Origin of the sequence: Starkeya sp. ORNL1, assembly GCF_012971745.1 — a bacterium.
In the GTDB taxonomy this organism is placed as follows: Bacteria; Pseudomonadota; Alphaproteobacteria; order Rhizobiales; family Xanthobacteraceae; genus Ancylobacter.
In genome coordinates this window covers 2,086,312-2,141,915 of sequence record NZ_CP048834.1, presented here as the reverse complement: position 1 = coordinate 2,141,915, position 55,604 = coordinate 2,086,312, and the positions used below count along the sequence as shown (strand labels likewise).

The following is a 55,604-nucleotide window of genomic DNA, read 5'->3' as shown; positions in this document are numbered from 1 at the left end:
GCCAGCGGTCGCGCGCGCCTTCGCTCAGGCGCGCAACATCGGTCTCCTGCCAGATCACGCGTCCGCGGGTGACGCGGTCGAGCCCGGTCAGCATGTTGATGAGCGTGGTCTTGCCGGAGCCGGACGGGCCGGTCACCGCGACATGCTCACCGGATGCCAGGTCCAGCGCCGGGATCGCCAGCGCCGGCCGGCCGAGACCGGGAAACTCGACCGCGAGGTCACGCAAGGCGAGTGCGGGCATCGGCTCAGGCCGCGCCGAAGCTGGCGCCGACGATGCGCAGCCGGCTGAGGAAGCCGGTGTTGGGATCGGTCCAGGAGCCGACCTCGAGCGTGCCGGTCACCTCGATCAGCGCATTGGCCTGCTCGAAGGTCTGCGCCTTGTCGAGATAGATGACGACGATGTTGTCCGGCCAGTCGGCGTCCGACGAGCAGAACGGGCAGAGCGACATCGGGATTTCGGTGAGCACGAAGAAATCGGCCTCGGCCTTCAGGGGCGGCGCCATGAAGCCGCGCATCGCCACCTTCTTCTGCGCGAGCGCCTTCACCTTCTCGGAGAATTCGAGCCCAAGCACGCTGATCTTGCCATAGAGCTCGTCGAAATCGAGCCTGGCCGGCGTGGCGGCGGCCGCGGCGCGGGCGAGGGCCGGCAAGGTTGCAGCGGCGAGCGCACCGGTCGCGAGCAGACGGCGTCGCGTGAGGGACCATCGGTTCATGGCATCCTCCTTGATGTGCCCTTTGCGGGAGCACGGTATGCCGAAGCCCTCTCCCCGTCGGGGAGAGGGGGAAGAACCGTCTCAAACCGTCATGGCCGGGCTTGTCCCGGCCATCTCGGTCTCCGACGCACTGTCGGGAATCGAGATCCCCCGCACAAGGCCGGGGATGACGGTCAGCGTGGGGTAAACCCCAGTGCTCAGTTCGTCGCCTGCGGGGCGATGGCGAGGGCGTCGACCAGCACGCGGTAGACGTCGCTCTCTTCCATGTAGCCCTTGAACTCCTCGGCGCCGGGGCCGGTGGCCTGGAGCACCACATCGTCCACGGCATGGACTTCGCTGTCCACCGAGCGCGGCATGTTGCCTTCGCGGAACACCGCGCCGGGCACGCTCTTGTACTTCTCGTTGGCGACGTATTCCTTCTTCTCGTTCTGCACGCTCGGCTCGAACGGGCCATCCAGCTTGGGACGGAAGGTCTCGTAATAGTCGGGATAGTTGTTGGAGAAGGTGGCGAGGCGGCGGGTCACGTCCACCTTGTCCGGATAGCCGTCGCCGTCCTTGTCCTCATAGTTCGGGAAGCCGGCATCGGCATAGGTGCCGACCTTCTCGCGCATCTCGGTGCCCGGCTTCTCATCATCGACGGTGCCGATGATCGAGACGCCGTGGGTGTGATCGCCGGTGACGACGATCAGCGTGTCGGGATGGGTCTTGGCGAACTCCAGGCCGAGGCCGATCGCCTTGTCGAACTCGATGGTCTCGACGAAGGCGCGGTCCCAGTCCATCGGGTGGGACATCTTGTCGATCGAGGCGCCCTCGACCATCAGGAAGAAGCCTTCCGGATTCTTGGCGAGCTGTTCCAGCGCCACCGAGGTCATCTGCACCAGGCCGGGCTGGTTCGGGAACTTGCCGACCGTGCCCTTCTTCAGGAAGTCGCGGTCCAGCGTCACGTCCATGTTGCCGGTGTGGAACAGGCCGAGGATCTTGCCGGTATTGGTGCCGCGCGCGGCGTCGAGCTCGGTCTTGTCGCCGGCGAAGGTGTAGCCTTCGTCGCGGAACATCTTGACGTAATCCTTCTCGTCCTTGCGCTTCGAGCCGACCGTCGACTTCGGCAGGAAATAGGCCGAGCCGCCGCCGAGGATGACGTCCGGCTTCACGTCGAACAGCATGCCGGCGATCTCGGCCTTGTCGGCGCGCGCGCGGGTGTGCGAGACCACCGCCGCCGGGGTGGCGTCCTCGATTTCGGCGGTCGAGACGACACCGATCGACTTCTTCGTGGTGCGGCGCAGCGCCTCCGCAATGGTCTCGACCTTCGGGTCGTCGAGGCTGTTCTTGGTGCGGTCGGCATAGACGCCGAGCGCGTTCACCGCGGTCTTGTGGCCGGTCATGTACGCCGACATGGTGTTGGCGCTGTCGGTGGCGACCGCATTGGTGGCCGAGGTGCCGATGAAGGCCATGCGGTCGAGGTCGTCCATGTTGAGACGGCCGTTCGCCTTGCCCTCGGTCATGCCCTTGGACATGATCCGCGCGCCGGTGCGATGGGCGACCGACATGCCGTCGCCGAGGAAGAAGATGACATTCTTGGCCTTGGCCGAAGTCGGGGTGGCATAGACATGCCAGCTCACCGTCTTGGTCTCGCCACCGGCGGTGGCCTTCACCTCATAGGTGCCCGGCTTGGCGATGGCGCCGGCGCGGATCAGCACCGCGGAGGCATCGACGCCCTGTTCCTTCTCGACGAACTGCACATCCTTGCCGAGCACCTTTTCGGCGGGCTCGCCATTGATGGTCAGCTTCACCTCGTCGGCCTTAACCACCTTGTCGAACTCGACCTTCGTGTCGAAGGGAGAACCGATCATGATGGTGGCGCGATCGAGCGGATAGATGGTCGTGGCATCGGCCACGGAAACCAGGCAGGTCGTCAGCGTAAGGGCCGCGATGAAACTGCGCATGTGGGTTCTCCTCAGGGCAGGGGACGAACCTCTCATTATGGGCCGCTGGTGTCAGGTGGATGACCAAGCGGCCCGCTGGGGAATGCATGGGCGCAAGGATTGTGGATGATTTAACATGACGTTACGTCATGCTGGGGCTTGACTCATACTTCGACGCTGGCAGGCGAAGCGAGCCATGTCCGACGTCATGGCCGGCCTTGTGCCGGCCATCTCGGGCTCTGATGCGCTGTCCGGAATCGAGATCCCCGGCACAAGGCCGGGGATGACGGTCCATTCTGGAATTATCGGTCAGCCTCCCAGGACGACGTCGCATGGAGCACTCCAGAAAAATTCTCGCCGCGATGTCGGTCTAGCCTTTTGCCGTTCGTCCTAATGTCATCGGCACCGGCAAGCTTGGCCGCGGTGCCGTTCGCGAGGCGACGGCCAAGGGGAGCGAAAATCATGAATGTGCAGGCTTATGTGATGTTCAATGGCCGCACCGAAGAGGCCATCGAGTTCTACAAGAAGGCGGTCGGCGCCGAGGTCACCGCGCTGATGCGCTTCCGCGATGCACCGGAGGCGCCGCCGCCCGGAATGGTGCCGGAGAACTGGGGTGACAAGGTCATGCACTCCAGCTTCAAGATCGGCGATGCCGAAGTAATGGCCTCCGATGGCTGCCAGTCGGACGCCGAGGGATTCAAGGGCATTTCGCTGGCTCTGTCGGTGAAGTCGCCCGACGAGGCCGAGCGTGTGTTCAATGCGCTCGCCGAGGGCGGCGAGGTGACGATGCCGCTCGCCAAGACCTTCTTCTCGTCGAACTTCGGCACTCTGGCCGACCGTTTCGGCGTCTCCTGGATGGTCGTCACCCACGACTGACGGCAGAAAGCTACGGGAGGACATGATGGCAGAGCAGGTCTTCATCCTCGTCGGCACCCGCAAGGGCGCCTTCATTCTCGAGAGCGACGCCATGCGCCGCTCCTGGGCGGTGCGGGGCCCGTTCTGCGAGACATGGCCGACCAACCATGTCGTCGCCGACCCGGTTAGCGGCACCATCTATGCCGGCGGCGGCAATGAATGGTTCGGCCCGGCGGTGTGGAAATCGACCGATTTCGGCGCCACCTGGTCCCATTCGAGCCAGGGTCTCGCTTTCGAGCCGGGGCAGGCGCCGGTGAAGGCGGTGTGGAGCCTCGCCCGCGGTGCCGATGGCGCGCTCTATGCCGGCGTCGAGCCGGCCGGGCTGTTCCGCAGCGAGGATGGCGGCGAGAGCTGGAGCCATATCGAGGGCCTGCAGCAGCATCCGACGCGGCCGGACTGGAATCCCGGCGGCGCCGGGCTGATCCTGCACTCGCTGGTGCCCGATCCCATCGACGCCAGCAGGATCTGGGTCGGCATCTCCGCGGCGGGCGTGTTCGCCACCGAGGATGGCGGCGCCAGCTGGCAGACCCGCAATCGCGGCACCCGCGCCGACTTCATGCCGGAGGGCCAGAACTATCCCGAATTCGGGCAGTGCGTGCATTGCCTCGTGATGGCGCCGGGCGGAGGCGGCCGGCTCTACCAGCAGAACCATTGCGGCATGTATCGTTCCGACGATGGCGGCAAGGCCTGGGAGAGCATCGAGGCCGGCTTGCCGTCCTCCTTCGGCTTCCCCGCCGCCGCGCATCCGCGCGACCCGGATTGCCTCTACCTCATCCCGCTGAACGGCGACATCAAGGGCCGCTTCATGCCGGAGGGCAACACCGCGGTGTGGCGCACCACGGATGCCGGCAGGAGCTGGCAGCCCAAGCGCGAGGGCCTGCCGCAAGGCGGGGCCTATTTCAACGTGCTGCGCCAGGCCATGGCGACAGATACGATGGAGCCGGCCGGAGTCTATTTCGGAACCAATGCCGGCGGCCTTTATGCCAGCATCGACGAGGGCGAAAGCTGGGATTGCCTCGCCCCGTTCCTGCCGACCATCACGTCGGTGGAGACGCTGGTGATCGGGCGGTGAGGGCGATGAGCGACGAGACGCTGCGGGAGCGGCACGGCGAGGCGGGGCAGGCAAGCGTGCTGGTGCGCCTGCCGCCGCATCTCGTCGTGCTGTTTCCCGGCGCCGAGCGTCGCGTGTCGCTCAAAGCCCGCGACGTGAACGAGATGGTCGACGCGCTCGACGCGCTGTGGCCCGGCATGCGCGAGCGCATCTGCGACGAGACGCCGGCGATCAGGCGGCATATCAACGTGTTCGTCGAGGGCCGCCGCGCCAGCCTGTCGACGCCGCTGCGCGAGGGCGCGGACATCTTCGTCCTCACCGCGATCAGCGGCGGCTGAACCCGTATCGAAGAGAGACCCCGCATGCTCTATTCCCTGCTCTGCTATCACCGCGAGGACGTCGTCTGCTCCTGGAGCAAGGAGGAGGACGATGCGGTGATGGAAAAGCTCGCCGTGGTGCAGGAGCGGCTCGCCAAGGCCGGCAAGCTCGGCCCGGTGGTGCGGCTGCTGCCGACCACCGCCGCCACCACGCTGCGCAAGGACCAGGATCCGCCGCTGGTGCTGGACGGGCCGTTCGCCGAGACCAAGGAGCAGTTGCTCGGCTTCTACATCCTCGATTGCAAGGATCTCGAGGAGGCGCTCGATGTCGCCCGCGATCTCGGCAAGGCCAATCCCGGCGGCTCCTACGAGATCCGCCCGGTCGGCATCTTCCATAATGGAAGCTTCGGCAATGAAGGTGTGGGCACCTGATGGATGAGGCGCGCTGGATCGGCACGACCCTCGCCGCCGCGCGCCCGCAGGCGGTTGCCGCGCTGCTGCGCTATTTCCGCGATCTCGACCTTGCCGAGGAGGCGTTCCAGGAAGCGTGCCTGCGCGCGCTGAGGACCTGGCCGCAGAACGGCCCGCCGCGCGACCCCGCCGCCTGGCTGGTGTTCGTCGGCCGCAATGTCGCGCTGGACGTCGTGCGCCGCCGCGCGAAACAGACCGAACTGCCGCCGGAAGATGTGCTGTCCGACACCGAGGACGCCGAGGAGCAGCTCGCCGAGCGGCTGGATGGCGGTCACTATCGCGACGACGTGCTGCGGCTGCTGTTCATCTGCTGCCATCCGGAATTGCCGGCGACGCAGCAGATCGCGCTCGCCTTGCGCATCGTCTCCGGCCTTTCGGTGAAGCAGATCGCCCGCGCCTTCCTGGTGGGCGAGGCGGCGATGGAGCAGCGCATCACCCGGGCGAAAGCCCGCATCGCCAAGGCCGACGTGCCGTTCGAGACGCCCGGCGCGGTGGAGCGCTCGGAGCGGCTCGGCGCGGTCGCGGCGATGATCTATCTGGTCTTCAATGAGGGCTATTCGGCCGGCGGCGACACCACGGCGGCGCGCGAACCCCTGTGCGAGGAGGCGATCCGCCTTGCCCGGCTGCTGCTGCGGCTGTTCCAGGCCGAGCCGGAGATCATGGGCCTCACGGCCCTGATGCTGCTCCAGCACGCCCGCGCCAAGGCGCGCTTCGACGCTGAGGGCGCTGTGATCCTGCTCGACCATCAGGACCGGCGGCTGTGGAACAAGGCGATGATCGCCGAGGGGTTGGCCCTGCTCGACAAGGCGATGCGCCACCGCAGCCCCGGGCCCTATCAGGTACAGGCCGCGATCGCCGCTTTGCATGCCCGCGCGGCAAAGCCTGAGGACACTGACTGGGCGCAGATCGATTTGCTCTATGGCACGCTGGAGATCATGCAGCCCTCGCCGGTGGTGACGCTGAACCGGGCGGTGGCGATCTCGAAGCTGCGCGGGCCGGAGGTGGCGCTGGCCATGGTCGACCCACTGGGTTCAAAGCTTTCCGGCTATTTCCACTATCACGGCCTGCGCGGCGCGCTCCTGATGCAGCTCGGCCGCGAGAGCGAGGCGCGCACCGCCTTCATGACCGCCATCAGCCTCGCCACCACGGCGGCGGAGGCGTCGCACATCCGCACGCATCTGGATGGTTTGAAGGAGGATGCGCGGGGTCTGCCGGCGCCGGTGGGGAAGTGAGGGCGCTCGGCTTCAGCATCCTTCGAGGCCCGGCTTTGCCGGGCACCTCAGGATGAGGTTCATCTTTTAAATACAACCTCATCCTGAGGTGCCGCGAAGCGGCCTCGAAGGATGTTGAAGCCGAGCTACCGCCACATCCCCCGCATCCGCGCCCCGATATCGATCCGCGGTCCGGTCCCGCTTGCCGCCGTCCCAGCCTGCGCCACCGCCGGAGGCCACGACGCCCCCGCGAACAGCCCCAATATCGCTGGCGGAATGAACCGAGTGCGCGCCGCATAGACATGCCGGTCGCCACGCGCGGCCTGGCCGTGGATGAAGAAGCGCTGCGGCATTACGAGGTGCAGGCTGTCCTTCGCCCGCGTCATGGCGACATAGAGCAGGCGCCGCTCCTCCTCGATGTCGTCCTTGTCGCCGACCGCGAGGTCGATCGGGATGCAGCCATCGACGGTGTTGAGCACGAACACCGATTTCCATTCCTGCCCCTTGGCGGAATGGATGGTGGAGAGGATGAGATAGTCCTCGTCGAGATGGGTCGAATTGGCCTCGCCGCTGGTGGCGTCGGGCGGGTCGAGCGTCAGCTCCGTGAGGAAGCGCTCGCGCGATGAATAGCTCGCCGCGATCTGCGCCAGTTGCACGAGGTCGGCCTGCCGCGCGGCGGCGTCCTCATGGCGGCGCTCCAGATGCGGCTCGTACCAGCGCCGCACCAGATCGAGCTCGGTCGGCCAGCCCGAGCGCGAGCCGCGCAACTCGCCGACTGTCGCGACGAAGTCCGGCCACGCCTCGGCGGCCCGCGCCGGCGGGGTGAAGGTACCGAGCGCCTCCACCATGTCGGTGCCATCAGTCAGCCGGTCGAGCACCCGGCCGGCGCTGGCCGGGCCGATGCCGTCGACCACTTGCAGCACGCGAAAGCCGGCGACGCGGTCGCGCGGGTTCTCGACGAAGCGCAGCACCGCCAGCACGTCCTTCACATGGGCGGAATCCAGGAATTTCAGCCCGCCGAACTTCACGAACGGGATGTTGCGGCGGGTCAGTTCCACCTCCAGCGGCCCGCTATGGTGCGAGGCGCGGAACAGCACGGCCTGCGACTTCAGCGCAATGCCGTCCTCGCGATTGGCCAGCACCTGCGTCGCCACATAATTGGCCTGCTCGATCTCGTCGCGTACCCCGACCAGCAGCGGGCGCTCATGCGAGGCGCGCTCGGACCAGAGATCCTTGGCGTAGCGTTCGCTGGCATAGCCGATCACCGCGTTCGCGGCGGCAAGCAGCGGCTGGGTGGAGCGATAATTCTGCTCCAGCGTGACGATGCGCGCGCGCGGGCTGAAATGGCCGGGGAAGTCGAGGATGTTGCGCACCGTCGCAGCGCGGAACGAATAGATCGACTGCGCATCGTCGCCGACTACGGTCAGGCCGCGCCCGTCCGGCTTCAGCGCCAGCAGGATCGACGCCTGCAATGCATTGGTGTCCTGATATTCGTCGACCAGCACATGGTCGAAGCGCGCCCCGACCTCGGCGGCGAAGGCGGGCTCGGCCACCATCTGCGCCCAATAGAGCAGCAAATCGTCATAATCGAGCACGCTCTGGCGCTGCTTGGCCTCGACATAGCCGGCGAACATCGCCTTCAGTTCGGCCGCCCAGGCCGCGCACCATGGGAAGGCGTCGCCCAGCACCTCGTCGAGCGGCAGGCCGGCATTCACCGCCCGTGAATAGATGGAGAGGCACGTGCCCTTGGTGGGAAAGCGCTTCTCGGTCTTGGAGAAGCCCAGCTCGTGCCGGACCAGGTTCATCAGGTCCGCGCTGTCCTCGCGGTCATGGATGGTGAAGTTCGGGTCGAGGCCGATCTGCTCGGCATGGTCGCGCAGCAGGCGGGCACCGACGCCGTGGAAGGTGCCGGCCCAGCTCAGCGCCTCGGTCATGACGGCGGCGCTGTCGCCCAGCACCTTGCGGGCGATGCGCTCGACCCGGCGCGTCATCTCGGAGGCGGCGCGGCGCGAGAAGGTGAGCAGCAGGATGCGGCGCGGATCGGCGCCATTGACGATGAGATGGGCGACGCGGTGCGCCAGCGTGTTGGTCTTGCCCGATCCCGCGCCGGCGATCACCAGCAGCGGCCCGGCCGCGCTGGCGACGCCATGCTCCACCGCGTGGCGCTGCGCGGGATTGAGGGTGTCGAGATAGGCGGCTGTTGCGGTCAAGGGGCGCGAATCGCTGCGGGTTCGGGACCCCCTCAGGAAGCACGCTTCCCGTTTTGTTCGCAATCCGACCGGCCTACCCATCCAAACAGCGTCATCCCGGCCGCAGCGCAGCGGAGAGCCGGGATCGCGTGAAATCCCGCTCGGCACCTTCCTACGATCCCGGATCGGCCTTCGGCCGTCCGGGATTGTCTGTTGGAGATGATGCATTGTGGTGTTGGCCGGAAGCAGATCCGGGGCCGGCCAGCCCCGGATCTGCGCCCGCCGCTGCGGCCGTTCTGGGATCGGGCGATACGCCCGTCGTCATCAAGGTCCGGCGGCGGGCCGGCTTCGTGTGCTTGTTGACTTGACTGGGCCGCGCGAGCGCGCCCGCAGACAATCCGAAGCCGAGCGAGATCATGCCTCAACCCATCCCGCCGGCCAATGCCGGCCTGCGCATCCTGGGCGCCGATGTCGCCAAGGGCAGCATCGTCTTCCATGACGACCAAACCGGCCGCAGCTGGAGCGCGGCCAACACCCCCGAGAGCCTGGGCGCGGCGCTGGCGCCCTACGCCGGCTATGACTGGCTGATTTGCGAGACCACTGGCGGCTACGAGCGCGCGCTGCTCGAGACGGCGGCCGCGGTGGGCTTGCCGGCCGCCCGCGTGGACGCCGCCCAGGCGAAGGCCTTCATCGCCTCCCATGGCGGACGCGCCAAGACCGACCGGATCGACGCCGCCTGGTTGAGCCGGTACGGCCGCGAACGCGCCGCCACCCTGACGCCCTGGCAAGTGCCCAGCCGCGAACGCGAAGCCTTCGCCGCACGGCTGCGCCATCGTCAGGATCTGCTGGCCCAGCGCACCCAGGCCAAGAACCGGCGCGGCGCTCCAGGCGCCGAGCCGCTCCATCAATTGCTGGATCGGCAGATCCACTTCCTCACCAGCCAGATCGCCGAGATCGACCGCCTCATGGCCGAGCAACTCGACGCCGACCCCGACCTGGCGCGCCACGAGCAGATCCTGCGCGCCATCCCGGGCATCGGCCCGGTCGCCGCCCGCACCCTCATCGCCCTGCTGCCCGAACTCGGCCGGCTCGGCCCCAAACAGGCCGCCAGCCTCGCCGGCCTCGCTCCCCATCCCAGAGATTCCGGATCCGCCCGAAAATACCGAAGAATGACCGGCGGCCGCGCAGCCCTGCGCCCCGTGCTCTTCATGGCGGCGCTCTCCGCTGCACGCGCCCACCCAGCCTTGAGCGCCGTCTACCAGCGCCTCACCGCCGCTGGAAAACCAAAGCGCCTCGCCATCGCCGCTGTCGCGCGAAAGCTCGTCGTCATCGCCAACGCTACCCTGCGAGACGCTCAAATCCCTCAGCCAAACTGACTTGATGACGATGGTGGGGAGGAGAGAAAGGCTATCGCAACGCCCCCCAGCGCCGAACGGTCAATGTCTCCAGCCCGCGGAACACCACGGCTTCCACCAGCAGGCCGATCAGGATCACGGTGGCGAGGCCGGCGAAGACGCGGTCGGTGAACAGCTCGTTGCGGGCGCGGAAGATGAACCAGCCGAGCCCGCCGGAGGACGAGCTGACGCCGAACACCAGCTCGGCGGCGATCAGCGTGCGCCAGGCGAAGGCCCAGCCGACCCGCATGCCGGAGATCAGCGAGGGCAGCGCCGAGGGGATGAGGATGTGCCAGACATAGGCCGGTCCCTTCAGCCCGTAATTGCGCCCGACCAGGCGGTGCGTCTCCGGCACGCCCTCGAAGCCCTGCAGCGCGGCCAGCGCGAACGGCCAGATGACGGCGTTGACCAGTACGAACAGCAGGCTCTTCTCGCCGAGCCCGAACCACAGCAGCGCAAGCGGCAGCAGCGCGATGGCGGGCAGCGGGTTCAGCATCGCCGCGACCGTCTGCAAGGCGTCGCGCAGGAAGCTGTTCGACACTGCCAGCGAGACGATGACCATGGCGATGACGAGCGCCAGCAGATAGCCCTTGAGCAGCACGAACAGCGAGCCGACGGCGGAGAGCAGCAGCCCTTCGTTGAGGCTGGCCTCGATGAAGGCCCGCGCCGCCTCGGTGAAGCTCGGCAGCATGATCGGGTTGTCCTGCCAGCGCGCCGCGATCTCCCAGGCGAGCGCCAGAACTGCCAGCACGATGAAGCGCCGGAAGACGAGCGAACGGGCGAGCCGCGTGAGCGGATGCGCGCGCACGACGATGACCGGCGCGGGCGGGGCCTCGATGCGGGTCTGGTCCAGCACCTCGCTCATGCGGCATCTCCTGTGCCGAACAGCCGGGCGTGCACCTCCTGCGCCATGCGCTCGAAGCGGCCGGTGCCGATATCGGCGGCGCCGAACTCGGAGGTGTCGAAGCTGGCGATGGTGCGGCCGGGATGGGCGCTGAGCAGGTGCAGCCGCGTGCCGAGCAGCACGGCCTCGTCGATGGCATGGGTGACGAACAGCAGCGTCAACCCGGTCTCCTCGGCGATCTCCAGGAGATCGCGCTGCATCTGCAGGCGGGTGAGGGCGTCGAGCGCGGCGAACGGCTCGTCCATCAGGAGCACGTCGGGCTCGGTGGCGAGCGCGCGGGCAATGGCGGCGCGCTGCTTCATGCCGCCGGAGAGTGTGTGCGGATACTGGTCCAGCACCCGGGCGAGGCCGACCCGACGCAGCGCCATGGCGGCGCGCTCGCGGGCGGCGGCCAGCGGCAGCTTGCGGGCGACTCGCAGTGGGAAGGCGACATTGTCGATGACGCTCTTCCACGGCAGCAGCTGGTCGAATTCCTGGAACACCACGATGCGGTCCGGCCCCGGGCCCGTCACCGGCTTGCCGCGCAAGGCAAGCGTGCCGGCGGCCGGTTTCAGGAAGCCGGCGGCGGCTTTCAGGATCGAGGACTTGCCGCAGCCGGACGGGCCGAGCAGCATCAGCCGCTCGCCTTCCAGAATGGTGAAGTCGACCCCCTCCACCGCCCGCACGATGCCGCGCTCGGTCTCATAGTCGAGCGTGAGGCCATTGGCCTCCAGCACGGCGGGACGTCCGGGCTGCGGCACGGGAAAAGCGGGGGAGGGCGCCAGCATCGCTCAGCTGCCCGGCTGGTCGTGCAGTTCAGGGAAGGTGTAGTCCTTCCAGCTCGCCGGCTTCACCTTGATCGCCCCCGTCTTGTAGAGAAAGTCGGCGAATTTCTGGGTGTTCAGCGGGACGAGGGTGAACTTCACTTCCGGGTTGGAGATCACCTGCTGGATGAAGGCCGGGTCGAGCTTCGACTTCTCGACCTTCACATAGGTCTCGGCGGCGAGCTTGCGGTCCTTGTCGGCGATCGCGGTCGCCTCCTGGAAGGCGAGGAAGAACGCCTCGTAGGTCTTGGGGTTCTCACTCCGGAACTTCACCGTCGAATAGGCCAGTGTCGGCGTCAGCGGGCCGCCCAGCACGTCATAGGACGACCAGATCTTGTGGATCTTCGGGTCCTTCAGCGCCTGTTCCTGGAACGGCGAATTGGAGAGATGCGCGGTGATCTCGGTGGAGCCGGAGAGCAGCGCCGCGGTGGCGTCGGGATGCGGCAGCGTCACCTGGTTGGCGTCGAGCTTGTTCTGCTGGCCCTCGCCGAACGCCTGCTCCGAGGCGATCTGCAAGGTGCGGCCCTGCACCGAGACGATGGCCGCGGGGGTGGCGATGCGGTCGTTCGGGCCGAAATCCTTCAGGCTCTTGATGCTGTCCTTGTTGGTCAGCAGGTAGCTCGGCTGCGCGCCAAAGGCGCCGATCACCTTCACTGCGCCCTTGGTGCGGTCCCACACGGTGAGGAACGGGCCGATGCCGGCGGAGGCGATGTCGATCGAGCCGGAGAGCAGCGCGTCATTCACCGCATTGCCGCCGGAGAGCTTCTGCCACTCCACCGTGATGTCGACGCCGAGCGCCTTGCCGTGCTTCTCGATCAGCTTCTGGTCGCGCAGGATGTGGAACGGCACATAGAGCGTGCCGAACTGCTCGGAGATGCGGATCAGCCCTTCGGCCGAAGCCGGAAGCGCGCTGCCGGCGATGAGGGCGGCGGCGAGGAGGCCGCGGAACAGACGTTTCATGGGCGGTCTCCGATGGGGATGCGGGCGCTCAGGCGGCGGCGCCGGCGAGGCGGGCCTGGTGGGAAAGGCGGACCTTGAGCGCGTGGGCGGCTTCCTCGACCAGGCGCTCGAAGCGCTGTTCGGCCGGGCCGGCGGCGATGCGGCCCTCGGCGAGGTCGCGGTCGGTGAGGAACAGGCCGGTGCCGAGCGGCGCCGCCTGGAAGAAGGCGAAGAGCGGACGCAGCTGATGCTCGATGACGAGGGCGTGGCGGTCGCTGCCGCCGGTCGCCAGCAGCGCCACAGGCGTGCCGACCAGGCTGCGATAATCGACGAAGTCGATGAAGTGCTTGAACAGGCCGGAATAGGAGCCCTTGTAGACCGGCGAGCCGGCGATCAGCAGGTCCGCGGTCTCCACCGCGCGCAGAGCCGCTTCTACCTCGGCGTCGGCTTCGGCGCGGGTGCGCAGCGTGCCGACGCCGCTCAGCGCCGCGATGTCGACGATGTGCGCGTCGCCGCCCGCCTCGCCGGCGATGCGCTCCGCGGTGTGGCGGACGAAGGTCAGGGTACGCGAGGGCGCCGACAGGCTGCCGCTGATACCGACGATGCTGGGGCGCGTCATCGAATGCTCCATTCCGGGTAACAATCCCGGCAATGGTAAGCATGCGATTTTTGATTGTCTAGTTAGTTAGTAGATTTTATCGGCAACCAGCCGCGGGGCGCGCTGCTGCAACAGCTCGGCGACGCCGGCGGCGACGCGGATCGCGTAATTGGTCACATCCGGCAGGCCCATCAGTTCGCCGAACGTGCCGCGGGCGAGCGGGCCGGCGACGAACAGATCGTCCCGCGCCTTGCCGTCGGCACTAAGCGCACGGGCCTGCTGGTCGACCTCGATGCCGAGTCGCAGCGGGTCGGGCCGGGCGAGGCCCGCATCCTCCAGCGCGCCGAGCAGGGCGCTGTCGGCGAACACGCGGCCATGGGCCGGGCCGGTGGCCAGCACCACGGCGTCGAAATGCGAGGTATCGATCAGGCTGGTGCGGCGGTCGCGCAGCGTGACCGCAATGCCTGCCGCGTCCCTGGCGAAGCCGCGCAGCGAGGCGGAGCGCAGCGTGAAGCGGCCGGCCTCTGCCCGGCGATCCAGCGTGGCTTCGACCTGCGGCGCGATGCGGAAGCGGTGCACGTCCCAGAACGGGCGCAGATGGCGCAGCAGCCGGCGTCGCTCATTGAGCGGCAGCGCGCCCCAGATGATCGATCCCTGAAGGCGGACCTGATCGAGCACGCCGTGCCAGCTCTTGCCCTCGCGCGCCGCCTCGCGAACTGCTTCGCGCACCCGCCGCACCAGTGCCTGCACCGTGTGCGCGGGGTTGGCGGCGAAGTCGCCAAAGGGATCGCACGGCGCGGAGGGATGGCCGCGTGAGCGCAGCCCGCGCCGCGACACCGCGACGATCTCGCCTCGATGGCCGTTGCGGTCGAGCGAGGCGACGATGTCGGCCATGGTGAGCCCGCTGCCGACGATGAGCACGCGGGCGTCGGGCGCGATGGCGTCGAGCACACCCGGCGTCCAGGGATTGGCGATGAAGCGCGGATCGCCGCCGAGCGCCCGCTCCAGTGGCGCCGGCGCACTCGGCGGCACATGGCACACCGCCAGCACGACGATGCCGGCCTGCACGGTGGCGCCATTCGAGCAGCGTATCGCGTACCCGTCCGCCTCCGCGACCACCTCCTCGGCCGAGGCTTGGACATGGCGGATGCGGCTGCCGAGGCTGGCGATCTCAGCCTGCACATATTGCCCGAACACCGCGCGCGCCGGGAAATTGCGGCCATCTTCCAGATGCGCCGCGGGGTCGGCGTCGAGATGGCCGGAGGCGATCAGCCAGTCATTGAAATGGTCGGGCTGATCCGGGATCAGCGACATCCGCGCCGCCGGCACATTGATGCGGTGGCTGGGATCGGCCGCGCTATAGGCGAGGCCGCGCCCGATCTCGGCGCGCGGCTCGATGATGACGATGTGGGAGAGTTTGGGCTGCAGCCGCAGCAAATGCCAGGCGACGGCGGCGCCGGAAAAGCCGCCGCCGATGATGGCGACCGAGGTCGCGGCCGCCCGATCGCTCACGATTGCGCGGCCGCCCGCGCCGGGCGGTAATCATTGGCAATGGTCTCGCCGAACGGCCCGGTATTGACGTTGAGCCGCTCGGTCCGCCGGCCATGGTTGAGCTTCAGGCGCGGCAGCACCAGTTCGCCGACCCGGTAGGCTTCCTCCAGATGCGGGTAGCCCGAGAGGATGAAGCTGTCGATGCCGAGATCGATATATTCCTGCATCCGTGCCGCCACCGTCTCGCCTGAGCCGACCAATGCCGTACCCGCGCCGCCGCGTACCAATCCGACGCCGGCCCACAGGTTCGGGCTGACCTCCAGCTTGTCGCGCTGCCCGCCATGCAGCGCCGACATCCGCGCCTGGCCGACCGAATCGAGCCGGGCGAACACCTTCTGCGCCTGCGCGATGGTGTCGTCGTCGAGCTGGCTGATCAGCGCGTCCGCCGCTGCCCAGGCCTCGGCGTCGGTTTCGCGCACGATCATATGCAGCCGGATGCCGAACGTCACCTCACGCCCGCGTGCCGCGGCAAGCGCCCGCACTTCCTGGACCTTGGCCGCCACCGCTGCCGGCGGCTCGCCCCAGGTGAGGTACTTGTCGACATGCTCGGCGGCGACATCGTTGGCCGCCACGGACGAGCCGCCGAAATAGAGCGGCGGAATCTGCGTCGGCTGGAACAGCAGGCGGCCATCCTCGATGCTGATGTGCTTGCCGTGATAATTGACGGTCTCGCCGGCGAGCAGCGCGCGATACACCACGAGGAATTCGCGCGTCACCTCGTAGCGCTCGTCATGGTTCAGGAAGATGCCGTCGCCGGCATTCTCCACCGGGTCGCCGCCGGTGACGATATTGATGAGCAGCCGGCCGTCGGAGATGCGGTCGAGCGTCGCCGTCATCCGCGCCGCCAGCGTCGGCGAGGCGAGGCCGGGACGCACCGCGACCAGGAAGCGCAGCTGCTTGGTCTGCGGCGCCAAGGCCGAGGCGATCACCCAGGAATCCTCGCAACTGCGTCCGGTCGGCAGCAGCACGCCGTAGAAGCCGAGATTGTCGGCCGCCTGCGCCACCTGCTGGAGATAGGGCAGGTTGACCTCGCGCCCGCCGGTGGTGGTGCCGAGATAGCGCCCGTCGCCATGGGTCGGCAGGAACCAGAGCACATTGACGCCGGGCTGCGGGTCGGTGGTGGTGAGGTTCGGCATGCTGCGCCTCGCTGCGCGATGGGACCAATTAGTTGGTAAATTCTATAGACTAACGCCTTTGGTGGCGGCAAGGGGGCTTAGGTGCCCACCCTTTCCCAACGTCGTCATCCCGGCCGAAGGCGTAGCCGTAGAGCCGGGATCGCGTGGAGTTCCGCGCAACACCTTCCTGCGATCCCGGCTCGGCCTGCGGCCGTCCGGGATGACGATGGGTGGAGGGTAAGGAAGAATGTTGAAGCCGCGGGATTTCCCCAACATCGTGCTGGTGAATCACCCCGCAAATCCTTGATAATGGTCTATCAATACAGCTAGCTTGCCTTCCTTAACGGCAGGCGGCGCGCAAGAGCGTCAGGGGAGGGGATTGGCCGCGTGAATTTTCGTCTTCCCCCGTCCCGCCCCAAACGCACCCCCTCCGAAATCGCTTACGCCGCTGACGACCGCCCCGCGCTCGGGATGACGCTCAGTCTCGGCGTGCAGCATGCCGTCATGGCGATCGCGCTGTCGGCCTATGCGCTGGTGGTGGCGAAGCTCGCCAATCTCTCGCTGGAGGACACCCAGTCCTTCCTCGCCTGCACCATCCTCGGCATGGCGCTGGCCACCGTGCTGCAAGCCTGGGGTGGCAAGGTCGGGGCCGGTGCCTTCATCGTGCACATCCCCGATCCCATCATGGTGCCGTTCATCGCCCTGGTGATCACCAGTTACGGCCTTGGCGGCGTGCTGCCGGCGACGGTGCTGGCGGGCTGCGCGGCGCTGCTGGTCGGCCGCGTGGTGCCGCATCTGCGCCCGCTCTTCCCGCCCACCGTGATGGGCGTGGTTGTGACGGTCGGCGGCTTCTCGCTGGTGCGCGGCGCGCTGGAGCATTCGCTCGGGCTCGACGACAAGTACCATATCGACCCGCTGAGCCTCGTCATCGCGCTGGTCACGCTCAGCGTCATCGTCGGTTTCTCCATCTGGGGCACCAAGGCGATGAAGCTGTTCAGCCTGCTGGCCGGCATGGTCGCGGGCATCGTGGTGTCGGCCGCGCTCGGCTATGTGCATGGGCTGGAACGCTTCGCCACCACCCCGGTGTTCGCGCTGCCGCACGTGCCGACGCCGGTGTTCAACCTCGATATCGGCATGCTGGCGGTGATCGTGATGGTGGCGTTGCTGGTGCAGCTCGACACCTTCGCCAGCGTCGTCATCATGGACAAGATGGACGATGCCGACTGGCACCGCGCCGACATGAAGATGGTGAGCGGCGGCAATACCGCGAACGGCCTGGGCAATGTCATCGCCGGCCTGATCGGCGCCATGCCGACCGCGACCTCCTCGGCCAATATCGGCCTCTGCCACGCCACTCGCTCCACCTCGCGCTATATCGGCATCGCCGCCGCCTTGATGATCGCGGTGGTGGCGCTGCTGCCGCAGGTGACGCTGGCGCTCACCTTGATCCCCACGCCGGTGATCGGCGCAATCGAGGTCTATGCCGCCGGCTTCTTCGCGGTGTCGGGACTGGAACTCGCCGCCTCGCGCCAGCTCGACAGCCGCGGCATCTTCATGATCGGCATCGCGCTCACGGTCGGCCTCGGCGTGATGCTGATGCCGGAGCTGGTGGAGAATGTGCCGGAAGTCATGAAGCACATGGTCGGCTCGGGCTTCGTCATGGCCGGCGTCACCGCGGTGGCGCTGAACCTGTTGTTCCGGCTCGGCACCTCGATGCGGGCGCGGCGCGAACTGGGCGAGGAGGGGCAGTCGACCTCGGAAGCCATCGTCGATTTCGTCGAGGCCCAGGGCGGCCTCTGGGCGGCCCGCCGCGACGTGGTGCGCCGCGCCGCGCTGGCCGCGCTGGAGGCGGCCGAGTTCATCGTCGCCTCTGGCGAGGGACGCCGCCCCACCGCGATCCAGGGCCGCTTCGACGAGTTCAATCTCGATATCGAGCTGCTCCATTCCGGCCCGCCTCTGGTGCTGGGCCGCGCCCTGGCGCCGGCGCCGGACATCCATGCGCTGCTCGACGCGGACGACGCCGCGATCGACGCCGCCATGGCGGGGGTATCGAGCGTGCTGGTGCAGCGCCTCGCCGACCGCGTGCGCTCAGGCACGCGGGACGGTTCGTCGTACCTGCTGCTGCATTTCGATCATTGAGTGCGGGGCGACGGCGCCCCGGCGTCATTCCCATTAGTCGTCATCCCGGCCGCAGCGAAGCGGAGAGCCGGGATCGCGTGAAGTGCCGCTCGGCACCTTCCTACGATCCCGGATCGGCCTTCGGCCGTCCGGGATGACGACCGGGGTTTTCCGGGATGACGGCGTGTTGGGATGCCCGGATGACGACCTACGCCGGCCCGCGATACCTCACCGCCAGGCACGTCAGGTCGTCCGCCGGCGGCAGGCCCTGCTCGAAGGCGCGCACCGAGGTGACCACGGCTTCCGCCGCCGCGCCGATCGGCCGGTCGCCGCCGCAGGTGGTGGCGAGGATCTCGATCAGCCGGTCCTCGCCATACGCTACGTCTTCCGGGTCGAAGGCCTCGGTCACGCCGTCGGTGAACAGGAACAGCGTCTCGCCGGGAGCGAGCCGCAATTCGCGCTCGACATAGGGGAAGTCCTCCACCACCGCGACCGCCATGCCCCCGGTCGGCGGCACCAGCGTGATCTCGCCATCCTTGGTGACGCGATAAGGCGGATTGTGGCCGGCATTCACATAGGTCACCCGGCCGGTCCTGAGATCGACGATGCCGTACAGCATGGTGACGAACAGCATCTGGTCGTTCTCGGACGCCAGCACGTCGTTGATGCGTCGCATGCACAGCGCCGGCGAGGCCTCGAACAGCGCGGTCGATTTCAGCAGCGTGCGCGAGATCGCCATGAACAGCGCCGCCGGCACGCCCTTGCCGGACACGTCGGCGATGACGAAGCCCATGGTGTTCCGGTCGACCATGAAATAGTCGAAGAAGTCGCCGCCCACCTCGCGCGCCGGGGTCATCAGCCCGTTCACTTCGATGCGGGTGTCGCGCGGCACGTCGCGCGGCAGGATGGCGAGCTGCACCTGCCGAGCGATCTCCAGCTCCTGCTGCAGGCCGGCGAGCTTGGTCTTGGTGACCAGGGCCTCGCGCAACTCATGCACCATCGAGGACAGCGTCTGGTGCTGGTCGACGATGCGCCGTGACAGGTCGCGCATCACCCCGGCGAGCCGGCGCAGCGGATCCTCCTGCGGCGCCTCGCCCGCCGACAGATCGGAGAGCAGCGTCAGCACGCCCTCGCGGCCGACCGAATCGAGCGAGGCGGCGAGCCCCTCCAGCTCGGTGCGGATCACCGATTCCTGGCGGCGGCGGATGCGCTCGCGCTGGGTGCGGCTGTCGGCGAGCGCCTGCGCGTTGCCGCGGAAGGTGTCGATGGCCTCGGCAATGCGGCCGATCTCGTCGCGTCGGCCGCTGCCTTCCAGGCGCGCCGAGAGGTCGCCGCGCGCCAGCGCATGCATGGCGTTGATCGCGCCTTCCAGTGGGCGGAAGCCGCGCCACAGATAGAAGTTCAGCCCGATGATGCCGATCAGCGAGAGCCCGACGGCGCCCACCAGCGCAGCGTGGCTGATGAAGCGCGAGACGCTGAGCGTGTCGGTCATGTCGCGCAGGCTCGCCACCGCGCCGGTGACGCCGCCGGTGATGTCGCTGATCGGCACGCTGACCAGGCTGTAGAGCCGCCCGTCATAATCGACCTGCTCGACGGTCGGGCTGCGCGGGGCAAGCGTGATGCCGGCATGCTGCCACAGCTCGGCATCGGTCGAGGCGACGACGCGCCCGCGCAGCGTGACCAGCGTCGCCGCCGAGCCGGTCTGGTCGGCGAAGCGTTGCAGCGGGCCCTGCGCGCCGCGCGCCAGCAGCAGCGCCGCGCGCCCGCCACCCGGCAGGTTGAGCGGGCCGGCGGCGAGGATGATGACCTCGCTCGCCGAGACCTGGCGCAAGCCATTGATGCGCGAGCCGGCGATCACCCGGTCGAGCGTGCCCGCATCGAGCAGCGCCTGCATCGTGATCTGGTCCTTGCCGAGCGAGCCGACCACCATGAGCGGGTCGCGATTGGCGCCGATCACCGCGACGATCTCGCCGCCATTCTGGTCGATCGCGACGCCCTCCGTCGTCAGCGCCGCGGTGGCGGCGGTACGGTCGCGGGCCAGCGCGGCATTGCGGAAGGCGTCCGAGGCGGAGAGCCGTCCATGCTCGTCGACGAGGTCGGCGGTGGCGCCGCGCACGATCTCGTCCCATAGCGCGGACTGGGCCAGGGTCGCGATCTCGGAGAAGCGCTTCTCGTCCTGGCGGTCGCTGAGATAGGAGCCGAGCCCGAGCACGGCGACCAGCAGCACGAAGCCGAGCGCGACGATGAGGGTGATGCGGGTGCGCAGCAGCATCAGCCGAGTTCCCGCACGGTGCGTTCGATACGATCGCGCAGCACGCCGTCGAAATCGACGCCGAGCAGTTCCTCGGCATAGGCATCGACCGCGGCACGGCTCTCCACCATGCGCTCCTCGCCGGTGCGCAGCGCCTGGTAGGCGTGGGCAACGTCGTCGTGCCCGCCGACGCGCGGCACCGCGCCGCGAATGAAGTTGCCGCCGGCATTGCGGTCGAGATGCGCGAGGAACTCGATGCGGCGCTGGTCGAGGCGGCGACCGACCAGCGTGGCGGCGGCGAGCGCGGCGATGAGCGCCAGCCCGCCGACCATCAGTGCCGCCAGTGCGCGCATCCGGGCGAGCGGGGTGATCAGCTCGGCGGCGTCGGTCAGCACCTCGATCTGGCCGAGATTGCCGCCGCCGGCGAAAATAGGCGCGAACACGGTCTCGCGGGTCGGGTCGCCATTGCCGTCCTCGTCGTTCGCCGGGCGGATCTCCTGGCCGTTCGACAGCCGCAGCACGATGCGGGCGACGCCGCGCACGTCGCGGGCGGTCTGGGTCAGGTATTCCGAGACGCCGCCGAGCTTGTCGAGCGGGATGCCGTAATCGCCGGCGCGCTCGAACTGGTGCGCCAGCGCGCCGGCCACCGCGGTGCCGATCGCCGAGACCTCGGTGCGGGCGCCGAGCTCGACCGAGCGGTTGAAGCGGTCGATGATCAGCCAGGCGCCGAAGCCGCCGATGATGCCGACCAGCAGCAGCGCGGCGATGCCGCAGGCCAGCGTCGCGCCGTGGCGGCCGAAGAAGCCGGGCGGGTGCACCACCGGCTGATGCGCTGTCGGTTCAAGCGCGATGGGTTCAAGCGCCACGGGTTCAAGCGCCATCGTCGAGTGCCCGCAAATCGTGCATTGCCTGCGCCGCGGCGGCCTCGCTCGCCTGCCAGCGCTCGCGCACATCGTGCGCCGCCAGCCCCAGCGCGCCGTGCGGCTTGCCGTGGCGTGCCGCTTCGCTGCCTTCTGCCAGCGCCTGCGCCGCATTGGCGAACGGGCGTGTCAGCAGGCGCGCCAGCGGGCGGATGGTGAAGGCCGCCAGCAGGGCGCCGGCCAGCGTCACGATGAAGGTGAGGCTCGCAAGGTCGAGTGCGAGGGCGAAGTCGCGGGTCTCGCGCGGCTGGTCGGACAAGGTGATGGCAATGCCGCCGGCGGCGGTGCCGAGCTCGTTCTCGACGCGGCTGCCGAGCACCAGCTCGCCATGCGCGGAGAGCTGCCACAGGCCGGGCCGGTAAAGCGACGTGGTCCAGTCCGGGGGCACCGGCTCGCCGAGCGCGCCGCGGTCGGTGCTGTAGACCGAGCGTCCTTCCGGATAGAACACGTCGATGGCGAGGATGGAGGGATCGGAGAGCTTTTCGCGCTCCATCAGCGCCTCGATGGTCGGCATCTGGTCGAGCGGCAGGCCGAAGGAGAGGTTGGTCTCGGCCGCGCTGCGGATGATGCCGATGAGATAGGTGGCGCGGCCCTGCTCGATGGCGTCGCCCACATCGGCGGCGGCCCGCCAGGCCATGCCCGCGACGGCGAGCAGCGCGCACGCGATGGCGCTGACCACGATGAGCATGAGGCGCCGCCGGAAGCTCATGAGGCGGGGGCCCTGCCGGGTGACGACGTCATCCTGAGGTGCCGGCCGTGCGGCCGGCCTCGAAGGATGTTGAAGCCGAAGGCGGCCATCTGGGGTGGGCATCCTTCGAGGCTCGGGCTGCGCCCGAGCACCTCAGGATGACGTGGCACTGGAAGACCGGTGCCACTCACGACGTCACGACCTCGGCATAGTTCAGCATCTCGATCGGCGGGTAGATGCCGAGCTTCTTGGCGATGTTGATGTTGATGATGAGCGAGAAGCGCTTCAGCGTGCCCACCGGTATGTCGCGCACCGGGGTGCGGGCCACCAGTATCTCCATCGCCTTGGCGCCGGCGAGCTGGCCGACGGCGTAATAGCGGCTGACCAGGCCGACCAGCGCGCCGCCCTGGCGCACCGCCATCTCGGTGGCGCCGAACATCGGCAGGCCGGCGGCGAGCGCTGGAGGCGAAATGCGGGCGAGTACGGTGCTGCCGAAGGTGTCGGGCACCAGATAGATCCAGTCGACGCCCGCCGCCTTCAACTCGTTGACCAGCACATCCACCCCATCGGCGATCGGCATGCCGTCGGGCCCGGTCTGGAAGTTGCGGGTGATGAGCTCGGCGCCGATGGCGGTCAAATGCTCCCGCACCTGCTCGACCACGGCCGCGGCGTTCTGCTCGGTGGGTGAATAGAGCGCGCCGACCTTCTTGAACGGCCGGTAGGACTGCATGGCGCGCAGCTGCACGGGCACCGGCACGACATGCATGGCGCCGGTGACATTGCCGCCCGGACGCTCGAGGCTGCGCACGATCTTCGCCTGCACCGGCGCGGCGACGAGGGCGAACACCACCGGCCGGTCGCGCACATAGTCGGCCGGGTTGGGCGCGTCATATGGGCCGACCACCGCCAGCGTCATCGACGCGCCGCGCGTATAGATGAGGTCCGGCGCGATCTCCGGCAGCGTGCTCAGCACCGGCGCCACATCCGATTGCGTGCGGCCGACCTTGCGGACAATGACCTCGGTGCGCACGCCGAAATCGGTGAGATAGTCGCGGAAGCCGCGCTCGACCTCGGTTTCGCCGTTGAAGGTCAGCATCAGGATGCGGAACGGCCGCTCCTGCGCGAAGACCGGCCGCGCACCGATAATGCCCGTGCCGACACCGCACGCGGCGAGCGCGAGAAGGTCGCGGCGGTGGATCACGCGGGCATCCTCTGGAGGCAGTTAAGGATTCGAGCTTATATGATGCGGACGGCTGCGAGAATATCGCGGCGTCCTGTCCACGGTATTAACGATACCGCGCGGCGACTGTCGAGGCGCACACGAGCGAGGCGGAATGGTCGGTGTCAATGACGGCTTCGGATCGGGGGCGGCGGATGTGTTGCCGCTTGCCGTCCGCCTCGACGAACTGCCGCGCGCCGCCGCGTGGCTCGAGACGCTCGCGGCCCGCGACAGCTGGCCGGAGCGCACGCTGTTCACCCTCCAGCTCGGGCTGGAGGAGGCGCTGGTGAACGTCATTTCCTATGGTTTTCCGGACCCGGCGCCGGCGGAGGCTGCGATCAAGATCGCCTATCGCCGCGATCGCGGCATGGCGCTGGTGCGAATCTGCGACAATGGCGCGCCGTTCGACCCCACCGCGATCGACGAGCCCGACGTGCCGGAAGACGTGGAACACGCCGCAATTGGCGGGCACGGCGTGCAGCTGATGCGCCACCTGCTCGACGAATTTTCGTATTGCCACACGGACGGCAATAATCAACTGATACTCGGCAGCCGGCTTCCCGACATCGAGCGAACTCCTCAGCCGGCGTAATTCCGGTCGGCACAAAAAAGTGAAGGCGAGTGCATGAACATCAGCCATGAACGGCTCGGCGACCACACCGTCGTGCGCATGAACGGCCGCCTGGATACGGTCCATGCGAAGACGTTCGAGACCTACATCACCGAGACCATCCAGCAGGAGCCCGGTGCGATCGAGGTCGACATGGCCCATGTCGACTATATCGCCAGCTCCGGTCTGCGCTCGCTCCTGATCGCTGCCAAGCAGATGCGCGCCGCCGGGCGCGACCTGACGCTCTCCGGCCTGCAGCCGCACGTGCGCGAGGTGTTCGACATTTCCGGCTTCTCGACGATCTTCAAGATCGTTTGAACCACCTCATCCTGCAAACAAGACCACGCCATCCTGAGGTGCTCGGGCAAGATCCGAGCCTCGAAGGATGCTGAAGCAGATGACGGTCCTCGGGGACGGGCATCCTTCGAGGCTCGCTACGCTCGCACCTCAGGATGACGTGGTTCTTTTCGACGTGGTTAATTACCCGCCCGCACCGTCTCTTCCTGTTCGGCGATCTGCCCCAGCAGCCACAGCGCGCGCTCGGCGAGGTTGGTGACGATCAGGATCGTGCCCTTCTCGGCGGTGGAGAGGTGGGCGTCGGCGGCGAGATAGGCTTCACGCAGGCCGTGCATCACCTCGCCGCGATGGCGCGTCATGGCCCGGAACAGCGCGCGGTCCTCGCCCGAGGCGTCGCCCAGCGCGTCGACCAGGGTGAGCAGCACCGCATCGATGCCCTCCACCACATTGGCGAGCAGCCGGCGCGCCAGCGCCGCGTCGTCGGTGAGGCGCGAGGTGCGGGCGAGCTCGACCAGCGTCTCGTTGAGGCCGTCGAGCAGGCGCTGCAGATTGATGGCGCGGTTCAGCCGGTCATAGCCCACCGCGTCGAACGGCGCCTCCCGCAGCCCGGTGAGGAAATCGCGCACCGTGGTGCCTAGCACGGTGAAGCTGCGATTCTGCCGGTCCAGCCGCGCCGGCGCATCCCTCGAGGGGTGACGGGCGACCTCGAGATAGCGCGGCAGATAGGAGGCGAGCCGGCGCTGCTCCAGCCGCGCGAGGTCGAGCGCGGAATCCGGCTCCTGCGCCGCCTGGTCGTGGATATAGGCGGGCTCGGCATCGTCCTCGTCGGGCAGCGGCGGGAAGCGGTGCGCCAGGAACCGGCGCAGATAGGGCAGCAGCATCGTCATCAGCGTGGCGCCGACGACATTGAACGTCACCTGCACTAAGGCGAGCCGCGTCGCCAGCGTATCGCTCACCGATTGAACCAGTTCCTCGATCAGCGGCACATGGCCGAAGCGCTCGATCACGAACAGCGGCAGCATCACCGCGGCGGTGATGAGGTTGAACGAGATCTGGTACATCGCGACCTGCTTCGGCCGGCCATTGAGGCTCGACGACAGCAGATAGTTCTGGGCGCTGGAGCCGAGATTGGCGCCATAGATGCCCATCATCGCCTGCTCGAAGGTGAGGCCGCCGGCGGTGGCGAGCGTGATGACCAGCAGCACCACCGAGGTGCTGGACTGCGCCAGCACCGTCAGCACGCTGGCCACCAGCAGCGGGATGATGAGCGAGGGCCCGGCCAGCGTCAGCAGGCTGGCGAACCAGGGCTCCTGGGTCAGCGGCACCACCCCGGTCTGCAGCATCTTCAGCCCGAAGAACACCAGCCCGACGCCGAAGATGGCGGAGGCGACGGTGCGGAACTCGGACAGCCGGTCGAAGGTGAAGGAGATGCCGGCGATCCCCAGCACGAACAGCACGAACAGCTGGATGTTGAGGGTCGCGATCAGGATCAGGAAGGTGGCGCCGACATTGGCGCCGGTGATGATCGGCAGCGCCGCGCCGACGCCGAGCAGGCCGCTCGCGATCATGCTGGCGAGGATGAAGGTGACGGCGGTGGTGCTCTGCATCACGCCGCCGGCGACGACGCCGAGACCGAGGCCGGCGAAGCGCCCCCGCGTCCACATCGCGACCAGCTGCTTGAAGCGCCGGCCCGCCAGTTTCTTGAGGTTCTCCTTCAGCAGATACATGCCCGCGAAGAAGATGCCGAGCCCGCCGAGGGCCGTGGCGATAGTCTGGATCATCAATGCGGGTCCTGCGAGCCGGCGGCGGGGTTCTGCAGGCCGGAGCCGCGATCGCCTAGACTGGTAATATGACAGTTATATGAAAGTCGTCGCCGGTATCAAGCGACTGTCGCGCGCAGAAGAATCGCCGCCGCGCCGCTGAAATGTCGCGCGGCGAGGGAACATGCCGCCCGACCGATCGTTGATGGGCACTGGCCGCGCAGAAGAGCGCCGCCGTCTCCGAGAAACACATCTCAATACCAGCCAAACCGGCAACGGCAGGAGGAAGAATCATGGGTTTCTTCACCAAAGACATCAAGACGATGGATGATCTGTTCGTGCATACGCTGCGCGACATCTATTATGCAGAGAAGCGCATCCTGAAAGCGCTGCCGGAAATGATCGACAAGACCACGGACGCGACGCTGAAGGCCGGCTTCAAGAGCCATCTGAAGGAGACCGAACAGCACGTATCGCGGCTGGAGGAGGTGTTCCGCATGCACGGCGCCGAGGCCAAGACCGTCACGTGCCCGGCGATCGACGGCATCATCAAGGAAGCCGAGGAGATCAGCGGCGACATCTCCGACAAGGAAGTGCTCGATGCCGCCTTGGCTGCCGCCGCGCAGGCGGTGGAACATTACGAGATCACGCGCTACGGCACCCTGATCGCCTGGGCCAAGCAGCTTGGCCGCGCCGACTGCGCCGCCGTGCTGGCCCGCACCCTGGAGGAGGAGAAGGCCGCCGACGCCAAGCTTACCAAGGTGGCGGAATCCAAGCTCAACGTCCGCGCCGCGAGCTGATCGTTCCCATAGTCGTCATCCCGGAATGGCCGTCAGGCCATATCCGGGATCGCATGACGTTCTCTATTGTCACGCGATCCCGGGTCTCCGCTTCGCTGCGGCCGGGATGACGCCCTTTGGGAAAGACCTCACACCGCCCGCGCCGGGGCCAGCGCCTTGGCGAGGAGACGGTCGAGTTCGAGCCCGCTCGCCTCGTCCGGCACCAGCCGGACCGGCAGCACCTCGGCGGCGCGCAGCAGCGTGCGGCCGGCGGTATTGCTGGCGAGGCGGGCGGCGTCCTTTTCCGTGGTCACCAGCGTGTAGTCGCCGGCATCGGCCTCGCGCAGCAGCGTGTCGACCTCGCCTTCGGTGAATACATGGTGGTCGGGGAAGGCCCGCTTCTGCGCCGGGCGGATGCCGACCGCATCCAGCGTCTCGAAGAACTTGGACGGCCGCCCAATGCCGGCAAAGGCATAGAGCCGGCGCCCGATCAGCCGCGCCACGGCGCCGGCTTCCGGGGCGAGGCGGCCATGCAGCACCGGCAGCCCGGCGGCCCTGGCAGCAATGCCGACCTCATCGCCCGGCGCGCCTTCGCCGACCAGCAGCAGCGCGTCGGCGCGGGCGAATTGCGGTGCCAGCGGCGCCCGCAGCGGCCCGGCCGGCACGCACAGCCCATTGCCGATGCCGACGCCGGCATCGACCACCAGGATCGACAGCGATTTGGTGAGCGCTGGGTTCTGGAAGCCGTCATCCATCACCAGGGCCTCGGCGCCCAGGCGTTCGGCGCCGAGCGCGGCGACCACACGGTCCCGGCCGACAATGACCGGGGCGGCGCGCGCCAGCAGCAGCGGCTCGTCGCCGACCTCGGCCGAGCTGTGGCGATTGGGGTCGACAACCGCTGGCCCGTGCAGGGTACCGCCATAGCCGCGCGTCAGGAACACCGCGCGCCGCCCGAGGCCGGCGAGGCGATGGGCGAGATGGATGGCGGTCGGCGTCTTGCCGGCGCCGCCGACCGTGGGATTGCCGACGCAGATCACCGGAATGCCGACGCTGCGGCCCTCGCGCTTCATGCGCGCGGAAGCATAGGCGCCGGCGAGCGCACCGAACGGGGCAAGCAGGGAGGCTGCGGCGGTCCGCTCCCGTCGCCACCAGAAATCGGGCGCGCGCATGCTGGCCTTTCAGCAGTTTGAATCCAGAGCACTTTCTTGTCGGTCGGATGGTTCATCCGACCGGAGAGCTCAATGTCGTTCGAGCCGTATCTGCACTAGATAGGGATCGATTGCCGCCAATGTACGGTCCAGCGCGCCACTGAGCGAGGTAATCGTCGCTTGCGCCGCTGCGACCATGCGCGCGCGCTCGGCCTCGTCGGTCAGCAGCCGCCGCGCCGCGTCCGCCAGCGTCGCCGCATCAGTGACCGTGATCGCCCCGTTCGCGGCATCGAGGCGCTGATAGACCTCCTCGAAATTACCGACATTCGGCCCGTGCACGATGGCGGCACCGAGCTTTGCCGCCTCGATCGGGTTCTGCCCGCCGCGGCCGATCACCGAGCGGCCGAGCAGCGCGATCCGGGCAAGGCTGTAGAACAGGCCGAGCTCGCCGATGGTGTCGGCGACATAGAGCTGCGTGCCGCGATCGGGGAGATAGCCGTCGCTGCGCAGCACCGCCGGCACCTGCTCGGCATTCGCCGCCTCGATGATGGCCTGGCCGCGCTGCGGATGGCGCGGCGCGATGATGGTGAGCAGGTCGGGCACGGCGGCGTGCAGCGTCTTGTGCGCGGCGATCACCACCTCGTCCTCGCCCGCATGGGTGGAGGCGGCGACCAGCACCGGACGCCCGGCCGTGGCCTGGCGCAGCGTCTCGAAGGCGGCGTTGTCGACCGGCGGCGGCGGTGCGTCGAACTTCAGATTGCCGGTCACGGTCACGCGCGGCGCGCCGAGCTTGGCATAGCGCTGGCCGTCGCCTTCGCCTTGCGCGAGGCAGAGGTCGACCCGGGCGAGCAGTGCCGCGGCGCTGCGCGGCAGCCGGCGCCAGCTCGCAAAGGAGCGCGGCGACAGCCGGGCATTGACCAGCACCAGCGGAATCTGGCGCGCATTCACCTCGGTGATGAGGTTCGGCCACAATTCGGATTCGGCGAGCAGCACCAGATTGGGCCGCCAGTGCCTGAGGAAGCGGCGCATGAACACCGGCGAGTCCAGCGGCACAAACTGGTGCATGGTGCCCGCCGTCAGGCGGTCCTCGGCGAGGCGCGCCGAGGTGACGGTGCCGGAGGTGAGCAGCACGTGGAAGCCGCGCCCGCGCAGCCGGTCGATCAGCGGCAGCAGCGAGAGTATCTCGCCGACGCTGGCGCCGTGCAGCCATACCAGCGGCCCCTTCGGCCGCGGTGCCCTGGCCTGGCCGAAGCGCTCGTTCAGCCGCGCCGCATCCTCCTTGCCGCGCTTCAGCCGCGAGGACAGCAGCAGCCGCGCGAACGGCGTCGCCGCCCAGGTGGCGAAGCGGTAGGTGGAGATCAGCAGCGTGCCGCGGGCGCTAGCCATTGTGCGACCCGTGCTGCGATCCCTGTTGCGAGCCCTGTTTTGCCTCGGCCGGCGCCGAATGGGCGGCGGTGAGCGGGCCGCGCCCGACCAGCGCCTCGGCACGGGCGGTGGCGACCTCGAGCTGGCGCTGGATCTCGCGGCGCGCCGCCTCCAGCGTCTCGCCATCGGCGTCGGCCGGCACCCGCACTCCGTCGCCCGCCACCACCGCCACCCGGCCGAACGGCAGGTGGATGGCAGCACGGTCCCAGCTCTTCGCCAATATGCGGTAGCGGGTGGCGATGGCGACCGGGAAGATCGGCCGGCCGGAATGCTTGCCGATGGTGACGACGCCGAGCCCGGCAACCCGGGCGATCTTCGGGATGTCGGCGGTCATCGCGACATTGACGCCTTCTTCCAGCGTGCGGATCATCTCCAGCGTCGCGTTGAGGCCGCCCTTGCGGTTGGAATCCTTGATCTTCATGGCGCCGGAGCCGCGGATCGTGCCGATGCCCAGCGCCTCGGCGGCGATCGCGTTCACGTCGGCATCGGCGCTGCGCGAGATCATCACCTTGCCGCGGTGGTGCGGCTTCATCAGGAACGGGGTGAGGAAATGCTGCCCGTGCCAGAAGGTGAGGATCATCGGCAGCTCGACCTCGGCGAGGTCGTAGAGGTTGGCCGGCTCCATGGTGACGCGCGAGGTGCGCCAGACGAAGCGCAGATAGGCCGCCATGCTGCGGCCGAGCGCCATGCGCACGCGCTGCGAGCGGCGCAGTTTACGCCAGATGTCCATGGGTGCGCCGCTCAGCCGCCGGTGGGCTTCGGCGTCGCATCGGGATCGAGCAGCCGGTGCAGATGCACGATGAAATAGCGCATATGCGCATTATCGACGGTCTGCTGGGCCTTGCCCTTCCAGGCAGCGAAGGCGGTGGCATAGTTCGGATAGATGCCGACGATGTCGAGCCCGGCGATGTCCCGGAAGGTCACGCCGTCAATGCTCTCGAGCTCGCCGCCGAACACCAGGTGCAGGAGCTGTGGGCTGGTCGTGATCTCAGTCATGCCGTTTCCGCGTCCACCTGTGACGAGCCGCTCCGTTCAATGTGCCGCCGCCACAAGCAGCGCGTGCAGCGCGGCGCCGGCCGACACCAGGGCGCCATGACGCGGCACGGGCGCGTTATAGACGAGCGGGAGGCCGTCGAGCGTGGTGAGGCGGCCCCCTGCTTCGTGCACCAAAAGGTCGGCGGCGGCAAGGTCCCAATCATGCCCGTTGGGCGAGGCAAGCGCAGCGTCAACCTCTCCGGTCGCCACCCGCGCAATGCGCAAGGCGAGCGAGCGGATGCGCGGCAGGCGGATGAACGGTGTGTCGCCCATCAGCCGGTCGACGAACGGCACCGGTCCGTCGATCCTGATACCGGGCAGCGCGCCAGCGCTCGAGACGGTAACCGGCTGCGCATTTCGCGTGGTGCCGCCGCCGGTTACCGCGACGAACAGTTCGTCGGTGACCGGGGCGTAGAGCGCGGCGGCGATCGGACGCCCGCGCTCTACCAGCGCCACCGAGACCGTCCAGTCCGAGCCGCCGTGCATATAGGCGCGGGTGCCGTCGATCGGATCGACGATCCAGAGCCGCTCGCGCGTGAGGCGCGACGGATCGTCCGCGGTCTCCTCCGACAGCCAGCCATAGCCGGGCGCAAGCAGGGTCAGGCGGTCGCGCAGCATGGTGTCGACGGCGATGTCGGCCTCGGTGACCGGGGAATCCCCGGCCTTCGACCAGGACTTTACCCCGGCGCGGAACATCGCCACCGCCACCGCGCCGGCGGCGACCACGGCATCGGCCATGTGGCGCGCGGCAAAGGCGGGATCCGCCAGCGGATCGGGCAGCGAGGCACCGTCCCCGGCCGGCAATGTGTGCGAATGATCGTCCATCCCGTGCGCATAAGCGCGCAAGGCGAGATGCGCAAGCGCGAGCGGGCCTTTGACGCGCAACACTTTGTCAAGCATGGCGGATGGAATGCCCCCGATACCGCGAGCGAAGAAACGGTCAACCATTTCCCTTAAGCCGTAAGCCAGACTTGGGGGCCATGATTGCCTCACGACCGGGGCCACAGAGCCACAACGACCGGCGGGGAGTGCTATGAGGCGTCAATCAGCAGTGGACGGGAGCCTTCCCGTCCAGCCGGACCCTTATGTCCGTATCGAACGGCCGTCCGCCCCTGGCGCATGGCCGGTCCGCTTCCGGGATCGCGACGACGGCTCCGACGCCGGCGTGCGCGCGGTGGAGCTCCATCCCGACCATATCGTGCTGCGTCGCCATGTCGCCGGTATTCCGATGAAGCTGAGCCTGCGGCTCGCCTCCTATCAGGGCGTCGCGGTGCGGTTGCTCGACGAGGAAGGCGAGGGCGTGACGCTGGTACTGGCGCATGCCGATCCCTCGCTCGAAGTCACGCTGTTCGCGGCGCCGACGCCGGACGATGTCGTCGCCGAATGGCGCGGCTGGGCCGGGGCCCTCGGCCTCCCGATGCTGGTGACGAAGCTCGACGGTACGGTCGAGGCCGCCTATCCGATGCTCGGCCGCCTGGTGGTGGCTCGGACCATCCCGCGTCGCCGCCGCCGCGGCGCGCTGAAGCACCGCCGCCCCACCATCTTCATGCGCCGCGCCGCGACCCGGCCCGGCAAGACGAACGTCGTCCATCGCGGCGAGTGCGAGATCAGCGCGCGGGATTGAGGGCGATTGGAGGCGCTCTGCGTCAGCATCCTTCGCGGCCCGGCGTTGCCGGGCACCGCAGGATGAGGTCGCGTTAGAGGAACAACCTCATCCTGAGGTGCGAGCGCAGCGAGCCTCGAAGGATGCTCACGCCGAGCGCCTTCCTTCTTCTACCTCCCCATCATCGTCATCCGGGCCGTGCTAACAATCGACGGGCCAGTCACTCTTGCGCGTCACCTGGGCATGCCATGAGCTCATACCGATACAGGCTCACGACGTGTCTCAAGGTGCTTCTGGTCGCGTTGTGCTGCTGCCTCTGTCTTGCATCCCCGCTTTCAGCCAAGGTGGAGATGGAGCCCTTGCTTCCGTTGCCCGCCGAGCTGGAGGCTGCCCATGCCGCGGCTCACGCGCTCGTCGAGAGAGCGGAGCGCGAAGGCAAGCCGCTTCCGGCCAGCAGCGGGTTTGCTGCTCTCAATGCGCGAGCCGTCCGAACAATTCTGGAGGGGCGCCGCTACCGGGCACGCGGCTATCATTTCGACGGTTATGTCGACTTTCATCGCGACAGAACGCTCTATCTGCGAGCGCCACGCTTGATTGTTCCGGGCCGCTGGCGGGTCGAGCACAGCATGCTGTGCATGACACCGCGTGCGTTGGACATCTGCGGGCCACTCTTTTCGAATGGTACCGTTCTTCTGACGAGCCAAGACGGCCGTGTTTCTTCGCTTGGTTTAAGTCTCCTGAGCTCGGAGCCGCTGGCTGAGGAGTGAGGCGCGGCGCCCACTCGGCTTCTCCCCCCACTCGTCGTCATCCCGGACGGCCGCAGGCCGATCCGGGATCGCAGGAAGGTGTGGCGCGGGACTTCACGCGATCCCGGCTCTCCGCTTCTCTGCGGCCGGGATGACGGCTTGATGGGGGTGGCGAAGGATCACGCGGCGCCGGCCGGACCTTCCCCCGCCACTTCCACCTTCCGGAACCGCGCCTTCACCGGCCGCCACTCGAAATCGGTGTGCGGGGTCACGGCGAGGAAATCGTCGACCGCACGGCGCACCGTCTGCCAGATCCGGCCGCGTGAATCGTAATCGTCGACGATCATGACGCCGCCGGGCTTCAGGATCTCCCACCAGCGCTTGAGGTCCGAGAGGGTGGATTCGTAGTCGTGGGCGCCGTCGATGTGCACGACGTCGGCGGAGACCCCTGACTTGCGCATCACGATGGCGGCGTTGGCGGAATCCAGCGGCAGCGGCACCACGTGCCGGGCGAAGCCGTTGGCGACGATGTTGGCGAGGAAGGTGTAGTACATGCGCGGATAGCCGTTCTCGAACCGCATGTCGGAACGGTGCATGTCCTTCATCCAGTGCTCGCTCGAACCCAGCCAGGTATCGACCGCGACCACGCAGCCATCGATGCCGTGCTCGCGCAAGGTCGCCGCCATGGTCATGGTCGAGGCGCCTTTCCAGACGCCGAGCTCGACCACCACCCGCGGGCGCTCGCTGGTCATGGTGTCGCCGAGGAAGACGTGGTCGGAATTCCAGCCCTGGTCGTCGGGCGCATGCTGGTCCGCCTGGAAATTATCGAGCACGCCGTAGCCGCGCCAGATCGCGGCGGATACCTCATCGAAAGCGCTCACGTGTGGACCTCGCTGGAAGTGGCTGGAGCCCTTATCGTTTGGATGAATCATCCGAACGATAAGAAAGTGCTCTAGATTCAATAGCCTGGAGCATATCCTGATCGCAAAGGCGGTTCCACTTTTGCGGGATATGCTCTCAGGGAAGCCGGCTCAGGGCGCTTCCGGATATTCGGTCAGGCCGTCGGACAAGCACAGCCAGGGCTGCCGGGACGAGGTCCAGATATGGTCGGCCGGCTTGAACAGGCCGGGGTCGTCGAGCGAGCCGGCGGTGATGCCCATGACGCCGGCGCTCTCGCGCATCGAGAACAGCGTGGTGCCGCATTCCGGGCAGAAGCCACGCTTCAGCGATTGTGAGGAATTATAGGTCCGCACCGGACCCTCGATGCTTACGTCCTCGATGCGGAACAGCAGCCGCGCATTGAAGCTGGCGCCGATGGCGCGCTGGCACAGCCGGCAATGGCAGATGCGCTCATTGATCGGCGCGGCATCTGAGACATAGCGAACGGTGCGGCACAGGCAGCCGCCTTCGTAGCGCATCGGCATCGTCGAGGTTCCTGGTGAGACCGGGCGGACCACCCGAACTAGAGCCCTTTCAGTCCGGATGCAATCGCCCGCCCGGCATCGACGCGGCAGGTGAAACCAAATTCGAGCGTCAGCGTTAGACGGTACCCGAGACCCGTCGCCGGATCGCTCCGGCGGGGTCGCCCACAGTTTTGGGACGCATGCTCGACACGCTGGTACGACGACCGGAATTCCAGGCGAGCGCGCCGTGGCGAGGGCCCCGCGCGCGGCAATACGTGCGATGTCACGCTGAAACGGTGCAATTTCCGTATTGCTGTCGGGAAGCGGAAAATAAGCCTACCATTCTGCCCCTTCGAACGCCGCTCGCCGGCGCCGCTCAAAGCCACCCCGTATTGCCGGCGATCGCCGCTTCAAAACGATGGAGCCACTGATGGACGTCGTAAATCCCGTGCGCAAGGCGCGCACCGGCGTTCCCGGGCTGGACGACATATTGGCTGGCGGGTTCCGCGAAGGCCACGTCTTCCTGCTGGAGGGCTCGCCCGGTACCGGCAAGACCACCATTGCACTGCGCTTCCTGATCGAGGGCGCGGCGGAGGGCGAGCGCGGGCTCTACATCACGCTGTCGGAGACCGATCGCGAGCTGCGCGAAGGCGCGCGGTCCCATGGCTGGGTGCTCGACGACAATATCGAGGTGTTCGAGCTGGTGCCGCCGGAAAGCCTGCTCGACGCCGACGAGCAGCAGAGCCTGCTCTATTCCTCGGACCTCGAACTGGGCGAGACCACCAAGCAGATCTTCGAGGTGTTCGAGCGCGTCAAGCCGGCGCGGGTGGTGCTCGACAGCCTGTCGGAGATTCGCCTGCTGGCGCAGAGCTCACTGCGCTATCGGCGCCAGATCCTGTCGCTGAAGCATTATTTCGCCCGGCACGGCGCCACCGTGCTCATGCTGGATGACCGCACCTCCGATACCGCCGACAAGACCGCGCACAGCGTGGTGCATGGCGTCGTTCAGCTGGAGGAGCTGACGCCCGATTATGGCGCCGAGCGGCGGCGCCTCAGGGTGTCCAAATATCGCGGCCAGGCCTATCGCGGCGGCTATCACGACTTCACCATCAAGACTGGCGGGGTCGCGGTTTTCCCACGTCTCGTCGCCGCCGAACATCGCACCGGATTCGCCCGCCGTCAGATGACGAGCGGCGTATCCCAGCTGGACGCGCTGCTGGGCGGCGGCATCGAGCAAGGCTCGAGCACGCTCGTGCTCGGGCCGGCCGGCACCGGAAAAAGCACGTTCGTCTTGCAGTTCGTCGCGGCGGCGGTCGCCAATGGCGAGAAAGCGGCGATGTTCATCTTCGACGAGGAAATGGGCCTGCTGTTCGACCGTACCCGCCCGATGGGCTTCGATCTCCAGGCCATGCGTGACACCGGCAATCTGCATATCGAGCAGGTCGACGCCGCCGAGCTCTCGCCCGGTGAATTCGAGCACCGGGTGCGGGAGCGGGTCAAGGGAATGGGCGCGCGCACCGTAGTCATCGACAGTCTCAATGGCTATCAGGCGGCGATGCCCGAGGAGAACTCGCTGATCCTGCACATCCATGAGCTGCTGCAGTATCTGAACCGGCAGGGCGCCAACACCTTCCTGACCGTGGCGCAGCATGGCCTGGTCGGCGACATGAAGGCACCGGTCGATGTCACCTACCTCGCCGACACCGTGATCCTGCTTCGCTATTTCGAGGCGCTCGGCAAGGTCCGGCGCGCGGTTTCGGTGATCAAGAAGCGCACCGGCATGCATGAGGACACCATCCGCGAATTCCGCATCGGCGACGGCGGCCTGAGCCTGGGCGCGCCGCTCAACGAGTTCCAGGGGATCCTTCGTGGCGTGCCGACGTTTGTAGGAAGTGCTTCCCCCCTCCTGACCAAGCCGTGAGTAATGACGATCTCGGGTTCGATTTCAGGGCGAACAGTCTCAGGGCAGCCTGTTTCAGGGCAGCCTGTTTCAGGGCAGCCTGTTTCAGGGCAACCTGTTTCAGGGCAGGTCCTGCTTCTGGCGCCGCATGGGCGCGACGCGGCCATTGCGACCGCGCTGGTGCGCGATGCCGGGCTGGCGGCGGTCACGTGCCGCGACATCGCCGAGTTCCACGCCGCCATCGACAACGAGACCTACTTCGCGGTGGCGACGCAGGAGGCGCTGATCGCGGCAGACCTGCGCCCGCTCCAGGCCTATCTGGCGCAGCAGCCCACCTGGTCGGACCTGCCCTTCGTGGTGCTGACCCACCATGCCGGCGGCCCCGACCGCACGCCGGGAGCGGCGCTGCTGTCGGAAATGCTCGGCAACGTCACTTTCCTGGAACGGCCGTTCCACCCCACCACCTTCATCAGCGTCGCTCGAACCGCGCACAAGGGACGGCTGCGCCAGTTCGAGGCGCGCGCACGCATCGACGAACTGCATGAAGGCGAGCAGCGGCTGCAGACCGCGCTGGTGGCCGGCCGGCTGGGCTCGCTGGAGTTCGATCTGGAGACCGGGGTGCTCAGCACCTCGGCGACGTGCAAGTCGCTGTTCGGTCGCCGCGCGGACGAGGGCCTCAGCTATCAGGACCTCGTCGCGTCGATCCATCCGGACGACCGTGGCCGCACGCTGGAGGCGGTGCAGCGGAGCATCACGAGCGGGATCGACTATGCGATCGAGTATCGCACGGTCTGGCCGGACGGAACGGTGCGCTGGGTCGAGATCCGGGCGCGCATGGTGTTCGACCGCAAGGGCGCCAAGCGCCGGCTGGTCGGGGTGGCCAGCGACGTCACGGCGCGGCGCAATGCCGAAGAAGAGATGCGCGGCCTCAATGAAGTGCTGGAGAGCCGGGTTGCCGAGCGCACCGCCGAACTGAATGCTGCCCATGCCGTCGTGCTCGCCGAGATTGAGCAGCGCAAGCGCACCGAGGAGCAACTCCGGCAGGTGCAGAAGATCGAGATGATCGGCCAGCTTACCGGCGGCGTGGCGCACGATTTCAACAATCTGCTGATGGCGGTGCTGGGCAATCTGGAGCTGCTGCGCAAGCAGGTGCCGCTCGATCCGCGCGCCGCCCGGCTGGTCGACGGTGCGGTGCAGGGCGCGCAGCGCGGCGCCGCGCTCACCCAGCGCCTGCTCGCCTTCGCCCGGCGCCAGGACCTCGATGTGGTGCCGACCGATCTCGGCAATCTGGTACGCGGCATGGGCAATCTGCTGGAGCGTTCTGTCGGGTCGCAGATCGAGTTGCAGATGAGCATACCCGACGATCTGCCGCGGGCGCTGATCGACGCCAACCAGATCGAGCTCGCGCTGCTGAACCTCGCCGTCAATGCACGTGACGCCATGCCGGACGGCGGCGTGCTGTCGATTGCGCTCGACGCCGTCAAGGTGGGCGCGCGAGAGCCGGGCACGCGCGATGACATCGCCCCCGGCGACTATGTCCGCCTGCGGGTCGTCGACACCGGCGAGGGCATGGACGCCAAGACGCTGGCCAAGGCGACGGAGCCGTTCTTCTCCACCAAGGAACTCGGCAAGGGCACCGGGCTCGGCCTCTCCATGATCCACGGCCTCGCGGTGCAGCTGAACGGTGCGCTGCGGCTCTCCAGCGAGCCCGGTCGCGGAACCGTGGCCGAGATCTGGGTGCCCGTCACCGCCGAACCCGCGCCGGCGGCACCCCTGGCGCTCGCCGCCATCGAGGACGCGCCGCGGGCCACCATCCTGGTGGTCGATGACGACGCGCTGATCTCGATGAGCACGGTCGAAATGCTGGAGGATCTCGGCCACGAGGTGATCGAGGCCAATTCCGGCGACCGGGCGCTGGAGATACTGGAGAACAACCGGATCGACCTGCTGATCACCGATTTCTCCATGCCGAAGATGAACGGGGCTCAGCTGGCGGTGGCGGCGCGCGAGATCAATCCCGGCCTGCCGATCCTGCTGGCATCGGGCTATGCCGAACTGCCGGCGAACATCAATATCGAGCTGCCCCGCATCGCCAAGCCGTACCAGCAGAGCCAGCTCGCGACCGAGATCGCCCGGGTGCTGAAGGCGCCCGTCATGTAGCGGAAGCAATCGTCGGATTCGCCGGCCAATGGCCGACCTGCTAGCATGGCTGCGGCCGATCTTGGTCGATATTGGAAGGGGTTGGCCATGGCTGGCAAAGAGCGCGTACCGGGCAAGGCGACCACACCCGCGGAGCGGGCGCAGGCGATGGACGATCTGACCCGCTCGATCGCCACCGCGGAAGCGGTGAAGCTTCAGCGGCACCGCGACAAGACCGAGCGCCTGCGACAGGCGCGGCTTGCCCGGGATGCGGAAGACACGCCGAAGAAGGCGCGATAACGCCAGGAGCGTGCGCCGCGCGGGCGGCGACCTCGCGTACCATTGCCTTGCCCTCTTGTGCGACGCAAAATGAGCGCATGGATCGTCTCTCCCGACTGCTTCGCGCCGCCGCGATCGCCTGCACCCTGGCTATTCTGGTATTGTCGCTGCTGCCCGCGCAGGATCTGAGGAGAACCGGTGCCCCGCACGGCGTGGAGCACGCGGCGGCCTATCTCGGAACCTGCTTCATCTACCTGCTGGCACTGCGTCCGCGACGGCCCGCCATGTACCTGCTGCCGTTCCTGTTCCTCTGCGCGCTGGCAGCAGTGATGGAGTTCGCGCAGCAATTCATTCCCGGCCGCGGCGCCCATGTTTCCGATTTCGCGATGAGCGCGCTGGGCGCGCTTCTCGGCTTATTGGCCTATAGGCTTGCGGGATGGATAAGCCCGCGGCCCGCACATGAATGAATCGACCGAAGCACCGGTTCGTCCGCACACCTTCATCGAAGACCATGCCGATCTGCAGCAGGGCATGCTCCTGGCGCTGCTGGCCGCGCTGGTGGTGTTCACGCTGTATTACGGGCGGAAGAAGAAGTGAGGCCGGAGCCTTATCCGCTCCGGATGGATACATTCGAGCGGCGAGATAGTGCTCCAGGGATTCGGACAGCTTCCATGTCCGCGACCCTGAGTGCGGCGCGTTTCGCCCAGGAGCCGCTGTATGGAAGACGGCGGCAAGCCGGGATAGACCTCTAGCGGCGGCCAGGTGCGAGGATTTTGACATGACCGCCGATGAAATCGAGCATTTGCCGCCACGAGCGGCCGGGGAGCAGGCGGCAGCTGTGTCCCAGGAAACGCTCGACAGGACGCCTCCCGATCAGGAGGCAGTCAATACAAGATGGATTTCGGCGGTTCTCAGCCCCATTGCCGCGCTGGCGCTCGGCATTCTGCTCGGTCTCAAGGATTCTGTTTTTGGCCATCTGCCGAATGCGGTCGAGATCGCCCTGACCCTGCTGGCGCTCGCCTGGGTGTTCTGGCTGGTGTTCGCCGTCCAGGGGCATGCCGAAGCCGTCGCGCACAGGATCGGCGAGCCCTACGGAACGCTGGTGCTCACCCTTTCGGTGACCGTGATCGAGGCTTCGGTCATCGTCTCGGTCATGTTGAGCGGCGTGCCAAATCCGACGCTTGCGCGTGAATCGGTGTTCTCGACGGTGATGATCGTCTGTGCCGGCATACTTGGCGTATGTCTCACCGTCGGCGGCTGGCGGCACGTCCATCAGGATCTCAAACGCCAGGGCACCAGCGCGTTGCTTGCCGTGGTCGTCGCATTGTCCGTGCTGACGCTCATACTGCCGGACTATACGCTGACCGCAGGGATCGGCCTGTACTCCGACGTGCAGCTTGTCTTCGTGAGCACGCTCTGTCTTCTCCTGTATGGCAGTTTCGTCTTCGCGCAGATGACACGGCATCGCGACGACTTCCTCGACGAACCGCAATCGAGGCACCATGCCCCGGCGGTCATGGGCGGTAGCCTTGCCAGGAGCGCGCTGTTGCTGGCGGTTGGCCTGATCGGCATCGTGCTGCTTGCCGAATATGTCGCGTCCGGGCTGGAGGACGCCCTCGTCGATTTCAATTTCGGCCAGAAGGATGCGGTTATCGGCGCCTTCATCGCCACGCTTGTGCTGATGCCGGAAACCGTGGCGGCGATTCGGGCATCGCTCGGAAACGAGTTGCAGCGCAGCCTCAACATCGCGCTCGGGTCGGCCTGCGCCACGATCGGGCTCACCGTGCCGGTCGTGGCCGCGGTGAGCCTTTTCACCGGCAGCGAGTTGACGCTCGGCCTCGGTCCCGGTGACACCGTCCTCCTGATGCTCGCTCTCGCCATCAGCATGATCAGCTTCGGGACCGGACGCACGACGGTATTGACCGGAGCCGTCCATCTCGTGGTCTTCGTGGCCTACCTGATGCTGATCGCGCTTCCGTAGACAGCGCCGATGCGAGGACCGTTCTCGACGCGCATTGCAGCGCTGACGGCGCGCGGCAAGCGCCGCTCGCAGATCCACGATTGCTTGGTACAGCTGGGTGGGCTCGAACCACCGACCTCCGGTTCCACAGACCGGCGCTCTAACCAACTGAGCTACAGCTGCATGCCAGAACGGCGCGGAACCTACGCAAGGCGATCCTGCTTTGCAAGGCCGATGCGTCACATTCCACTGCGGCCATCATACCATGGCACGGTTCCTGTATGTTGGGTCTGCCACGTCATCCTGAGGTGCGAGCTCCAGCGGGCCTCGAAGGATGCTCAAGCAGAGGTCGGCCATCTGGGGCGGGTATCCTTCGAGGCCGCTGCGCGGCGCCCCAGGATGACGTCGCGAATTAAAGAGTGAATCACGTGCCAGTTTCTCGAGAGCCGATCATGAATGTGCAGCCGCCGACCCCGGATCTCGGGGCCTTCCTCGATGCCGCGCTAGCGGTGGTGCGGCTGCCGCTCGAAGCGGAATTGCGCGAGCGGGTGCTGGTACATCTCGGCATTGCCGCCGGCATGGCCGACCTGGTGCTCGACTTCCCGCTGGAGGACGAGGCCGAGCCGGCCCCGGTGTACCAGCCGTGAGCGCCGCGGTGTCGGACGAGACCGTCGCCGAACTGCTCGCAAAGGATTCCGCGCTCGCCATCGCGGCGGCGGTGCGCGAAGGCAAGGTCAGCGCCCGCGCGGTGACGGAAGCGACACTGGCGCGTATCGCCGCGCTCAACCCGGTGCTCAACGCCTTCACCGCGGTCACCACGGAGCGCGCGCTGCGCGAGGCCGACGCGGTGGATAGCGCGCGGGCCGAGGGCAGGGCGCTCGGCGCTCTGGCCGGGGTGCCGTTCGCGGTGAAGAACCTGTTCGATCTGGAGGGCCTGCCGACGCTCGCCGGCTCGAAGATCAATCGCGACCATCCGCCCGCCGCGCGCGACGCGGCGCTGGTGGAGAAGCTCACCGCTGCCGGGGCGGTGTGCGTCGGCGCCCTGAATATGGGCGAGTACGCCTATGATTTCACCGGCGAGAACCTGCATGACGGCCCCTCGCGCAACCCGCACGACCCGACGCACATGACCGGCGGCTCGTCCGGCGGCTCCGGTGCGGCGGTCGGCGGGCGGCTGGTGCCGCTCTCGCTCGGCTCCGACACCAATGGCTCGATCCGGGTGCCGTCCTCCTTCTGCGGCATATTCGGGCTGAAGCCGACTTATGGGCGGCTGTCGCGGGCGCGCAGCTTCCCGTTCGTCGCCAGCTTCGACCATCTCGGCCCCTTCGCCCGCAATGTCCAAGATCTCGCCGCCAGCTATGACGCGCTGCTCGGCCATGATCCGGACGATGCGGCCAGCGCGCAGGTGCCGGCGGCGCCGGTCTCGCCCAGCCTGTCGCATGGCGCCGACGGCCTGCGCATCGCCGTGCTCGGCGGCTGGTTCGCCCGGCAGGGCACGCCCCAGGCCTATGACGCCGTGGCCCGCGCGGCGTCCGCGCTTGGTGCGACCGCGACCATCGAGTTGCCGGAAGTCGAGCGCGCCCGCGCCGCGGCCTATGTCATCTCCATGGCGGAAGGCGCTTCGCTCCATCTCGACCGGCTGCGCGAGCGCCCGCTCGATTTCGATCCGGCGGTGCGTGAGCGGCTGCTGGCCGGCGCGGTGCTGCCCGGCTCCTGGATCGTCAAGGCGCAGAAGTTCCGCCGCTGGTATCGCGACCGCGTGCTGGCGATCATGGCCGAGTGGGACGTGCTGATCGCCCCGGCGACGCCGGTGCCGGCTCCGGAAATCGGCCAGAAGAGCTTCGTGCTCGACGGCAAGGAGATGCTGGTGCGCCCGAACATCGGCATCTACACCCAGCCCATCTCTTTCATCGGCCTGCCGGTGGTGGCGGCGCCGATACCGACGCCGGGTACGCTGCCGATCGCGGTCCAGCTCATCGCCGCGCCGTGGCGCGAGGATGCGGCGCTCAGGGCGGCGGCGGTGCTTGAGGCGGCGGGGGTGGCGTACGCGCTGGCGCCGGTGGTTTAGGCCGGCGTTCTGCGTGAGCATCCTTCGAGGCCCGGCTTTGCCGGGCACCTCAGGATGAGGTCGTCTTTTTCAGATGAGCCTCATCCTGAGGTGCCGCGAAGCGGCCTCGAAGGATGTTGAAGCAGTGCGCCTCAGCAATCACGCCGCCCGGCTCACCTCGATCGTCACATGCGACAGCTCGTGCAAATGCGCGAGCTTGGCCTTGTAGGCGGCGGGCGGCTGCGGCGCCGAGGAAGCCACGACGACGATCGCCGCATGGTGGCCGGGCCCGACCTGCCAGACATGCAGATCGGTGATGGTCTCGTTGCCGCCCTCGATGGCGGCGCGAATCTCGCCGGGCAGTTCCTCGCGCTCGGGCACGTAATCCACCAGCACGCCGCCGGCATCGCGGATCAGCCCCCACGACCAGCGGGCAATGACCAGCGCGCCGACAATGCCGATCATCGGGTCCAGCCACAGCCAGCCATAGAGGCTGCCGGCAGCGAGTGCGGCGATGGCGAGGATCGAGGTCAGCGCGTCCGCCAGTACATGCAGATAGGCAGCGCGGATGTTGCTGTCATGGGCGTGGCCACCATGGGCGTGCGCATGGCCATGATCGTGGTCATGGTGGTGGCTGTGATCGTCCCTCAACAGCCAGGCGCAGACCAGGTTCACGCCGAGCCCGACCGCGGCGACGAGGATGGCGTCACCGAAGGCGATCGGCACCGGGCTGGTAAGCCGCAGGAAGCTCTCCCAGGCGATCAGCAGCGCGATGAGGGCGAGCACGATGGCGCTGGCAAAGCCGGCGAGTTCGCCGACCCGCCCGGTACCGAAGGTGAAGCGCGGATCGTGCGCGTGCTGGCGGGCGAAGCGATAGGCCAGCGCGCTGATCAGCATGGCGCCGGCATGGGTCGACATGTGCCAGCCATCGGCGATCAGCGCCATCGAGCCGAACAGGCTGCCGGCAGTGATCTCGGCCACCATCATGGTGGCGGTGAGCGCGATCACCAGCCAGGTGCGGCGCTCATTGCGGGCGTGGTCGCCGCCGAGGAAGACGTGGCTGTGCGTGGCGCCCGGCGCCAGAGTGCTGTCGGTCATGATCTCTCTGCCTGCGCTGCTATTTGAGATAGGTGCGCACCACTTCGATCAGTTCGGCGGCGCCCTGCGCCTTTTCCGGATCGGGCTCGCGGGCCGGGTCGACGACGTGGTGGCGGATATGATCCTCGACCAGCTCAATGGTGAGCCCGTTGACCGCCCCGCGGACCGAGGCGACCAGCTGGAGCACATCGGCGCAGCCGATCTCCGCCTCCAGCGCCCGCTCCACCGCCTCGATCTGCCCCTTGATGCGACGCACCCGAGCGATCAGGCGGCTCTTCTCCTTGACGGTGTGCGACATGCGCTTAGTATAGGGGGGTACCCTATATCTCGCAAGAGGTGCTCCGCGTGAATATCCTTCGAGGCCGACCTGCGGTCGGCACCTCAGGATGAGGTTCTTCGTTGTTTAAAAGAACGACCTCATCCTGAGGTGCCCGGCAAAGCCGGGCCTCGAAGGATGCTCAAGCCGAGCGCCCTCAATCCCGCCGGAACGCCAGATTCGCCGCGAAACCCACCGCCAGCGCGCCGAGCGCGGTCACCAGCCCGTAGAGCCAGGCATGGTCGCGGGCGGCGGTCGCCACGGTCTGCTCGAAATCGACCTTGGCGACTTCGAGCGTCGTCGTGCCCTGCTTGATCATCTCGCCGCCGGCGAACACCTTCACCACCACCTGATAGGTGCCGACCGGCGCGGTGCCGGGAATCGGAATGGTGGTGCGGAACACCCGCGGCGCGATGAATTCCACCCCGGTCGGACGCTCATAATATAGCCCCTGCGCCTGCTTCACTCGAAGGAACGCCTGCCGGAACGGGTCGCCCTCGACCACATCGGCATAATCGGTGGTGAGGCGTTGCAGCAGGTGGTTATTGGCGAAGCCGGCCTGCTCCTGCCGCAGGATCTCGGCGGGCGCCATCAAAGCCGGCTCGCGATTGCTCAGCACCGCGAGATAGGAGGGCGCGGCGAGGAAGGTGCGGCTTTCGGTGTTCATCCACAGCCCGAGCACGCGCTGCTTGCGCCAGGTGACGAAGCGCGCATTCGGCCCGCGCACGGTGACGACGACATCATAGGCCCGGTCCGGCGCGGTGGTGTTGTCGCGCTGGATCACGCCGAACAGCGCGATCGGCTCGCCGGCGAAGCTCGAGGTGATGGTGACGCGCGGCTTGGAGAGCGAGAGCACCAGTTCCTCGGCGCGGGCCGGCGCGGCCGCAAGCAGAAGGGTGAGCAGCGCGAGCCACCTCATTGCGGGCGCCCGTCAAGGGTGACGGCATAGAGGTCGGCCGGGCGGGAGGTCTGGTCGATGGCGACACGCACCCCGACCGAGAGCACCAATATGCCGAGCAACAGCCGCAGATTCTCCGCCTTCATCGACTGGCCGGCGCGGGCGCCGAATTGCGAGCCGATGGTGCCGCCGACCATCAGCACCAGCCCGAGTACGGCATCGACCGTCTGGTTCAGCACCGCATGCATCAATATTGCCGCCAGCATGGTGGCAAGCGTCAGCATCAGCGAGGTGCCGACCGAGATCAGCGTGGGCACGCGCAGGAGATAGATCAGCGCCGGCACCAGCAGGAAGCCGCCGCCAATGCCCATCAGCGCGCCGAGCAGGCCGATGGAAAAGCCGATGACGACCACCGGGATCACCGACACATAGAGCCGGGACTGGCGGAAGCGCATCTTGAAGGGGAGGCGCAGGAACCAGGCATGGGTGCCGGGCCGGCGCACCTCCTCCGTCTCGCCGCGCCAGTTGCGGATCAGTGCGCGCAGGCTTTCGCTGACCATCAGCGCGCCGATGGCCCCCAGCAGCGTGATGTAGGAGACGGCTATGACCAGATCGAGCTGGCCATAGCGGCGCAGCACCATGAAGGTGAGGACGCCGGCGAACGTGCCCACCATGCCGCCGCTGAGCAGTACGCCGCCCAACTGGTAGTCCACAAGGCGCCGTCGCCGATAGCTCAGCACGCCGGAGAAGGAGGACGCCGCCATATGGGTGGAGACGCTGGCGACGGCGACGGCAGGGGGCACGCCGAGGAAGATCAGCAGCGGCGTCATCAGGAAGCCGCCGCCCACCCCGAACATGCCCGAGATGAAGCCCACCGCGATCCCCATGGCGAGGAGGGTGAAGATGTTCACCGGAAGCTCGGCGATCGGCAGGTAGATCGTCACGCGAGGCGGCCTTTGTACCCGCCTGTGCACTGCGGGACTGCAGCCCCATAGCAGGATTTTGCTAAGAGACGGTGTGGAAAGAGTCGGGGCTGCTTTGCTTCAGCATCCTTCGAGGCCGGCCGGCGGCCGGCACCTCAGGATGAGGTCTCTTCCAGATCAACCTCATCCTGAGGCGCGAGCGCCGCGAGCCTCGAAGGATGCTCAAGCAGGGCATCGCCTCTTGAAGTCCCGCAATCGTCACGAAATTCGATATTTTAGTAATTCCATTGTAGTAGCCGGCTATTACGCAGCGTTCTTAGGAAATCTTTATTTTTAAGTGCCGCAACGAAAAAGGATCATTAGGTCATACAGTCTGACTTAACCTTGCGAGGTGTCATGCTAGCGTGCCTGCGTTAACGAGCCCGTACGAGGCTCGAACGCTTGGGAGGAATACACATGACTGACAACCGGCGCCGCTGGCTGCCGGCAGCCTCGCTGCTGGCTTCCACCATGCTCGCCACCGTGCTGATCTCGGTCGGGGCTCCGACTTCGGTATTGGCACAAGCCACCGACAATATGGAGAAGCTCTCCAATTTCCAGTCGACCGGCGCGTCGATGGATATGGAGACGGTGCCGCAGACCGGGCCCAAGGCGGATGCGCTGAAGAAGACGCTGTCCGGCATCAAGCTGCCCGACGGCTTCAAGATCTCGCTCTATGCGATCGTGCCGGATGCGCGCGAAATGGCGGTCGGCCCGACCACCGGCGTGGTCTTCGTCGGCACCCGCAAGAACAAGGTCTGGGCAGTGACCGACCGCGACAAGGACCGCACCGCCGACGAGGTGAAGGTGTTCGCGCCGTCGGTGAGCTTCAAGCTGCCGAACGGCGTGTGCTTCTCCAAGGACGGCTTCCTGTTCGTCGCCGAGCAGAACCGTGTGCTGCTCTTCCCGGCCGCCGAGTTCTTCTATGAGGGGCCCGATGTTGCCGCCTTCAGCGTGGTGAAGCAGGGCGACCTCATTCCCAAGGCCGAGGAATCCTACAACCACACCGCCCGCGTCTGCAAAATCGGGCCGGACGACAAGCTCTATATAACGCTTGGCCAGCCCTTCAACGTGTTTGCCCAGGAGAAGTTCGACCTCTACCAGAAGACCGGCATCGGCGGCATCGTGCGCATGGACCGCGACGGCAAGAACCGCGAAGTCTATTCCTGGGGCATCCGCAATTCGGTCGGCATGGACTTCAACCCGAAGGACAAGACCTTGTGGTTCACCGACAACCAGGTGGACGGCATGGGTGACGACATCCCGCCGGGCGAGATCAACCGCGCGGTGAAGGCTGGCCAGACCTTCGGCTTCCCGTATTTCGGCGGCGGTTCCACCCGCACCGTCGAATACAAGGACCAGACCCCGCCGGCGGATTCGGTGAAGCCGCAAGTGGAGATGACCGCCCACGCCGCCGATCTCGGCATGACGTTCTATAACGCCACCCAGTTCCCGGCGAAGTATCGCGGCGGCATCTTCTCGGCGCAGCATGGCTCCTGGAACCGCACCAAGCCGGTCGGCGCGCGGGTGATGTTCACCCGGCTGAACGATGACGGCACGGCGGCGGGCTCGGAGCCGTTCGCCGAGGGCTGGCTGACGGCGAATGGCGAGTATCTCGGCCGTCCGGAGTCGGTGGCGGTGCTGAATGACGGCTCGCTGCTGGTGTCGGACGACTCGTCGGGCGCCATCTACCGCATCTCCTACGGCAACAACTGACACTGAAGAAGAACACCCGCCGCCGCGAGGCGCGGGAAGACCGATCTTACGAAGAACACCCGCCGCCGCGAGGCGCGGTAAGACTGATCTTACGAAGAACACCCGCCGCCGCGAGGCGCGGGAAGACTGATCTTGCGAAGAACACCCGCCGCCGAGAGGCGCGGGAAGACCGATCTTGCGAAGAACACCCGCCGCCGCGAGGTGCGGGAAGACTGATCTTGCGAAGAACACCCGCCGCCGCGAGGCGGCGGGCTTTTCTGCCGGGAACCGACATGATGCTACGCCCCATGCCGCTGCTCACCGCAGCGGTGCTCCTGTTTTGCTCGCCCGCTTTTGCCGGCGATGCCGCCGCCGGCAAGGCCAAGGCCTCCGCCATGTGTGCGGTGTGCCACGGTAATGACGGGCTCTCGCAGCACCCCGAGGCGCCGAACCTCGCCGGCCAGGTCGAGATGTATCTCACCAAGTCGCTGGAGGAATTCCGCTCCGGCAAGCGGCAGAACGAGATGATGACCGTGGTCGCCAAGGACCTGAGCGACGACGACATCGCCAACCTTGCCGCCTGGTACAACTCGATCCCGATCACCGTGAAGACGCCTTGAGCTCCTGACTCAACGATCTGGATCACCCTCATCCCCGGGCTTGACCCGGGGACCCAGCCCATCCGCATGCACCCGGTCGAAGTCTGGGTGGCCGGGTCAAGCCCGGCCATGAGGGTGGGAAGGTTGTTCATTCCGAGTAACGGAGCGGAGCTGCCCACCCAGCGCCACCAGCAGTGCCTCCAGCCCGCGCAGCAGCGCCGGCATGGAAAGGCGCCCATGGTCCGGGCGGGGAATGTGCACGAACACCGCGAGGCGCGGCCGGCCGGTCGCGCGCGCCTGGCCGTAGGCGCCATAGGCCTGCGCGTTGCAGATATAGCGGCCGGCATCGCGCGAGGCGCGGGCCGGGACGCCGGCAAGCCGCAGCGCCCGCAACAGGCTCGCCGGATGCACGCGGGCGCATGTCGCGTCCGGGCCGGCCGCATCGAGACGGCGTGAGCCGGGGCGCCGCCGCGCCGCATCGGGAAAGCCGCCGGCGCGGTTCACCGCGTGCGTCTCGACGCAGACCTGCCGCCGCCGCGCCGCGAGGCCGATCATCAGCACGATGTCGGGATCCTCGCGCATCAGCGTTGCCGCAAAGTTCGCCGCCGCCGACCATGTGGTCGGCAGCACTTCGGCCCGCAGCGCCATGCCGGCGAGCGCCGGCCGGCGGCGGCGCGCCAGTGCCTTCGCCAGCGCCCCCGAGGGGTTCGCCGGCGCGCCGGGAAAGCGGCCGAAGCCGGTGATGAGCACGCGTATCGGCCGGGTCATCGCTGGATGGTATCAGCTCTGCGCTGCATCCAGCCGTGTGGTGAGTGCGGTATCGAGCGCCTGCGCCAGCTCGTCGAGCTGGAACGGCTTCGAGAGCCGCGGCACGTGCCGCCACTCGGCCGGGATCGCGCCGTCATCATAGCCGGTCGAGAACACCACGGGGATACCGTGCCCAAGCAAGGCCGCGGCAATGTCATAGCTGCGCTGGCCGCCGAGATTGAGATCGAGCACCGCGGCATCGATCTCGGTGTGGGAGGTGGCGACGAAGGCGAGTGCCCCCTTGATGTCGTTGTGGGTGCCGGCGACGCGGGCGCCGAGTTCCTCGACCATCGCCTCGATCATCATCGCCACCAGCGATTCGTCCTCGACGATGAAGATTCGGCGGTCCTTGCGGGGAGGCGTCTCGTCAGTCGTGGTGTTCACGTCGTTTCCTGGCCGAATCGTATCGAGGCCGCGTGCGCGCTGCCTTGCTCGCGCCAAGCCTAGTGGCTGGCGGCGATGCAGCACCATGATTTGATGGAGTGTCGAACTATTTTTCCGGCGGGTGTGGCGATTTTTTCGGCCCGTCCGACGGATCGAACCGCGCTTCCACGCGTTTTAGACCAGCTAGCGACCGGCCTGCCCGACGGGGCAGGTATTGGCGGAGTGCAACGGAGAACCCGTGATGAATTGGGATAGAATCGAAGGTAACTGGAAACAGGTCAAAGGTCAGGTGCGCCAGCAATGGGGCAAGATCACCGACGATGACCTTGAACGCATGAAGGGCTCCCGTACGGAGCTCGAAGGCAAGCTCCAGGAGCGCTACGGCATTGCCAAGGACGAGGCCAACCGTCAGATCGACGAGTGGGCAAACCGCTTCAAGATGTAAAAGTACCGCGTCGCCGCCTGGCCGGCGCACGACGCACACAGCCCCTCTCCGGCAACGGGGAGGGGCTTTTCTTTCCAAATAGGGCTGTCATCCCGGAATGGCCGTCAGGCCATATCCGGGATCGCGCAAACATCGGAGAGCGATCCCGGCTCTCCAGCTTCGCCTGCTGCCAGGATGACGGCGAATGAATCAGGCATGCGCGAACTCCCAATACAGCTCGCGCGCCCGCCGGAAACAGGGGCCCGGCTGCAATTCGCGCTGTTCGACGCGGGTGATCGGCGTGACCTTGGAATAGTTGCCACTGGAGAAGACCTCGTCCGCCTCGCGGAAATCTTTCCAGCTCAGCGCCGCCTCCACCACCGGCACGCCGTCCTCGCGCAGCAGGCCGATGACGCGGTTGCGGGTGATGCCGGCGAGGAAGGTGCCGTTGGCGGCCGGCGTCATGACCACGCCGTCGCGGGCGAGGAACAGGTTCGCCGTGGCGAGTTCGGCCACATTGCCGAGCATGTCGCACAGCACCGCATTGTTGAAGCCGCGGCCCTGCGCCTCGGCCAGCGCACGGGCATTGTTCGGATAAAGGCAGCCGGCCTTGGCGTCGGTGGTGGCGCATTCGACGGTGGGGCGGCGGAACGGCGACAGCGTGATCGCGGTGCCGCGGCCGGGATCGGGCATCGGCGCCTCATAGAGGCTGAGGCACCAGCGGGTCGATTCGGGATCGGCATCGACGGTCACCGGGCCGGGGAATTCGGCCCAGTACATCGGGCGGATATAGAGCGCGGCATCGGGGGCGAAGCGCTTCAGCCCCTCGTCCGCCAGCTCCAGCCAGTTCTCCACCGAGACCAGCGGGCGCAGCCCCATGGCGATGGCCGAGCGGTTGACCCGCATGAAGTGGAGGTCGAGGTCCGGCGTCACCCCCTCGAAGGCCCGTGCGCCGTCGAACACCGAGGTGCCGAGCCAGGCGGCGTGGGTGCGCACGCCCATGATCGGGAGGTTGCCCTCGTGCCAGTCGCCGTCGAAGAAGGTCCAGGTTTTTGACCAGTTGTGCTTTTTCGAGCCGGGATCGCCCATCGGCGCGCACTCCACTTGAGATGGCGCACCATAACGCGGCCCGGGTTTATTGGAACCGGGCCGCTAAAATGCGTCGACCCCGCACACCGGATGCCGGCGGGCGGGGTCGACCGGCACGTGCCCCCCGGCCGTGCCGTTAGCTCGACATCAGTGATCCCGATGAAAGCGCCAGGCTGGCGCCGCGGATCACTGCGTCAGGATCGAGGACGTGACGAACACCTTGTCGCCGGCGCGGGCGATCTCGGCGGCGACGGGCAGGGTGCCCGTGGCGCGCGGCACCGAAATGCTCAGCTTCTGGCCCGGGGCCAGCGTGCCGACGAAGCGCACCGGCTGGCCGCCCTCGCTGTCGGCGAGGGTGGCGACGACGCGATAGCCGTCATTCTCGATGGTGTAGTAGGCGACGCCCTTCATGCCGCCGATCTCCAGCGACTGGGCTTCGATCGGCTTCAGCTCGGCGGCATCGGCCGCCTTGTCGAACAGGGCGCTGACGGTGACGGCGGAAGCGATGAGCAGCATTCCGCCGAGGATGATGGATGACTTCATCAGGTATTGGCTCCGGTAGAGAGTTCGGAGCAGCGCCCCCCTCGGCCGCTGCAAGCGATGGGGAGGTTCTAGGCCGCCGGCGCTGAACGCCTTGTGAGCCGTGCGTTCAGACAAGATTCAGAAAAGTTTGCGCTGCGGAATGGGAATTTTGCGTTGTCCCTAAGGGAAATAGCGCAATTTATTTTCGTCTTGCCAACGCGTCATCCCGGCCGAAGCGAAGCGCAGAGCCGGGATCGCGCGAAGGTTCAGCGCATCTCTATTCCGGCCCCAGCGTGTCGAACAGATCGAGCCACTCGGGATTCCCGCCTTCGACCAACGCGACCTTCCAGTCCCGCCGCCAGCGCTTGATTCGCTTCTCCCGCACGATCGCCGATTCGGCATCGTCGTGCGGCTCGTACCAGACCAGCTTGTCGACGTTGTAGCGTGCGGAAAAGCCGGGGACGTCATGGCTGCGGTGTTCGAAGACGCGCTTCTGCAGCGCGCTGGTCACGCCGACATAGAGCGGACCATCCTTCCGGGTGGCGAGGATATAGACGAAGAACCGCTTCATTCGTCTTCATCCCCAACGATTGTCGTCATCCCGGACGGCCGCAAGGCCGATCCGGGATCGCGCGCAGAAGAGGGCGCACTTTCGTCACGCGATCCCGGCTCTTCGCTTCGCTGCGGCCGGGATGACGACTTGTCGAAAGGCTTAACCTGCCAGCGCCGCCAGGACCCGCACCCAGCTCCTGATCCCCTTGTGGAAGCAGTCGAGGTCGTACTTCTCGTTGGGCGAATGGATGCGGTCGTCGTCCAGCGAGAAGCCGATGAGCAGCGTGTCCTGACCGAGCTGCTTCTTGAAATGACCCACGATCGGGATCGAGCCGCCGCCGCCGATGGTCACGGTCGGGTGGCCCCATTCCTCGGTCAGCGCGGCCGCCGCCCTGGCGAGCTCCGGGCTGTCATGATTGACCGCCACCGCGCGGTTGCCCTCGCCGCTGAGGAATTCCACCGAGCAGTCCGCCGGGATGCGGGCGCGCACGAAGGCGCGCACGGCGTCGCGCACATGCGCCGGGTCCTGGTCGGCGACGAGGCGGCAGGAGATCTTCGCGGTGGCGATGGAGGGGATGACGGTCTTGCCGCCCTCGCCGATATAGCCGCCCCACATGCCGTTGACCTCGAAGGTCGGGCGCGCGCTGGTGAGATCCATGATGGAGCGGCCTTGCTCGCCCGACGGGATGGCAAGGCCGATCGGGCCGAGGAACTTCTCCGGCGTCAGGCCCAGCCCCTCCCATTGCGCCTTCACGTCGGCGGGCGTCTCGCGCACGTCGTCATAGAAGCCGGGAATGGTGACGCGGCCGGTCTCGTCATGCACGTCGCCGATGATCTTCGACAGCACATGCAAGGGGTTGCGCGCCGCTCCGCCATAATAGCCGGAATGCAGGTCGCGGTTCGCGGCCTTCACCACGATCTCGTCATGGCACAGCCCGCGCAGCGAGACGGTGATGGCCGGGGTCTGCGGGTCCCACATATTGGTGTCGCACACCAAAGCGACATCGGCGGCGAGCGCTTCCTTGTTGGCCGCGACGAAGCCGGGCGTGTTGATCGAGCCGGATTCCTCCTCGCCCTCCAGCAGGAAGGTGACGTCGACGGGCAGCGTGCCGGTGACCGCGAGATAGGCCCGGCAGGCCTCGACGAAGGTCATGACCTGGCCCTTGTCGTCGGCGGTGCCGCGCCCGACCAGGCGCTTCTTGCCGTCGGCGCCCTCGGCCAGGGTCGGTTCGAAGGGCGGCGTGGTCCAGAGGTTCAGCGGATCGACCGGCTGCACATCGTAATGGCCATAGAACATCACCCGCTTCTTCGCGCCGACGTCGCTGCGCGCGGTGACGATGGGGTGGCCCGGCGTCTCGTTGAGCTGCGCCTTGAAGCCGAGCGCGGCGAGGTCGTCGGCCAGCCACTGGCCGGCGCGCCGGCATTCGGCGGCGTAAGCCCGGTCGGTGGAGATGGAGGGGATGCGCAGCAGCGCGAACAGCCGCTCCAGGCTGCCGTCGAGATTGGCATCCACCGCTGCCAGCACGCGCTCGAGATCGGCCATGGCCGGATTCCTTCTTCCGTGTTTTCGCTGTTCCCTCATGCCCGGGCTTGACCCGGGCACCCAGAGGACTTGGCGCTGTGCCCGGTCATCTGGATCCCCGGGTCAAGCCCGGGGATGAGGGAGATTAGGGTTGGGTCGAGAGCCTACTTCCGGCTCATGCCGCCGAGCACGCCGCGCAGGATCGCCTTGGTGATCTGGTTGGTGACCTGGCTCGTCACCGAGCGCGCCACTTGCCGCGTCACCTGCTCGCCGATGGTCATGCGCCCGCGGCTGCCCGAGGAGGAGCCGCCGCCGAATATGCCGCCGAGCACGCTGTCGAGCAGGCCGCCACCGCCGGCTGCCCCGGCCTCGGCCGGCTGCTGGCCCGGGCTTGCCGCGGCGCCGGCCTCGCCCGCCTTGTCGGCGGCGGCCTGCGCCCGCTTGGCGAGCTGCTCATAGGCGGATTCGCGGTCGATCGTGGTGTCGTAGACTCCCTTGACGGGACTGTTGGCGATCGCGGCCGCCCGCAATTCCGGCGTCACCGGGCCGACCCGTGCGGAGGGTGGCGCGATCAGCGTGCGCTCGACGATGGAGGGCGTGCCGTTGCCCTCCAGCATCGAGACCAGCGCCTCGCCCTTGCCGAGTTCGGTGATGACCTGTGCGGTATTGAGCTTCGGATTGGGGCGGAAGGTGTCGGCGGCGGCCTTGACCGCCTTCTGGTCGCGCGGGGTGAAGGCGCGCAGCGCGTGCTGCACGCGGTTGCCCAGCTGGGCCAGCACGCTGTCCGGCACGTCGAGCGGGTTTTGCGTCACGAAATAGACGCCGACGCCCTTGGAGCGGATCAGCCGCACCACCTGTTCCACCTTCTGCAGCAGCGCCTTCGGCGCCTCGTCGAACAGCAGGTGCGCCTCGTCGAAGAAGAACACCAGCTTCGGCTTGTCGGGATCGCCGACCTCGGGCAGCACCTCGAACAATTCCGACAGCAGCCACAACAGGAACGAGGCATAGAGCTGCGGGCTTCCCATCAGCTTGTCGGCGGCGAGAATATTGATGGTGCCGTAGCCGTTGCGCGGATCGATGCGCATCAGGTCGGAGATCTTCAGCGCCGGCTCGCCGAAGAACTTGTCGGCGCCCTGGTTCTCCAGCACGAGGAGGGCGCGCTGGATGGCGCCGACGGTGGCGGGCGCGACATTGCCGTAGGTGGTGGTGAGGCTCGCCGCATTCTCGGCGATGAAGGCCAGCATGGCGCGCAGGTCCTTCAGGTCCAGCAGCAGCAGGCCCTGCTCGTCGGCGACGCGGAACACCACGTTCAGCACGCCTTCCTGGATCTCGTTGAGGTTCATCAGCCGCGCCAGCAGCAGCGGCCCCATCTCCGAGACGGTGGCGCGCACCGGGTGGCCCTGCTCGCCGAACAGGTCCCAGAAGATCACCGGGAATTCATCGGGCGAATATTCGATGCCGATCTCTTCGCAGCGCTTGAGGATCCAGTCCTGGCCTTCGCCGGGCATGGAGACGCCGGAAAGATCGCCCTTGATGTCGGCGGCGAACACCGGGACGCCGGCGCGCGAGAGGCCCTCCGCAATGGTCTGCAGCGTCACCGTCTTGCCGGTGCCGGTGGCGCCGGTGGCAAGCCCATGGCGGTTGGCGAGCTTCAGCGTGAGATATTCCGGCTGCTCGGCTTTCCCGACAAAGATCATGCCGTCAATGTCGCCGGACATGCGATTCTCCTGCTTGGCCCCAACCCGCCTGTCTATAGAGCGCAGGCGGGGAGGGTTTCGCAAGCGGCGGTGAGGGCGCTCGGTTTCAACATCCTTCGAGGCTCGCTCACGCTCGCACCTCAGGATGTCGTGGTTCTCTTAAACGCGACGTCATCCTGAGGTGCCCGGCAAAGCCGGGCCTCGAAGGATGTTGAAACAGAGCGCCGCCACACCCCCGACCAACCGCGCACTTGCCTTCCCCGCCAATGCGCGCGATTTCAATGCAAACTCTTCAGGGATTGCCATGCCTGCCGTGCCAAAGCCGACGACCCGCATATTCGATGCCCGCGGCCGCGCGCTCTCCTATGAGAGCCAGACGCTGATCATGGGTATCCTCAATGTGACGCCGGACTCATTCTCCGACGGCGGCCGCTCGGTGGCGCTGCACGATGCGCTGGCCAACGCCCGGCGCATGGTCGACGAGGGCGCTGATATCATCGATGTCGGCGGCGAATCGACCAGGCCCGGCCACACCCCGGTCTCGCCCGAGGAGGAGATGGCGCGGGTGCTGCCGGTGCTGGAGGCGCTGGCGGCCGAGATCGCGGTGCCGGTCTCGATC

At 67.4% G+C, this 55,604-nt stretch carries 57 protein-coding genes and 1 tRNA gene (2 of these 58 only partly in view); 24 read left to right on the top strand and 34 right to left on the bottom strand.

Annotated elements, in window-relative coordinates; translation table 11 throughout:
- From G3545_RS10420 to G3545_RS10410, 3 genes are all read right to left on the bottom strand, one after another.
- A protein-coding gene (locus tag G3545_RS10420) for an ABC transporter ATP-binding protein (protein ID WP_170012260.1) crosses the window boundary here: on the bottom strand, nt 1-241 show its 5' end (the start). It extends 428 nt beyond the left edge of the window; the window shows 241 of its 669 coding nt (coding positions 1-241); the start codon lies at nt 239-241; its stop codon lies off the left edge, out of view.
- 4 nt (nt 242-245) lie between these two features.
- Complete coding sequence (locus G3545_RS10415; RefSeq protein WP_170012258.1) at nt 246-713, bottom strand: hypothetical protein; 468 nt, start codon at nt 711-713, stop codon at nt 246-248.
- A gap of 197 nt (nt 714-910) precedes the next feature.
- Nucleotides 911-2,656: an alkaline phosphatase gene (locus G3545_RS10410; RefSeq protein ID WP_170012256.1), complete on the bottom strand. Its 1,746-nt coding sequence runs from the start codon at nt 2,654-2,656 to the stop codon at nt 911-913.
- Nucleotides 2,657-3,097: 441 nt separating this feature from the next.
- Here G3545_RS10410 and G3545_RS10405 point away from each other — a divergent pair, with 441 nt between their 5' ends.
- From G3545_RS10405 to G3545_RS10385, 5 genes are read left to right on the top strand one after another with little or no spacing between them, the layout of a single operon-like run.
- Nucleotides 3,098-3,511: a VOC family protein gene (locus G3545_RS10405; RefSeq protein ID WP_170012254.1), complete on the top strand. Its 414-nt coding sequence runs from the start codon at nt 3,098-3,100 to the stop codon at nt 3,509-3,511.
- Nucleotides 3,512-3,536: 25 nt separating this feature from the next.
- A complete protein-coding gene (locus G3545_RS10400; RefSeq protein WP_170012252.1) occupies nt 3,537-4,622 on the top strand; it encodes a sialidase family protein in 1,086 nt (361 codons plus the stop codon).
- A gap of 5 nt (nt 4,623-4,627) precedes the next feature.
- Nucleotides 4,628-4,939: a MoaD/ThiS family protein gene (locus G3545_RS10395; RefSeq protein ID WP_170012250.1), complete on the top strand. Its 312-nt coding sequence runs from the start codon at nt 4,628-4,630 to the stop codon at nt 4,937-4,939.
- Between the two features lie 24 nt (nt 4,940-4,963).
- The gene (locus tag G3545_RS10390; RefSeq protein ID WP_170012248.1) at nt 4,964-5,350 is read left to right on the top strand and encodes a YciI family protein; all 387 of its coding nucleotides are present in this window, start codon (nt 4,964-4,966) and stop codon (nt 5,348-5,350) included.
- Nucleotides 5,350-6,621: an RNA polymerase sigma factor gene (locus tag G3545_RS10385; RefSeq protein WP_170012246.1), complete on the top strand. Its 1,272-nt coding sequence runs from the start codon at nt 5,350-5,352 to the stop codon at nt 6,619-6,621. Before G3545_RS10390 ends, G3545_RS10385 begins: the two co-directional genes overlap by 1 nt.
- Nucleotides 6,622-6,746: 125 nt before the next feature.
- On the opposite strand, the gene G3545_RS10380 is transcribed toward G3545_RS10385, so the two are convergent.
- On the bottom strand, nt 6,747-8,810 hold the full coding sequence (locus G3545_RS10380) for an ATP-dependent helicase (RefSeq protein WP_246702770.1): 2,064 nt from the start codon (nt 8,808-8,810) through the stop codon (nt 6,747-6,749).
- 395 nt (nt 8,811-9,205) lie between these two features.
- Between G3545_RS10380 and G3545_RS10375 the strand changes: the two genes are divergently transcribed.
- A complete protein-coding gene (locus G3545_RS10375; protein WP_170010893.1) occupies nt 9,206-10,165 on the top strand; it encodes a transposase in 960 nt (319 codons plus the stop codon).
- A gap of 31 nt (nt 10,166-10,196) precedes the next feature.
- Here G3545_RS10375 and G3545_RS10370 read toward each other — a convergent pair whose 3' ends face one another.
- The 6 genes from G3545_RS10370 to ssuD all read right to left on the bottom strand — a co-directional run bounded on the left by G3545_RS10370 (nt 10,197) and on the right by ssuD (nt 16,114).
- A complete protein-coding gene (locus G3545_RS10370) occupies nt 10,197-11,048 on the bottom strand; it encodes an ABC transporter permease subunit (RefSeq protein WP_170012242.1) in 852 nt (283 codons plus the stop codon).
- Complete coding sequence (locus G3545_RS10365) at nt 11,045-11,854, bottom strand: ABC transporter ATP-binding protein (protein WP_170012240.1); 810 nt, start codon at nt 11,852-11,854, stop codon at nt 11,045-11,047. The genes G3545_RS10370 and G3545_RS10365 overlap by 4 nt, the downstream gene beginning before the upstream one ends.
- A 3-nt stretch (nt 11,855-11,857) precedes the next feature.
- Nucleotides 11,858-12,850, bottom strand: coding sequence for an ABC transporter substrate-binding protein (locus tag G3545_RS10360; RefSeq protein ID WP_170012238.1), 993 nt, complete (start codon nt 12,848-12,850; stop codon nt 11,858-11,860).
- A gap of 28 nt (nt 12,851-12,878) precedes the next feature.
- Nucleotides 12,879-13,448, bottom strand: a complete 570-nt coding sequence (locus G3545_RS10355) for an NAD(P)H-dependent oxidoreductase (protein ID WP_170012236.1) — start codon at nt 13,446-13,448, stop codon at nt 12,879-12,881.
- A gap of 66 nt (nt 13,449-13,514) precedes the next feature.
- Entirely contained in the window at nt 13,515-14,939 is a 1,425-nt protein-coding gene (locus G3545_RS10350) for an FAD/NAD(P)-binding protein (protein ID WP_170012233.1), read from the bottom strand.
- Complete coding sequence (gene ssuD, locus G3545_RS10345; protein WP_170012231.1) at nt 14,936-16,114, bottom strand: FMNH2-dependent alkanesulfonate monooxygenase; 1,179 nt, start codon at nt 16,112-16,114, stop codon at nt 14,936-14,938. The genes G3545_RS10350 and ssuD overlap by 4 nt, the downstream gene beginning before the upstream one ends.
- A 450-nt stretch (nt 16,115-16,564) precedes the next feature.
- Between ssuD and G3545_RS10340 the strand changes: the two genes are divergently transcribed.
- The gene (locus G3545_RS10340) at nt 16,565-18,232 is read left to right on the top strand and encodes a solute carrier family 23 protein (protein WP_170012229.1); all 1,668 of its coding nucleotides are present in this window, start codon (nt 16,565-16,567) and stop codon (nt 18,230-18,232) included.
- Between the two features lie 187 nt (nt 18,233-18,419).
- Here G3545_RS10340 and G3545_RS10335 read toward each other — a convergent pair whose 3' ends face one another.
- From G3545_RS10335 to G3545_RS10320, 4 genes are all read right to left on the bottom strand, one after another.
- Nucleotides 18,420-20,483, bottom strand: coding sequence for a SpoIIE family protein phosphatase (locus G3545_RS10335; RefSeq protein ID WP_170012227.1), 2,064 nt, complete (start codon nt 20,481-20,483; stop codon nt 18,420-18,422).
- Nucleotides 20,483-21,343 (bottom strand): hypothetical protein, encoded by an 861-nt coding sequence (locus G3545_RS10330; RefSeq protein ID WP_170012225.1) that lies wholly within the window; start codon nt 21,341-21,343, stop codon nt 20,483-20,485. The genes G3545_RS10335 and G3545_RS10330 overlap by 1 nt, the downstream gene beginning before the upstream one ends.
- Nucleotides 21,333-22,070, bottom strand: a complete 738-nt coding sequence (locus G3545_RS10325; RefSeq protein WP_170012223.1) for a hypothetical protein — start codon at nt 22,068-22,070, stop codon at nt 21,333-21,335. The genes G3545_RS10330 and G3545_RS10325 overlap by 11 nt, the downstream gene beginning before the upstream one ends.
- Nucleotides 22,071-22,257: 187 nt before the next feature.
- Nucleotides 22,258-23,271: an ABC transporter substrate-binding protein gene (locus tag G3545_RS10320; RefSeq protein ID WP_170012221.1), complete on the bottom strand. Its 1,014-nt coding sequence runs from the start codon at nt 23,269-23,271 to the stop codon at nt 22,258-22,260.
- A gap of 133 nt (nt 23,272-23,404) precedes the next feature.
- Here G3545_RS10320 and G3545_RS10315 point away from each other — a divergent pair, with 133 nt between their 5' ends.
- Both G3545_RS10315 and G3545_RS10310 read left to right on the top strand, forming a co-directional pair.
- Complete coding sequence (locus G3545_RS10315) at nt 23,405-23,881, top strand: ATP-binding protein (RefSeq protein WP_170012219.1); 477 nt, start codon at nt 23,405-23,407, stop codon at nt 23,879-23,881.
- A 33-nt stretch (nt 23,882-23,914) separates the two neighbouring features.
- Nucleotides 23,915-24,217: an STAS domain-containing protein gene (locus G3545_RS10310; RefSeq protein WP_170012217.1), complete on the top strand. Its 303-nt coding sequence runs from the start codon at nt 23,915-23,917 to the stop codon at nt 24,215-24,217.
- A 158-nt stretch (nt 24,218-24,375) separates the two neighbouring features.
- Here G3545_RS10310 and G3545_RS10305 read toward each other — a convergent pair whose 3' ends face one another.
- A complete protein-coding gene (locus G3545_RS10305; protein WP_170012215.1) occupies nt 24,376-25,977 on the bottom strand; it encodes a Na/Pi symporter in 1,602 nt (533 codons plus the stop codon).
- 272 nt (nt 25,978-26,249) lie between these two features.
- On the opposite strand from G3545_RS10305, the gene G3545_RS10300 reads away from it, so the two are divergent.
- Nucleotides 26,250-26,756: a ferritin-like domain-containing protein gene (locus G3545_RS10300; protein ID WP_170012214.1), complete on the top strand. Its 507-nt coding sequence runs from the start codon at nt 26,250-26,252 to the stop codon at nt 26,754-26,756.
- A gap of 128 nt (nt 26,757-26,884) precedes the next feature.
- Here the strand turns inward: G3545_RS10300 and lpxK are convergent, their stop codons facing one another.
- The 5 genes from lpxK to G3545_RS10275 form a co-directional block, all read right to left on the bottom strand.
- Entirely contained in the window at nt 26,885-27,904 is a 1,020-nt protein-coding gene (gene lpxK, locus G3545_RS10295; RefSeq protein WP_170012213.1) for a tetraacyldisaccharide 4'-kinase, read from the bottom strand.
- 69 nt (nt 27,905-27,973) lie between these two features.
- Nucleotides 27,974-29,269 (bottom strand): 3-deoxy-D-manno-octulosonic acid transferase, encoded by a 1,296-nt coding sequence (locus tag G3545_RS10290; RefSeq protein ID WP_170012212.1) that lies wholly within the window; start codon nt 29,267-29,269, stop codon nt 27,974-27,976.
- Entirely contained in the window at nt 29,262-30,032 is a 771-nt protein-coding gene (locus tag G3545_RS10285; RefSeq protein ID WP_170018009.1) for a lysophospholipid acyltransferase family protein, read from the bottom strand. Before G3545_RS10285 ends, G3545_RS10290 begins: the two co-directional genes overlap by 8 nt.
- 17 nt (nt 30,033-30,049) lie before the next feature.
- A complete protein-coding gene (locus G3545_RS10280; protein WP_170012211.1) occupies nt 30,050-30,304 on the bottom strand; it encodes a DUF4170 domain-containing protein in 255 nt (84 codons plus the stop codon).
- Nucleotides 30,305-30,340: 36 nt separating this feature from the next.
- Nucleotides 30,341-31,243, bottom strand: coding sequence for a 3'(2'),5'-bisphosphate nucleotidase CysQ (locus G3545_RS10275; RefSeq protein ID WP_246702769.1), 903 nt, complete (start codon nt 31,241-31,243; stop codon nt 30,341-30,343).
- Nucleotides 31,244-31,394: 151 nt separating this feature from the next.
- On the opposite strand from G3545_RS10275, the gene G3545_RS10270 reads away from it, so the two are divergent.
- Together G3545_RS10270 and G3545_RS10265 are read left to right on the top strand one after the other, a co-directional pair.
- Nucleotides 31,395-31,967 carry a DUF6101 family protein gene (locus G3545_RS10270; RefSeq protein WP_246702768.1) on the top strand — a complete coding sequence of 191 codons (573 nt, stop codon included), beginning with the start codon at nt 31,395-31,397 and terminating at the stop codon, nt 31,965-31,967.
- A gap of 338 nt (nt 31,968-32,305) precedes the next feature.
- Nucleotides 32,306-32,713: a hypothetical protein gene (locus tag G3545_RS10265; RefSeq protein WP_170012209.1), complete on the top strand. Its 408-nt coding sequence runs from the start codon at nt 32,306-32,308 to the stop codon at nt 32,711-32,713.
- A gap of 158 nt (nt 32,714-32,871) precedes the next feature.
- Here the strand turns inward: G3545_RS10265 and G3545_RS10260 are convergent, their stop codons facing one another.
- Together G3545_RS10260 and G3545_RS10255 are read right to left on the bottom strand one after the other, a co-directional pair.
- On the bottom strand, nt 32,872-33,573 hold the full coding sequence (locus G3545_RS10260) for a class I SAM-dependent methyltransferase (RefSeq protein ID WP_170012208.1): 702 nt from the start codon (nt 33,571-33,573) through the stop codon (nt 32,872-32,874).
- 150 nt (nt 33,574-33,723) lie between these two features.
- Entirely contained in the window at nt 33,724-34,116 is a 393-nt protein-coding gene (locus tag G3545_RS10255) for a GFA family protein (RefSeq protein ID WP_246702767.1), read from the bottom strand.
- Between the two features lie 409 nt (nt 34,117-34,525).
- Between G3545_RS10255 and G3545_RS10250 the strand changes: the two genes are divergently transcribed.
- From G3545_RS10250 to G3545_RS10225, 6 genes are all read left to right on the top strand, one after another.
- A complete protein-coding gene (locus G3545_RS10250; RefSeq protein ID WP_170012206.1) occupies nt 34,526-36,016 on the top strand; it encodes an ATPase domain-containing protein in 1,491 nt (496 codons plus the stop codon).
- A 3-nt stretch (nt 36,017-36,019) separates the two neighbouring features.
- Nucleotides 36,020-38,155, top strand: coding sequence for a hybrid sensor histidine kinase/response regulator (locus G3545_RS10245; protein WP_170012204.1), 2,136 nt, complete (start codon nt 36,020-36,022; stop codon nt 38,153-38,155).
- 87 nt (nt 38,156-38,242) lie between these two features.
- Nucleotides 38,243-38,434: a hypothetical protein gene (locus tag G3545_RS10240; RefSeq protein ID WP_170012202.1), complete on the top strand. Its 192-nt coding sequence runs from the start codon at nt 38,243-38,245 to the stop codon at nt 38,432-38,434.
- Nucleotides 38,435-38,511: 77 nt separating this feature from the next.
- Nucleotides 38,512-38,880: a VanZ family protein gene (locus tag G3545_RS10235; protein WP_170012200.1), complete on the top strand. Its 369-nt coding sequence runs from the start codon at nt 38,512-38,514 to the stop codon at nt 38,878-38,880.
- Nucleotides 38,873-39,010 carry a hypothetical protein gene (locus G3545_RS10230; RefSeq protein WP_170012198.1) on the top strand — a complete coding sequence of 46 codons (138 nt, stop codon included), beginning with the start codon at nt 38,873-38,875 and terminating at the stop codon, nt 39,008-39,010. Before G3545_RS10235 ends, G3545_RS10230 begins: the two co-directional genes overlap by 8 nt.
- Nucleotides 39,011-39,191: 181 nt before the next feature.
- Nucleotides 39,192-40,394: an ionic transporter gene (locus tag G3545_RS10225; protein WP_170012196.1), complete on the top strand. Its 1,203-nt coding sequence runs from the start codon at nt 39,192-39,194 to the stop codon at nt 40,392-40,394.
- Nucleotides 40,395-40,479: 85 nt separating this feature from the next.
- Here the strand turns inward: G3545_RS10225 and G3545_RS10220 are convergent.
- Nucleotides 40,480-40,556: transfer RNA gene (locus G3545_RS10220), tRNA-His, on the bottom strand.
- Between the two features lie 269 nt (nt 40,557-40,825).
- Between G3545_RS10220 and G3545_RS10215 the strand changes: the two genes are divergently transcribed.
- A complete protein-coding gene (locus G3545_RS10215) occupies nt 40,826-41,020 on the top strand; it encodes a DUF4089 domain-containing protein (protein ID WP_170012194.1) in 195 nt (64 codons plus the stop codon).
- Nucleotides 41,021-41,052: 32 nt separating this feature from the next.
- A complete protein-coding gene (locus tag G3545_RS10210) occupies nt 41,053-42,441 on the top strand; it encodes an AtzE family amidohydrolase (RefSeq protein WP_170018006.1) in 1,389 nt (462 codons plus the stop codon).
- Between the two features lie 138 nt (nt 42,442-42,579).
- Here the strand turns inward: G3545_RS10210 and dmeF are convergent, their stop codons facing one another.
- The 4 genes from dmeF to G3545_RS10190 form a co-directional block, all read right to left on the bottom strand.
- Entirely contained in the window at nt 42,580-43,518 is a 939-nt protein-coding gene (gene dmeF, locus G3545_RS10205) for a CDF family Co(II)/Ni(II) efflux transporter DmeF (RefSeq protein ID WP_170012192.1), read from the bottom strand.
- 19 nt (nt 43,519-43,537) lie between these two features.
- On the bottom strand, nt 43,538-43,816 hold the full coding sequence (locus tag G3545_RS10200) for a metal/formaldehyde-sensitive transcriptional repressor (protein ID WP_170012190.1): 279 nt from the start codon (nt 43,814-43,816) through the stop codon (nt 43,538-43,540).
- Nucleotides 43,817-43,991: 175 nt separating this feature from the next.
- Nucleotides 43,992-44,753, bottom strand: a complete 762-nt coding sequence (locus tag G3545_RS10195; protein ID WP_170012188.1) for a TIGR02186 family protein — start codon at nt 44,751-44,753, stop codon at nt 43,992-43,994.
- A complete protein-coding gene (locus G3545_RS10190) occupies nt 44,750-45,676 on the bottom strand; it encodes a sulfite exporter TauE/SafE family protein (protein ID WP_170012186.1) in 927 nt (308 codons plus the stop codon). Before G3545_RS10190 ends, G3545_RS10195 begins: the two co-directional genes overlap by 4 nt.
- Before the next feature lie 489 nt (nt 45,677-46,165).
- Between G3545_RS10190 and G3545_RS10185 the strand changes: the two genes are divergently transcribed.
- The gene (locus G3545_RS10185; RefSeq protein WP_206151449.1) at nt 46,166-47,410 is read left to right on the top strand and encodes a PQQ-dependent sugar dehydrogenase; all 1,245 of its coding nucleotides are present in this window, start codon (nt 46,166-46,168) and stop codon (nt 47,408-47,410) included.
- Between the two features lie 275 nt (nt 47,411-47,685).
- Entirely contained in the window at nt 47,686-48,009 is a 324-nt protein-coding gene (locus tag G3545_RS10180; protein WP_170018005.1) for a cytochrome c, read from the top strand.
- A 96-nt stretch (nt 48,010-48,105) separates the two neighbouring features.
- Here G3545_RS10180 and G3545_RS10175 read toward each other — a convergent pair whose 3' ends face one another.
- Entirely contained in the window at nt 48,106-48,756 is a 651-nt protein-coding gene (locus G3545_RS10175; RefSeq protein ID WP_170012181.1) for a peptidase C15, read from the bottom strand.
- A 12-nt stretch (nt 48,757-48,768) separates the two neighbouring features.
- Complete coding sequence (locus tag G3545_RS10170; protein ID WP_246702766.1) at nt 48,769-49,179, bottom strand: response regulator; 411 nt, start codon at nt 49,177-49,179, stop codon at nt 48,769-48,771.
- A gap of 241 nt (nt 49,180-49,420) precedes the next feature.
- Between G3545_RS10170 and G3545_RS10165 the strand changes: the two genes are divergently transcribed.
- Nucleotides 49,421-49,624: a CsbD family protein gene (locus tag G3545_RS10165; protein WP_170018004.1), complete on the top strand. Its 204-nt coding sequence runs from the start codon at nt 49,421-49,423 to the stop codon at nt 49,622-49,624.
- Nucleotides 49,625-49,813: 189 nt separating this feature from the next.
- Here G3545_RS10165 and G3545_RS10160 read toward each other — a convergent pair whose 3' ends face one another.
- The 5 genes from G3545_RS10160 to G3545_RS10140 all read right to left on the bottom strand — a co-directional run bounded on the left by G3545_RS10160 (nt 49,814) and on the right by G3545_RS10140 (nt 55,006).
- The gene (locus tag G3545_RS10160) at nt 49,814-50,692 is read right to left on the bottom strand and encodes a branched-chain amino acid aminotransferase (protein ID WP_170012177.1); all 879 of its coding nucleotides are present in this window, start codon (nt 50,690-50,692) and stop codon (nt 49,814-49,816) included.
- Between the two features lie 186 nt (nt 50,693-50,878).
- Nucleotides 50,879-51,235: a hypothetical protein gene (locus G3545_RS10155; protein WP_246702765.1), complete on the bottom strand. Its 357-nt coding sequence runs from the start codon at nt 51,233-51,235 to the stop codon at nt 50,879-50,881.
- A 256-nt stretch (nt 51,236-51,491) separates the two neighbouring features.
- A complete protein-coding gene (locus tag G3545_RS10150; RefSeq protein ID WP_170012175.1) occupies nt 51,492-51,785 on the bottom strand; it encodes a GIY-YIG nuclease family protein in 294 nt (97 codons plus the stop codon).
- A 141-nt stretch (nt 51,786-51,926) separates the two neighbouring features.
- A complete protein-coding gene (locus G3545_RS10145; protein WP_170012173.1) occupies nt 51,927-53,309 on the bottom strand; it encodes a dipeptidase in 1,383 nt (460 codons plus the stop codon).
- 143 nt (nt 53,310-53,452) lie between these two features.
- Nucleotides 53,453-55,006, bottom strand: a complete 1,554-nt coding sequence (locus G3545_RS10140; protein ID WP_170012171.1) for a helicase HerA-like domain-containing protein — start codon at nt 55,004-55,006, stop codon at nt 53,453-53,455.
- Between the two features lie 283 nt (nt 55,007-55,289).
- Here G3545_RS10140 and folP point away from each other — a divergent pair, with 283 nt between their 5' ends.
- Nucleotides 55,290-55,604 carry the beginning of a dihydropteroate synthase gene (gene folP / locus G3545_RS10135; RefSeq protein ID WP_170012169.1) on the top strand. Its footprint extends 531 nt past the window's final position, so only the first 315 of its 846 coding nucleotides appear in the window; it begins with the start codon at nt 55,290-55,292; its stop codon lies off the right edge, out of view.

Bases quoted from the DNA above. Each gene is read 5' to 3' on its own strand.
- G3545_RS10375 (WP_170010893.1), top strand. From the start codon at position 9,206: ATGCCTCAACCCATCCCGCCGGCCAATGCCGGCCTGCGCATCCTGGGC.
- dmeF (WP_170012192.1), bottom strand. From the start codon at position 43,518: ATGACCGACAGCACTCTGGCGCCGGGCGCCACGCACAGCCACGTCTTC.
- G3545_RS10165 (WP_170018004.1), top strand. From the start codon at position 49,421: ATGAATTGGGATAGAATCGAAGGTAACTGGAAACAGGTCAAAGGTCAG.
- G3545_RS10405 (WP_170012254.1), top strand. From the start codon at position 3,098: ATGAATGTGCAGGCTTATGTGATGTTCAATGGCCGCACCGAAGAGGCC.
- G3545_RS10235 (WP_170012200.1), top strand. From the start codon at position 38,512: ATGGATCGTCTCTCCCGACTGCTTCGCGCCGCCGCGATCGCCTGCACC.
- G3545_RS10145 (WP_170012173.1), bottom strand. From the start codon at position 53,309: ATGGCCGATCTCGAGCGCGTGCTGGCAGCGGTGGATGCCAATCTCGAC.
- G3545_RS10400 (WP_170012252.1), top strand. From the start codon at position 3,537: ATGGCAGAGCAGGTCTTCATCCTCGTCGGCACCCGCAAGGGCGCCTTC.
- G3545_RS10390 (WP_170012248.1), top strand. From the start codon at position 4,964: ATGCTCTATTCCCTGCTCTGCTATCACCGCGAGGACGTCGTCTGCTCC.
- G3545_RS10240 (WP_170012202.1), top strand. From the start codon at position 38,243: ATGGCTGGCAAAGAGCGCGTACCGGGCAAGGCGACCACACCCGCGGAG.
- G3545_RS10335 (WP_170012227.1), bottom strand. From the start codon at position 20,483: ATGCTGCTGCGCACCCGCATCACCCTCATCGTCGCGCTCGGCTTCGTG.
- G3545_RS10415 (WP_170012258.1), bottom strand. From the start codon at position 713: ATGAACCGATGGTCCCTCACGCGACGCCGTCTGCTCGCGACCGGTGCG.
- G3545_RS10315 (WP_170012219.1), top strand. From the start codon at position 23,405: ATGGTCGGTGTCAATGACGGCTTCGGATCGGGGGCGGCGGATGTGTTG.
- G3545_RS10180 (WP_170018005.1), top strand. From the start codon at position 47,686: ATGCTACGCCCCATGCCGCTGCTCACCGCAGCGGTGCTCCTGTTTTGC.
- G3545_RS10290 (WP_170012212.1), bottom strand. From the start codon at position 29,269: ATGGCTAGCGCCCGCGGCACGCTGCTGATCTCCACCTACCGCTTCGCC.
- lpxK (WP_170012213.1), bottom strand. From the start codon at position 27,904: ATGCGCGCGCCCGATTTCTGGTGGCGACGGGAGCGGACCGCCGCAGCC.
- G3545_RS10175 (WP_170012181.1), bottom strand. From the start codon at position 48,756: ATGACCCGGCCGATACGCGTGCTCATCACCGGCTTCGGCCGCTTTCCC.
- G3545_RS10160 (WP_170012177.1), bottom strand. From the start codon at position 50,692: ATGGGCGATCCCGGCTCGAAAAAGCACAACTGGTCAAAAACCTGGACC.
- G3545_RS10310 (WP_170012217.1), top strand. From the start codon at position 23,915: ATGAACATCAGCCATGAACGGCTCGGCGACCACACCGTCGTGCGCATG.
- G3545_RS10195 (WP_170012188.1), bottom strand. From the start codon at position 44,753: ATGAGGTGGCTCGCGCTGCTCACCCTTCTGCTTGCGGCCGCGCCGGCC.
- G3545_RS10355 (WP_170012236.1), bottom strand. From the start codon at position 13,448: ATGACGCGCCCCAGCATCGTCGGTATCAGCGGCAGCCTGTCGGCGCCC.
- G3545_RS10245 (WP_170012204.1), top strand. From the start codon at position 36,020: ATGACGATCTCGGGTTCGATTTCAGGGCGAACAGTCTCAGGGCAGCCT.
- G3545_RS10395 (WP_170012250.1), top strand. From the start codon at position 4,628: ATGAGCGACGAGACGCTGCGGGAGCGGCACGGCGAGGCGGGGCAGGCA.
- G3545_RS10150 (WP_170012175.1), bottom strand. From the start codon at position 51,785: ATGAAGCGGTTCTTCGTCTATATCCTCGCCACCCGGAAGGATGGTCCG.
- G3545_RS10305 (WP_170012215.1), bottom strand. From the start codon at position 25,977: ATGATCCAGACTATCGCCACGGCCCTCGGCGGGCTCGGCATCTTCTTC.
- G3545_RS10250 (WP_170012206.1), top strand. From the start codon at position 34,526: ATGGACGTCGTAAATCCCGTGCGCAAGGCGCGCACCGGCGTTCCCGGG.
- G3545_RS10200 (WP_170012190.1), bottom strand. From the start codon at position 43,816: ATGTCGCACACCGTCAAGGAGAAGAGCCGCCTGATCGCTCGGGTGCGT.
- G3545_RS10340 (WP_170012229.1), top strand. From the start codon at position 16,565: ATGACGCTCAGTCTCGGCGTGCAGCATGCCGTCATGGCGATCGCGCTG.
- G3545_RS10410 (WP_170012256.1), bottom strand. From the start codon at position 2,656: ATGCGCAGTTTCATCGCGGCCCTTACGCTGACGACCTGCCTGGTTTCC.
- ssuD (WP_170012231.1), bottom strand. From the start codon at position 16,114: ATGCCGAACCTCACCACCACCGACCCGCAGCCCGGCGTCAATGTGCTC.
- G3545_RS10365 (WP_170012240.1), bottom strand. From the start codon at position 11,854: ATGCTGGCGCCCTCCCCCGCTTTTCCCGTGCCGCAGCCCGGACGTCCC.
- G3545_RS10155 (WP_246702765.1), bottom strand. From the start codon at position 51,235: ATGAAGTCATCCATCATCCTCGGCGGAATGCTGCTCATCGCTTCCGCC.
- G3545_RS10385 (WP_170012246.1), top strand. From the start codon at position 5,350: ATGGATGAGGCGCGCTGGATCGGCACGACCCTCGCCGCCGCGCGCCCG.
- G3545_RS10185 (WP_206151449.1), top strand. From the start codon at position 46,166: ATGCTCGCCACCGTGCTGATCTCGGTCGGGGCTCCGACTTCGGTATTG.
- G3545_RS10325 (WP_170012223.1), bottom strand. From the start codon at position 22,070: ATGCTCATCGTGGTCAGCGCCATCGCGTGCGCGCTGCTCGCCGTCGCG.
- G3545_RS10330 (WP_170012225.1), bottom strand. From the start codon at position 21,343: ATGGCGCTTGAACCCGTGGCGCTTGAACCCATCGCGCTTGAACCGACA.
- G3545_RS10225 (WP_170012196.1), top strand. From the start codon at position 39,192: ATGACCGCCGATGAAATCGAGCATTTGCCGCCACGAGCGGCCGGGGAG.
- G3545_RS10230 (WP_170012198.1), top strand. From the start codon at position 38,873: ATGAATGAATCGACCGAAGCACCGGTTCGTCCGCACACCTTCATCGAA.
- G3545_RS10360 (WP_170012238.1), bottom strand. From the start codon at position 12,850: ATGAAACGTCTGTTCCGCGGCCTCCTCGCCGCCGCCCTCATCGCCGGC.
- G3545_RS10140 (WP_170012171.1), bottom strand. From the start codon at position 55,006: ATGTCCGGCGACATTGACGGCATGATCTTTGTCGGGAAAGCCGAGCAG.
- G3545_RS10300 (WP_170012214.1), top strand. From the start codon at position 26,250: ATGGGTTTCTTCACCAAAGACATCAAGACGATGGATGATCTGTTCGTG.
- G3545_RS10255 (WP_246702767.1), bottom strand. From the start codon at position 34,116: ATGCCGATGCGCTACGAAGGCGGCTGCCTGTGCCGCACCGTTCGCTAT.
- G3545_RS10215 (WP_170012194.1), top strand. From the start codon at position 40,826: ATGAATGTGCAGCCGCCGACCCCGGATCTCGGGGCCTTCCTCGATGCC.
- G3545_RS10370 (WP_170012242.1), bottom strand. From the start codon at position 11,048: ATGAGCGAGGTGCTGGACCAGACCCGCATCGAGGCCCCGCCCGCGCCG.
- G3545_RS10275 (WP_246702769.1), bottom strand. From the start codon at position 31,243: ATGCTTGACAAAGTGTTGCGCGTCAAAGGCCCGCTCGCGCTTGCGCAT.
- G3545_RS10280 (WP_170012211.1), bottom strand. From the start codon at position 30,304: ATGACTGAGATCACGACCAGCCCACAGCTCCTGCACCTGGTGTTCGGC.